The organism is Acaryochloris marina MBIC11017 (assembly GCF_000018105.1).
GTDB lineage: Bacteria > Cyanobacteriota > Cyanobacteriia > Thermosynechococcales > Thermosynechococcaceae > Acaryochloris > Acaryochloris marina.
This window is the reverse complement of record NC_009926.1, coordinates 57,672-115,342: the sequence shown is the minus strand read 5'-3', so window position 1 is coordinate 115,342 and position 57,671 is coordinate 57,672. Positions and strand designations below refer to the sequence as shown.

The 57,671-nt window shown below is 44.0% G+C and carries 52 protein-coding genes; 25 read left to right on the top strand and 27 right to left on the bottom strand.

Translation table 11 applies throughout. The features are described from left to right. The 5 genes from AM1_RS29350 to AM1_RS29335 all read left to right on the top strand — a co-directional run bounded on the left by AM1_RS29350 (position 1) and on the right by AM1_RS29335 (position 8,125). Positions 1 to 1,113, top strand: coding sequence for an alkene reductase (locus AM1_RS29350; RefSeq protein ID WP_012166637.1), 1,113 nt, complete (start codon positions 1 to 3; stop codon positions 1,111 to 1,113). Positions 1,114 to 1,285: 172 nt separating this feature from the next. Next, positions 1,286 to 1,411 carry a hypothetical protein gene (locus AM1_RS44065; RefSeq protein WP_269150239.1) on the top strand — a complete coding sequence of 42 codons (126 nt, stop codon included), beginning with the start codon at positions 1,286 to 1,288 and terminating at the stop codon, positions 1,409 to 1,411. Positions 1,412 to 1,623: 212 nt separating this feature from the next. Beyond that, positions 1,624 to 3,015, top strand: a complete 1,392-nt coding sequence (locus AM1_RS29345; protein WP_148215995.1) for an isochorismate synthase — start codon at positions 1,624 to 1,626, stop codon at positions 3,013 to 3,015. A 530-nt stretch (positions 3,016 to 3,545) separates the two neighbouring features. Further along, the gene (locus AM1_RS29340; protein WP_012166634.1) at positions 3,546 to 6,668 is read left to right on the top strand and encodes an efflux RND transporter permease subunit; all 3,123 of its coding nucleotides are present in this window, start codon (positions 3,546 to 3,548) and stop codon (positions 6,666 to 6,668) included. Beyond that, entirely contained in the window at positions 6,665 to 8,125 is a 1,461-nt protein-coding gene (locus AM1_RS29335) for an efflux RND transporter periplasmic adaptor subunit (protein WP_148215994.1), read from the top strand. The genes AM1_RS29340 and AM1_RS29335 overlap by 4 nt, the downstream gene beginning before the upstream one ends. A 135-nt stretch (positions 8,126 to 8,260) precedes the next feature. On the opposite strand, the gene AM1_RS44060 is transcribed toward AM1_RS29335, so the two are convergent. The 4 genes from AM1_RS44060 to AM1_RS29320 form a co-directional block, all read right to left on the bottom strand. Then, on the bottom strand, positions 8,261 to 8,428 hold the full coding sequence (locus AM1_RS44060) for a Tn3 family transposase (RefSeq protein WP_012166632.1): 168 nt from the start codon (positions 8,426 to 8,428) through the stop codon (positions 8,261 to 8,263). Positions 8,429 to 8,523: 95 nt separating this feature from the next. After that, positions 8,524 to 8,658 (bottom strand): Tn3 family transposase, encoded by a 135-nt coding sequence (locus tag AM1_RS44055; RefSeq protein ID WP_012166631.1) that lies wholly within the window; start codon positions 8,656 to 8,658, stop codon positions 8,524 to 8,526. 539 nt (positions 8,659 to 9,197) lie between these two features. Next, complete coding sequence (locus AM1_RS29325) at positions 9,198 to 10,019, bottom strand: SDR family oxidoreductase (protein ID WP_012166630.1); 822 nt, start codon at positions 10,017 to 10,019, stop codon at positions 9,198 to 9,200. A gap of 230 nt (positions 10,020 to 10,249) precedes the next feature. Further along, on the bottom strand, positions 10,250 to 11,206 hold the full coding sequence (locus tag AM1_RS29320; protein WP_012166629.1) for an oxidoreductase: 957 nt from the start codon (positions 11,204 to 11,206) through the stop codon (positions 10,250 to 10,252). 84 nt (positions 11,207 to 11,290) lie between these two features. Here AM1_RS29320 and AM1_RS29315 point away from each other — a divergent pair, with 84 nt between their 5' ends. From AM1_RS29315 to AM1_RS29290, 3 genes are all read left to right on the top strand, one after another. Beyond that, on the top strand, positions 11,291 to 11,830 hold the full coding sequence (locus AM1_RS29315) for a TetR/AcrR family transcriptional regulator (RefSeq protein WP_012166628.1): 540 nt from the start codon (positions 11,291 to 11,293) through the stop codon (positions 11,828 to 11,830). A gap of 2,814 nt (positions 11,831 to 14,644) precedes the next feature. Further along, positions 14,645 to 15,391: an FHA domain-containing protein gene (locus AM1_RS29295; protein WP_012166624.1), complete on the top strand. Its 747-nt coding sequence runs from the start codon at positions 14,645 to 14,647 to the stop codon at positions 15,389 to 15,391. A gap of 221 nt (positions 15,392 to 15,612) precedes the next feature. Further along, entirely contained in the window at positions 15,613 to 15,894 is a 282-nt protein-coding gene (locus AM1_RS29290; RefSeq protein ID WP_012166623.1) for a hypothetical protein, read from the top strand. Between the two features lie 49 nt (positions 15,895 to 15,943). On the opposite strand, the gene AM1_RS29285 is transcribed toward AM1_RS29290, so the two are convergent. The 10 genes from AM1_RS29285 to AM1_RS29245 all read right to left on the bottom strand — a co-directional run bounded on the left by AM1_RS29285 (position 15,944) and on the right by AM1_RS29245 (position 23,550). Continuing rightward, entirely contained in the window at positions 15,944 to 16,261 is a 318-nt protein-coding gene (locus AM1_RS29285) for a hypothetical protein (protein WP_012166622.1), read from the bottom strand. A 462-nt stretch (positions 16,262 to 16,723) separates the two neighbouring features. After that, positions 16,724 to 17,080, bottom strand: coding sequence for a hypothetical protein (locus AM1_RS29280; protein WP_012166620.1), 357 nt, complete (start codon positions 17,078 to 17,080; stop codon positions 16,724 to 16,726). A 256-nt stretch (positions 17,081 to 17,336) separates the two neighbouring features. Then, a complete protein-coding gene (locus AM1_RS29275; protein ID WP_238549331.1) occupies positions 17,337 to 18,368 on the bottom strand; it encodes a PulJ/GspJ family protein in 1,032 nt (343 codons plus the stop codon). A 23-nt stretch (positions 18,369 to 18,391) separates the two neighbouring features. After that, positions 18,392 to 19,258 (bottom strand): pilus assembly FimT family protein, encoded by an 867-nt coding sequence (locus AM1_RS29270; protein WP_012166617.1) that lies wholly within the window; start codon positions 19,256 to 19,258, stop codon positions 18,392 to 18,394. Between the two features lie 558 nt (positions 19,259 to 19,816). Next, positions 19,817 to 20,383, bottom strand: coding sequence for a PulJ/GspJ family protein (locus AM1_RS29265; RefSeq protein ID WP_012166613.1), 567 nt, complete (start codon positions 20,381 to 20,383; stop codon positions 19,817 to 19,819). Positions 20,384 to 20,385: 2 nt separating this feature from the next. Continuing rightward, a complete protein-coding gene (locus AM1_RS29260; RefSeq protein WP_012166612.1) occupies positions 20,386 to 21,852 on the bottom strand; it encodes a DUF7305 domain-containing protein in 1,467 nt (488 codons plus the stop codon). Positions 21,853 to 22,489: 637 nt separating this feature from the next. After that, positions 22,490 to 22,705 (bottom strand): DUF2949 domain-containing protein, encoded by a 216-nt coding sequence (locus AM1_RS29255; protein WP_012166610.1) that lies wholly within the window; start codon positions 22,703 to 22,705, stop codon positions 22,490 to 22,492. 82 nt (positions 22,706 to 22,787) lie between these two features. Then, complete coding sequence (locus AM1_RS43415; protein ID WP_012166609.1) at positions 22,788 to 22,943, bottom strand: hypothetical protein; 156 nt, start codon at positions 22,941 to 22,943, stop codon at positions 22,788 to 22,790. Continuing rightward, positions 22,944 to 23,195: an ExbD/TolR family protein gene (locus tag AM1_RS43410; RefSeq protein WP_238549330.1), complete on the bottom strand. Its 252-nt coding sequence runs from the start codon at positions 23,193 to 23,195 to the stop codon at positions 22,944 to 22,946. A gap of 142 nt (positions 23,196 to 23,337) precedes the next feature. Next, positions 23,338 to 23,550, bottom strand: coding sequence for a DUF2811 domain-containing protein (locus AM1_RS29245; RefSeq protein ID WP_012166607.1), 213 nt, complete (start codon positions 23,548 to 23,550; stop codon positions 23,338 to 23,340). A gap of 586 nt (positions 23,551 to 24,136) precedes the next feature. Between AM1_RS29245 and AM1_RS29240 the strand changes: the two genes are divergently transcribed. Beyond that, positions 24,137 to 24,424: an RNA recognition motif domain-containing protein gene (locus AM1_RS29240; protein WP_012166606.1), complete on the top strand. Its 288-nt coding sequence runs from the start codon at positions 24,137 to 24,139 to the stop codon at positions 24,422 to 24,424. Positions 24,425 to 24,498: 74 nt separating this feature from the next. Here the strand turns inward: AM1_RS29240 and AM1_RS29235 are convergent, their stop codons facing one another. From AM1_RS29235 to AM1_RS29225, 3 genes are all read right to left on the bottom strand, one after another. Continuing rightward, a complete protein-coding gene (locus AM1_RS29235; RefSeq protein ID WP_012166605.1) occupies positions 24,499 to 26,802 on the bottom strand; it encodes an RNB domain-containing ribonuclease in 2,304 nt (767 codons plus the stop codon). An 81-nt stretch (positions 26,803 to 26,883) separates the two neighbouring features. Continuing rightward, positions 26,884 to 27,660: a GNAT family N-acetyltransferase gene (locus tag AM1_RS29230; protein WP_012166604.1), complete on the bottom strand. Its 777-nt coding sequence runs from the start codon at positions 27,658 to 27,660 to the stop codon at positions 26,884 to 26,886. Further along, on the bottom strand, positions 27,657 to 27,947 hold the full coding sequence (locus tag AM1_RS29225; protein ID WP_390610072.1) for a hypothetical protein: 291 nt from the start codon (positions 27,945 to 27,947) through the stop codon (positions 27,657 to 27,659). The genes AM1_RS29230 and AM1_RS29225 overlap by 4 nt, the downstream gene beginning before the upstream one ends. A gap of 29 nt (positions 27,948 to 27,976) precedes the next feature. On the opposite strand from AM1_RS29225, the gene recA reads away from it, so the two are divergent. The 7 genes from recA to AM1_RS29190 all read left to right on the top strand — a co-directional run bounded on the left by recA (position 27,977) and on the right by AM1_RS29190 (position 37,218). Then, on the top strand, positions 27,977 to 29,050 hold the full coding sequence (gene recA / locus AM1_RS29220; RefSeq protein WP_012166602.1) for a recombinase RecA: 1,074 nt from the start codon (positions 27,977 to 27,979) through the stop codon (positions 29,048 to 29,050). 92 nt (positions 29,051 to 29,142) lie between these two features. Then, the gene (gene recD2, locus AM1_RS29215) at positions 29,143 to 31,404 is read left to right on the top strand and encodes an SF1B family DNA helicase RecD2 (protein ID WP_012166601.1); all 2,262 of its coding nucleotides are present in this window, start codon (positions 29,143 to 29,145) and stop codon (positions 31,402 to 31,404) included. A gap of 220 nt (positions 31,405 to 31,624) precedes the next feature. Further along, on the top strand, positions 31,625 to 33,535 hold the full coding sequence (locus AM1_RS29210; protein ID WP_012166600.1) for a transglycosylase domain-containing protein: 1,911 nt from the start codon (positions 31,625 to 31,627) through the stop codon (positions 33,533 to 33,535). Between the two features lie 140 nt (positions 33,536 to 33,675). Next, complete coding sequence (locus AM1_RS29205; RefSeq protein WP_012166599.1) at positions 33,676 to 34,431, top strand: hypothetical protein; 756 nt, start codon at positions 33,676 to 33,678, stop codon at positions 34,429 to 34,431. A 498-nt stretch (positions 34,432 to 34,929) separates the two neighbouring features. Next, the gene (locus AM1_RS29200) at positions 34,930 to 35,169 is read left to right on the top strand and encodes a hypothetical protein (RefSeq protein ID WP_012166597.1); all 240 of its coding nucleotides are present in this window, start codon (positions 34,930 to 34,932) and stop codon (positions 35,167 to 35,169) included. Positions 35,170 to 35,824: 655 nt separating this feature from the next. Then, a complete protein-coding gene (gene aac(3) / locus AM1_RS29195; RefSeq protein ID WP_012166594.1) occupies positions 35,825 to 36,637 on the top strand; it encodes an aminoglycoside 3-N-acetyltransferase in 813 nt (270 codons plus the stop codon). Positions 36,638 to 36,888: 251 nt separating this feature from the next. Further along, positions 36,889 to 37,218: a CpXC domain-containing protein gene (locus tag AM1_RS29190; RefSeq protein ID WP_238549329.1), complete on the top strand. Its 330-nt coding sequence runs from the start codon at positions 36,889 to 36,891 to the stop codon at positions 37,216 to 37,218. 450 nt (positions 37,219 to 37,668) lie between these two features. On the opposite strand, the gene AM1_RS29180 is transcribed toward AM1_RS29190, so the two are convergent. Next, positions 37,669 to 38,544, bottom strand: a complete 876-nt coding sequence (locus AM1_RS29180) for a hypothetical protein (protein ID WP_238549328.1) — start codon at positions 38,542 to 38,544, stop codon at positions 37,669 to 37,671. Between the two features lie 418 nt (positions 38,545 to 38,962). Between AM1_RS29180 and AM1_RS29175 the strand changes: the two genes are divergently transcribed. Further along, the gene (locus AM1_RS29175) at positions 38,963 to 40,420 is read left to right on the top strand and encodes a polysaccharide biosynthesis/export family protein (RefSeq protein WP_012166590.1); all 1,458 of its coding nucleotides are present in this window, start codon (positions 38,963 to 38,965) and stop codon (positions 40,418 to 40,420) included. A gap of 178 nt (positions 40,421 to 40,598) precedes the next feature. Here the strand turns inward: AM1_RS29175 and AM1_RS29170 are convergent, their stop codons facing one another. Beyond that, a complete protein-coding gene (locus AM1_RS29170; RefSeq protein WP_012166589.1) occupies positions 40,599 to 42,071 on the bottom strand; it encodes a S1C family serine protease in 1,473 nt (490 codons plus the stop codon). Positions 42,072 to 42,409: 338 nt separating this feature from the next. Between AM1_RS29170 and AM1_RS29165 the strand changes: the two genes are divergently transcribed. Next, positions 42,410 to 43,120, top strand: a complete 711-nt coding sequence (locus AM1_RS29165; RefSeq protein WP_012166587.1) for a hypothetical protein — start codon at positions 42,410 to 42,412, stop codon at positions 43,118 to 43,120. 181 nt (positions 43,121 to 43,301) lie between these two features. Here AM1_RS29165 and AM1_RS29160 read toward each other — a convergent pair whose 3' ends face one another. Continuing rightward, complete coding sequence (locus AM1_RS29160) at positions 43,302 to 44,366, bottom strand: IS4-like element ISAcma47 family transposase (protein ID WP_012166586.1); 1,065 nt, start codon at positions 44,364 to 44,366, stop codon at positions 43,302 to 43,304. Positions 44,367 to 44,792: 426 nt separating this feature from the next. On the opposite strand from AM1_RS29160, the gene AM1_RS29155 reads away from it, so the two are divergent. Both AM1_RS29155 and AM1_RS29150 read left to right on the top strand, forming a co-directional pair. Then, on the top strand, positions 44,793 to 45,407 hold the full coding sequence (locus tag AM1_RS29155; protein WP_010479879.1) for a hypothetical protein: 615 nt from the start codon (positions 44,793 to 44,795) through the stop codon (positions 45,405 to 45,407). A 76-nt stretch (positions 45,408 to 45,483) separates the two neighbouring features. Then, on the top strand, positions 45,484 to 46,395 hold the full coding sequence (locus AM1_RS29150) for a phytanoyl-CoA dioxygenase family protein (RefSeq protein ID WP_012166585.1): 912 nt from the start codon (positions 45,484 to 45,486) through the stop codon (positions 46,393 to 46,395). A gap of 63 nt (positions 46,396 to 46,458) precedes the next feature. On the opposite strand, the gene AM1_RS29145 is transcribed toward AM1_RS29150, so the two are convergent. Continuing rightward, positions 46,459 to 47,070, bottom strand: coding sequence for a hypothetical protein (locus AM1_RS29145; protein ID WP_012166583.1), 612 nt, complete (start codon positions 47,068 to 47,070; stop codon positions 46,459 to 46,461). A gap of 446 nt (positions 47,071 to 47,516) precedes the next feature. Here AM1_RS29145 and AM1_RS29140 point away from each other — a divergent pair, with 446 nt between their 5' ends. Both AM1_RS29140 and AM1_RS29135 read left to right on the top strand, forming a co-directional pair. Further along, positions 47,517 to 47,804 carry an RNA recognition motif domain-containing protein gene (locus AM1_RS29140; RefSeq protein ID WP_012166582.1) on the top strand — a complete coding sequence of 96 codons (288 nt, stop codon included), beginning with the start codon at positions 47,517 to 47,519 and terminating at the stop codon, positions 47,802 to 47,804. A 269-nt stretch (positions 47,805 to 48,073) separates the two neighbouring features. Beyond that, positions 48,074 to 48,724, top strand: a complete 651-nt coding sequence (locus AM1_RS29135) for a phosphoribosyltransferase (protein WP_012166580.1) — start codon at positions 48,074 to 48,076, stop codon at positions 48,722 to 48,724. 301 nt (positions 48,725 to 49,025) lie between these two features. On the opposite strand, the gene AM1_RS29130 is transcribed toward AM1_RS29135, so the two are convergent. Further along, the gene (locus AM1_RS29130) at positions 49,026 to 50,504 is read right to left on the bottom strand and encodes a Rieske 2Fe-2S domain-containing protein (RefSeq protein WP_012166578.1); all 1,479 of its coding nucleotides are present in this window, start codon (positions 50,502 to 50,504) and stop codon (positions 49,026 to 49,028) included. Between the two features lie 363 nt (positions 50,505 to 50,867). After that, a complete protein-coding gene (locus tag AM1_RS29125; RefSeq protein ID WP_012166577.1) occupies positions 50,868 to 51,443 on the bottom strand; it encodes a dihydrofolate reductase family protein in 576 nt (191 codons plus the stop codon). A gap of 521 nt (positions 51,444 to 51,964) precedes the next feature. Between AM1_RS29125 and AM1_RS29120 the strand changes: the two genes are divergently transcribed. Continuing rightward, the gene (locus AM1_RS29120) at positions 51,965 to 52,750 is read left to right on the top strand and encodes a hypothetical protein (RefSeq protein ID WP_012166574.1); all 786 of its coding nucleotides are present in this window, start codon (positions 51,965 to 51,967) and stop codon (positions 52,748 to 52,750) included. Positions 52,751 to 52,782: 32 nt separating this feature from the next. On the opposite strand, the gene AM1_RS29115 is transcribed toward AM1_RS29120, so the two are convergent. Both AM1_RS29115 and AM1_RS29110 read right to left on the bottom strand, forming a co-directional pair. After that, positions 52,783 to 53,064, bottom strand: coding sequence for a cell division protein SepF (locus tag AM1_RS29115; RefSeq protein WP_012166573.1), 282 nt, complete (start codon positions 53,062 to 53,064; stop codon positions 52,783 to 52,785). A gap of 146 nt (positions 53,065 to 53,210) precedes the next feature. Beyond that, on the bottom strand, positions 53,211 to 53,873 hold the full coding sequence (locus AM1_RS29110) for a hypothetical protein (protein ID WP_012166572.1): 663 nt from the start codon (positions 53,871 to 53,873) through the stop codon (positions 53,211 to 53,213). A gap of 264 nt (positions 53,874 to 54,137) precedes the next feature. On the opposite strand from AM1_RS29110, the gene AM1_RS42445 reads away from it, so the two are divergent. Continuing rightward, on the top strand, positions 54,138 to 54,911 hold the full coding sequence (locus tag AM1_RS42445) for an HNH endonuclease (protein ID WP_012166571.1): 774 nt from the start codon (positions 54,138 to 54,140) through the stop codon (positions 54,909 to 54,911). On the opposite strand, the gene AM1_RS29100 is transcribed toward AM1_RS42445, so the two are convergent. Further along, a complete protein-coding gene (locus AM1_RS29100; RefSeq protein ID WP_012166570.1) occupies positions 54,903 to 55,376 on the bottom strand; it encodes a double-stranded RNA binding motif domain-containing protein in 474 nt (157 codons plus the stop codon). The two genes, AM1_RS42445 and AM1_RS29100, sit on opposite strands and share 9 nt — an antisense overlap. Next, a complete protein-coding gene (locus AM1_RS29095) occupies positions 55,376 to 55,588 on the bottom strand; it encodes a DUF2811 domain-containing protein (RefSeq protein WP_012166569.1) in 213 nt (70 codons plus the stop codon). Before AM1_RS29095 ends, AM1_RS29100 begins: the two co-directional genes overlap by 1 nt. Before the next feature lie 893 nt (positions 55,589 to 56,481). Here AM1_RS29095 and AM1_RS29090 point away from each other — a divergent pair. Continuing rightward, entirely contained in the window at positions 56,482 to 57,381 is a 900-nt protein-coding gene (locus tag AM1_RS29090; protein WP_012166568.1) for a WecB/TagA/CpsF family glycosyltransferase, read from the top strand. The last annotated feature ends 290 nt before the right edge of the window (positions 57,382 to 57,671 follow it).

Sequence of the window (57,671 nt, the reverse complement as noted above, 5' to 3'; positions counted from 1 at the left end):
ATGACGGCAACAGGAACATCCCCGACATTACTCAGCAGTTTCAATCTTCATGATTTGCCACTCGCCAATCGTATAGTCATGGCTCCCATGACAAGATCGCGAGCTGGGGAAGAAATGTTGGCGAATGCAATGATGGCTGAATATTACGCTCAACGGGCATCAACAGGCTTGATTGTCACAGAAGGAACCTTTATCTCAGACCAAGCCATCGGTTGGCAGCATGTTCCTGGAATTTACACCCAAGAGCAAACCCAAGCTTGGCAAGTAGTAACTAAAGCTGTTCATGAAAAAGGGGGTAAGGTTTTTCTACAACTTTGGCATTGTGGACGAGCTTCTCACAGCAGCTTTCATCAGGATCATCAGCTACCTGTAGCCCCCTCAGCTATCAAACTTGAGGGGGACTCAATTCATACCCCACAAGGCAAGCAGCCCTATGAAAACCCACGTGCTTTAAGTACCGATGAGATTCCACTGGTTGTTGAAGATTATCGACAAGCTGCTATCAATGCCAAAACGGCTGGCTTTGACGGTGTGGAAATTCACAGTGCCAACGGTTATCTGCTTGATTGCTTCTTGCAAAGTAAAACCAATCAACGTCAAGATCGTTACGGTGGAACTTTGGAAAACCGCTATCGATTTCTAAAGGAAGTTGTAGAGGCAATTTCCCAAGTCTGGCCAACTCAGCGCATCGGTGTTCGGCTTTCACCGAATGGTATCTATAACGACATGGGGTCACAAGACTATCGTGAAACATTCTTGTATGTTGCTAAGCAGCTAAATACCTTTGATCTAGCTTATCTCCACGTTTTAGACGGTCTGGCCTTTGGATTCCATGAGTTAGGTGAGCCCATGCAATTATCTGAATTTCGGTCTGTCTATAACGGAACTATCATTGGCAACTGTGGATATAGTCAAGAGGATGCAGACGATAGAATTTCGAACGGTCACGCTGATTTAATCGCTTTTGGCCGACCGTTCATCAGCAATCCAGATCTAGTGGAACGTTTCACAAATGGCTGGCCCTTAAACCCACCTGCAGAGCAGAGTATTTGGTACTCATTCGATAGGGAAGGATACACAGACTTCCCAGTCTATTCAGAATCTCAAGCCTAAACCACCTAATTCATGATTTTCTACTCTTCCTTATTAGATGATAGTCAAGGTTGGCGGATACGTTCGTATTTGAGGTGAATGGGGCATCATGGGGCATCGACTGGATCACAGATTTCCAGCCACGGAGGGTGATACATAAGAAATTAACCAAGCGGTTTTGGAGTTTTCGAATTTGAGTGAGATTACTTTCAATGCGACCACTGGGGAATTGTTCATTGCTGGAACATTCAACAATACCTTGGGAATACTGGATACAGATTTGGGATTTAATGTCTCCACCCACGTAAAGCTGTTCTAAGTCTGGGGTTTAGCTACCAGAATCTGGAATTCTCTCCCAGAGATGGTTCCAAGACTCGAAGATTAACAAGATCACTTCTAATAATCAGACTATACTCACTCCTACCTAATACACCTAATTTTTATCCAAACAGATGTAAGTTAAACTCTAAAAAATTTGAGTTTGCTTTTTCTGAACTTAGGAAAATATAGACACTTTAAAAGAATATTATTTTGATTAACACTATGTGCTTACATAGGAAAATTATAGATTTTATTGTTGATGAACTCAAGACACTAGCAGAAAATTCTCAGAGTAAAATTGTTCGTTTAGAAGTATCTATAGATCATGATATAGAACCATTGCACTGGTTAAGCCAACAAAAATCCATCATAAAAACTTATTGGTCAGACAGGCATGATAGGTTTGAAATGGCTGGTATTGGATCAGCTGATTTAGTATTTAGCAGGGAAAAAGCAAGCTCCCATGTTCTCTTTAAACGCTTAAGAAAATTTCTGTCCTGCAAATATTCCTGCGTTCGTTACTATGGGGGTATATGTTTTTCGCAAAATCAGATTGCTAGTTATCCTTGGCAGGATTTTGGAAATCATTTTTTTCTTGTTCCCAAATTTGAAGTTTTCAAGGATCAAGCTGGCACCTATTTAGCGTTGAATTTACTATTACATCACAGCGATAATGCAAATAAAAAGATCCAGCAAACATTGCAAGAACTAGCAGCTATTAATTTTAACTTACCTCATCAACAATGCGAAAAACCTCAATTATCTAAGCGAGTCGATTTTCCTAATCAGCTACAGTGGTATAACAATGTCAATAAGGGATTAACTTATCTTGATCAAGGTATACTTGAGAAGGTAGTTTTAGCTAGACAAACTGAGTTTACAATTGTAGACTCTTGTCAGCCAGAACATTTGTTGAGTTTAATCCAAAAGGAGCAAAACTGTTCTTTTCAATTTTGCTTTCAGCTAGATAGAGATAAAGCTTTTATTGGTTCTACACCTGAACGTCTTTATTGGCGACAAAGTAGTCAGATTCAAACTGAGGCAATTGCCGGAACTCGCCCCAGAGGGGCATCTTACCAAGAAGATAATAATTTTGCTAAAGAGTTGCTATCTTCCCCTAAAGAAATTAGGGAGCATAAATTAGTATTGAAAGGTTTGCAAGAAACTCTTAGCACGTTATGTCATCAGGTTAATATCGCGGAAGACCCCAATTTATTGCGCCTCAATCAAGTACAACATTTATACTCTCATTGTTCTGGAATTCTGAATCCTGAAATAAGTGATGCGGACATTATTAATCAACTCCATCCTACACCCGCAGTAGGTGGTTATCCTAGACAAAAAGCATTAGAACTAATCGCTAGTCTAGAGACTTTTTCGAGGGGATTTTATGCATCTCCTATAGGATGGGTAGCTCTTGACAGTGCTGAGTTTTTAGTTTCAATTCGGTCAGGTTTAATTCAAAGGAATAAACTGATTTTATTTGCTGGAGCAGGTATCATTTCAGATTCTCAACCAGAGGCAGAATGGGAGGAATTGGAAAATAAAATCAGAAATTTTCTTCAGGTTGTAAGTTGTCAAGCTTCGGTAGATATTATATGAGATTAGAATCATTAATCTGTTTAAAATATAAAGCAACATTTAAATAAACTCATCGAAATGACTCAAGGTATTTTAAAGTCTCAAAGGGGTTGCGATGGAGTCTCTCCAGGCAAAAATTTCCGGTTAAATTAGAGGCTTTAAAACCCGCTTTAAAGAGGGGTTTAACCGCTGGTTATAAATCCACACTTTTTCTGTTGCTGGCAGCGTATCTCCATAACATGAGGTTGTCACCCTGAGGTGGGTCTGTCAGTTAAGACCTATGGGTTTGAGAGCTCCTGGATTTGTTGGATGCGGCTATGACCATGGTAATGATCGAATGCCCCAATCATATCGGAGACTTACGAGGCATAGTTAATGGCTTAATTGGGTATTCTTTCATTAACAAGGTGCATAGGTCTCTTGTAACCAAGTGACTTCATGCTGAATAGGTTTAATATGACGAGAACTAGCTTATCAATCTGCTAGTTCTGTTCCTTTGTGGGTCTATAGAGCATCTATTCAGTAATACTCTAATCACATTGAAAATAGAAATGTGGACCCATTTTTACCGGAATACCCGGCTACTAATTCTGACAATATGCATTATTTTAGTGTGGGGACTATCTTCATTTCATGTTCTACCTCGAATGGAAGATCCTGCCATAAGCCAGTGGACTGGCAAAATAACCACTCGCTTTCCAAGTGCAAGTGCCACAAGAGTAGATTCTTTAGTAACTGAAAAATTAGAACAAAAACTTCAGGAAGTTGAGGAAATAAAATTTATTGAATCCACTTCACAGCTAGGTACATCCTTAATCTTTATAGTACTCAAAGATACTGTTAAAAATCATGATGAGGTATGGTCTAGCATACGTGATCGAATTGCTGATATTACTCCCCAATTACCATCAGGTGTATTAGCTCCCAAATATGAGGACATGAATGACGGTAGGGGTTACACCCTGATAGTTGCCCTCACCTGGGAATTAGATACTCCACCCAATTATGCCATCTTGAATCGCCTTTCCGAGAATCTTAAACAACAACTACGGGGCATTGGAGGTATAGAGGAGATTGAGTTTTGGGGTGCCCCTTCTGAAGAAATTCTAGTTGAGATTAATCCAGTCGTATTAGGAAAATTAGGGATTACTCCCCAGCAGCTTGCTCAACAAATTCGCCTCAGCGACGCCAAAGTATCTTCAGGAAGGTTACTTAGCCCGAATAATGACCTATTACTTGAAGTAAATAGTGAAATAGACTCTCTTGAACGGATTCGTCAAATTCCAATCCGTACTGACAAAAATTCAGAACAATTAATACCTTTGGGGGATATTGCCCTAGTAAAAAAGAGTAGGCGAGACCCACCGAGCGAACTAGCAATTATCAATGGCAAACCAGGAATTACCTTAGCAGTTTTAGTTGAACCTAACAGGCGGGTTGACCAATGGATGGAAGAGGCCAACCAGACTTTAGAAGCATTTCGCGGCACCATATCATCCGATATTGGTTTGGACATTATCCTTAATCAAAATCGTTATGTCGAGACTAGATTGAATAGTCTTTTCATGAATCTGATGATCGGCGTAGTATTTGTCGTTGCCAGTACAACCCTTCTAATGGGAGGAAAATCTGCACTCGTGTTGGGGTTATCACTGCCCTTATCCATACTGATGGTATTTGGAGGGATGAGGTTATTAGAGATTCCCCTACATCAGATGTCACTAACGGGTTTAGTCATTGCTTTGGGGATGCTAATTGACAACGCCATAGTTGTGGTTGATGAAATAAAACACTTATTTGAAGAGGGCTTAAATCCCCAAAAAGCTATTGCCCGGGCGGTCAGTTATCTAGCTATTCCCTTACTGGCCTCTACCCTAACCACTGTTCTTACCTTCTTTCCTATTGCTATTTTACGGGGACATATCGGCGAATATGTAAGAACAATCTCCATCAGTGTCATCGTCGCCATCAGTAGCTCCCTATTATTCTCCCTAACAATTATTCCTGCAATCATGAGTAGGATGTATCAGAAAGGGGAGATTCACCAAAGAAACATGGCTTGGTGGCGAACCGGTTTCTCGAACCCACAAATTACTAAAGTTTATCGCCGTATCTTAGGCTCAATTTTAACAACTCCGCTATTAGGAGTAGGACTAGCCATTATCTTGCCCATTATAGGTTTTATGGCTGTAGGTCATATCCCAGAACAGTTTTTCCCTCCAGCAGAGCGAAATCAATTTCAAATCAAGTTAGAACTTCCTCTGTCTACCTCCATGGAGCAGACAAAATCTATCGTTGAGAAAGCGAGCAATCTGATCGCTCAACACTCTGAAGTCACTGATCTCCATTGGTTTATCGGAACATACGCACCTACCTTCTACTATACGGTTGCCCGACATGGGATTAAGGGAGAAGTTCCCCACTATGCTACTGCAATGGTTCAAACAAATACTGGGAGATCTATTCCTAAGCTTATTCATAATTTGCAAAGGGAACTAGATCAAGGTTTTCCCTCTGCCCGAATCCTTGTCGAACAGTTAAAGCAGGCCCTTCCTATTCCCCCTATTGAATTGCGAGTTTATGGCCCTGATCTGGATATTCTTGAGGAGCTTGGAAACCAAGTTCGCTCTGAATTAGTTCAAGTTCCTCAAGTTATCCATACACGTACCAGCTTGGGAGAATTTCTACCAAAATTAACTCTCTCCTTGGATGAAGAACAAGCTCAACTCACGGGGCTAGATAACACTCAAATCGCCCAGCAACTCAATACAAACTTAGAAGGCACTGTCGGGGGGTCTATCCTCGAAGATACAGTTGAATTGCCCTTGCGAGTTCGTCTAAGTAGCGATAATCGTGCTAACCTCGACCAGATTACGACGATTGGTTTAGTACCCAAACCTCCGTTAAGCCCAGAAAAATCCACTTCTATCCCTCTATCAGCTCTGGGGCAAATCGACCTGATCCCCGAAACGGCCATCATTACTCGACGCAATGGTCAAAGAGTCAATACAGTTCAAGGATTCATAACAGCGGGGGTATTACCGTCAACTGTCCTAGCTGATTTCCAACAACGCCTAAATAACAGCAATTTTCAACTTCCGCCAGGTTATTCAATGGAATGGGGGGGAGAAGCAGCTGAACGTAATGAAGCAGTCGGCAATTTACTTTCCACTGCAGGAATCTTTATTGTTTTAATGGTTTCTGTCCTTGTTCTCTCTTTTAATTCCTTCCGGAGTGCCGGCATCATCTTATTAGTTGCTGTTGGTTCAGTAGGCCTTGCACTTGCCTCCTTATGGCTTTTTGGTTATCCACTCGGTTTCATGGCCATTTTAGGCACGGTGGGTTTAGTTGGAGTAGCCATTAATGACTCAATTGTAGTGCTCGCCGCTATCCGCACAAATCCCCGAGCCCGAAAAGGATTTCGCCCAGCAATGGTTGATGTGATTGTGCGCTCAACTCGCCATGTCCTCACCACTACTATTACGACCGTTTCTGGGTTTATTCCCCTCTTGCTTGATGGTGGAGAACTTTGGCCTCCTTTAGCCATTTGTATTGCTGGAGGCGTGGGTGGGGCTACTTTCCTGGCATTGTTCTTTGTTCCCTGTGCTTACCTCATCGTGTTTGGTCAAACCTATCCCAAATCCTTTAAACTTTCAGGGAACCCAACATCATGAAAGAGTCATCCGACCAACAACATACCAAAAAGGACTCAGAGGGAAGTTGGGTTGAGCGATTGTTGAAACAGCTCCTGCAGAATACTGATAGACACAACATTCCCAAATTTGCATTTTCCAGTCGAGCCAGTATTCTGCTGATATTTGGCTTGATGATTATTGGATTAACACCTAACGGTCGGCAATGGGCATCGAATCTAAGAATGCTGTCAGCTTTTCGAGCCGGGCAAACAGCAAATGCTAATGATTCGGAAGCAACAACAATTCTTCCTGTTGAAACTTTTCAGGTTACCAAAGTCCATACTTACCAAGTTAAGCGGACTTATACTGGCACGATTGTTCCTCGCCGGACCAGTCCACTTAGCTTTGAGCGAGCTGGTAAGTTACTGAGGCTAACTATTGATCAAGGCGATCAAGTCGAAAGGGGGACGCCCCTAGCTTATCTTGATACCCAAAAACTCCGAGTCAAACATCAGGAACTGATCGCTGGAAGAAATCAGACCAATGCATTACTCAAAGAATTGAGAACTGGCTCACGCTCCGAAACCATTGCAGCAGCGAGATCATCGGTTAAAAATTTAGACTCTCAACTGAAACTCGCTCAATCGAGACATCAACGTCGTCAGGCGCTTTATACCGCTGGTGCCATTCCCCGTGAGCATCTGGATGAAGCTACTACGGAAGTCAACACTGTGCAAGCTCGTTTGAATGAAGCCCAAAGTCAGCTCGATAAGGTTCTTACGGGGTCACGACCTGAAAAAATTGAGGCTCAAACAGCTGCATTAGAACAATTAGAGGCGAGGTTAGACGGACTAGAAATTGATCTGAGACAAAGCATCTTGAGAGCACCGTTTACCGGCAGAATTGCCAACCGCCTGGTAGACGAAGGAACAGTCGTTTCAGCGGGTCAACCTATTCTCACCCTCTTAGAAGACCAAGCCCTGGAGGCCCATGTAGGTGTTCCCGTTGAAGCCGCTACCCAGATTCCTATAGGTAGTAACCAACACCTCGTGATTGGGAAAGAACAGTATGAAGCCGAAGTTATAGCAACTTTACCCCAAATAGACCCTGTGACTCGCACCCTCACCGTAGTGCTCCACATAGAGCCATCAGCTTCCAGGGAAGTTCGAAGTGGTCAAATCACTCGATTAAAATTAACTGAAACCATTGACGATTTTGGTTACTGGCTACCTACAACAGCTCTTGTCAGAGGCGTTCGAGGTCTATGGTCTTGTTATGCTTTACGAGAAACAGAAATGTCCATTCACCCCCCAAACACCTTCCGGGTTGAGAAAAGAGATGTAGAAGTTCTCCATACCCAGGGAGATAAGGTGTTTGTGCGCGGTACGCTCCAAAACAATGATCAAGTCATTGTTAACGGAAATCACCGCCTTATTGCTGGTCAATTAGTCCATCCTGTTGAGACAAATAAGTCAGTCCTGAGCAACCAAAATTGAAACACCTTCGCTAGCCTGATAGTGTGATTGTTTGCTCCAACATAATACTCTTATTTGGACCAGCAGGGGCATTTGAACAAAAAGTTACAGTTTCACCTCAATCCCTTTCTCCACAGCCTTTTCAGCTATAAATCATCAATAAAGTAAGTCCCATTGGGTACCCAGCATAGAGATATGAGATAGGGTCTCATTGGTAATCACCACTCCTTTCGCTCTGAGGCTTTCAACAATGTCATTGATCTTGAGCGTATTCCAGTAAAGGATCGCATTGGAGAACAGACTCAGGCAGCTCGCCTTATTCATGATTTCCTCGTAATCGCCCGTCGTGAACTCCCCTTGATCTGCAAAGAACACCCGTCGCGGTAGCTAGTTATGGTACTCTCCTTTGTTGAGCGAAGCTAAACCATCTGCATCAAATTGGCATCCGTCAGATAGCGCAAGTTGTGCTGGGTCTTGAGGATCCGCCCCAGATTCGTAAACGCCTTCGAGAGCCGGTCAGCCGGAAAACTATTGGTCAGCCTCTGGACAATCACATGGGCTGGGGCTGTCCATGACTGCTATGGGCGATCCAAAGGCGTGCGCGAAAGAGGTGGCGCAAAAGCTGGGAATATCAACGGCTACTCTCTACACCTACGTCAATGGGGACGGTTCTGTGGAAGAATCTGGACAGCGCTTACTTGGTAACGTAACGGGCAAATAAGTCCAAGCTGATCGCTAGGAAGGCACTTCTTAATTCAAAACTGTACGTTTTCCCGGCTTTCTTATTGAAAATGTTGTGAAAGCCTTGTAGGAAAAGGGTTATAGCCGAAACCGTAACTTTCTGTTCAATGCCCCCGCTGGTCCAGATGGAAATACCCCAGCTATATGGCGTCATGCAAGCGTAGGTATCACCAGGGGTAAATAGGATTGAAAACACTAATACATAAGGCTTTCAGCCTTCGTCTTGAATGACAGAATATGATGACAACTTAGCCGAAAATAGCATTAAAATCAGCGATTTTTCAACGTTTTAGGCGTTGCGTGTAAGCTAATTGCCCCATATGACAGCTGCTCTGTCACGCCCCCTTCTTTGCTAGATGCCAAACTGTGTTTTGATGCCTTGGATAAAGGTTGCATCATCCGCTGCTTTGCGATTGGCCACAAATACCTTGGCATCCTCACCTGCGGTGTAGCGTAACGTATCGGTACCATCTGTAGCCGCCTGATAAATTACCTCAGCAACGACAATTGGCTCCGATGCATTGCTCTCTACGCTAGATCCCATGCCACTCATGAACTTATCGATCGACGGCTGATACTCCGTCATGCTTTCATCATTATTAAAATCAAATGAGCGCCCCGCAAAATCTGTTTTAATGACACCTGGCTCGACAATCTTGACCTTGCAGCCAATGGCCTCCATCTCGTAAATGAGGGCTTCAGAAATCCCTTCAACCGCGAACTTGGTGCCGTGGTAAAGCGAGCCAAACGGAAAAGTCATTTTGCCACCAATGGATGAAATATTGATCAAAATGCCATCTTTGTTTTGTCTAAAGTGGGGAAGAATTGCCCTGGTGACATCTAGCAAGCCCATCACATTGACATCAAACTGTCGTCTGATTTTTTCCGTGGGCGTTGCTTCTAAGGGGCCGTAGGCACCATACCCCGCATTGTTAACAACAACGTCAATTTTGCCGAACTGCTCGATGCCTTGGACAATGGCAGCGTGAATAGAGTCAACATCCAACACATCTAATCGGGTGACCAGTACATTGTCGAGGGCAGTGAGTTCGGTTTCTTTGTCTGGAGTTCGCATCGTGGCAATCACAGTCCACCCCTTCTGCTGAAAGAATTGAGCAGTGGCCTTACCAATGCCCGACGAAGCCCCGGTAATCAGAACAGTTTGTTGAGTCATGATGATTCTCCTTGCTGGCTAAAGTTCTTGATTTCGTAAGATTTACAGTTAGGTTTACAGTTTTTTACGAGCTCTTTTCCATTGTCTGTTGAAAGATTTTCAACACCCTCCTTCTGGGGGCAACCAGGCCAGGGGAAAAGCCACCTCCTCTGCCAAAGCAAACAGCGACACGACATCAGGGTTTGGGCTAGAGGAATCGTAAAGTCTCATCGTTTTTCTTCTTGTGATGCTCAGGCAGCATTCACCACGACGGGCAATGAATACTGGAACCCAACGAGTTGTTCGCTTTTTGCCCAAAGCTGCCGCTGGTTTTCACGGTCTAGCGCGTGATCCTGTACCTTGGCATCGCTGACGGGACCTCGGTATTCGTTCATCTTTTGTGGGCCATAGTAGGCACCGCGCTGAGCTTCCACACCAGCAGCAGCAAGAACCGTAGGTGTTGCACCTGCGTCAATGCGTTGTGCCACTAGCTTGTTCATGATTGCCATGATGAACTTGGAAAAGCCGGTCGGCCCAGTACTTTGTAGATTAGTACTGGTATATCCAGGATGACAGGCGATGCAGATCGCCTTGCTGCCTGCATCCTTAAGGCGGCGATCCAGTTCAAAGGCGAACATAAGATTCGACAGTTTGCTCTGTGCATAAGCCTTTATCGGCGTGTATTTCGTATCTGACATGAAGTCATCGAGATCGAGCGAGTCGAATTTATGTGCTAGGCTCGACAGCACTACAATACGTCCTTCAGCGGCCTCCACTAGATCAAGTAGTAGGCCCGTCCACAGAAAGTGACCAAGGTGGTTGGCCCCCATTTGCAAGTCGAAGCCGTCTACGGTCTTTTCCTGAGGGGTCATCATGATGCCCGCATTGTTGATTAGCGCGTCGATTTTCTGATAGCGACCGCGCAGCTCTTGAGCAGCTTTACGCACCGAGGACAGATCGCTCAAGTCCATCAAGACCAAATCGACTTTGCCTTGAGCGTGAGCGACAAGCTTTCGTTGCGCGGCTTCGGCCTTAGTGCGTGAGCGACACACCATGACGATATCGCCACCTTTTTCGCTCAGCATCTTAGCTGCTTCAAAGCCAATGCCAGAATTTGCGCCTGTGATAACGTAGGTTTTGCCAGTCAGATCAAGCAATTGAGATGGCTTCCAGTCAGAGAAGCCTGAGTTGCTAATTTTTTGTTCCATGGGATGTCTATAGTTTGAATTGATAAGCCGTGTTATGACGTGTACAATGTTTACAATATAGTCCCAAAATGTAAAAAATGTCAAATGAAGACAGATGACAACGTCTTAGAAGTTCTCAGGCTCTTTGCAACCTATGGATTTCGCAAAACCTCGATAAGCGACATTGCTAAAGCCGCCGATCTATCGCGGCAGTCGATTTACAATCAGTACGGCTCCAAAGAGGCCGTGCTGGAATGGGCTGTAACCACTTTCCTGGGCAATATAACCGACACTGTTATTCATCAGCTCAAGACTACGGATGGTGAACCTGCCGTAGTACTTTCCAAGTCGTTCCAATTGTGGACAGGTGATCATGTTCCGCTGCTTCGCGGCACTCCACACGGCGCGGAAATCCTTGATGCAGCTATCATTTCTGTGGCCAAGGCTTCACGGAATTATGAAGGTGAATTTGTAGATGCCATCACCACGTTCTTATGGTTACGCGAGGTTTTCCCAACAAAGCGTGAAGCGGAAGAAACAACCTTTGTTCTTAACCTTGCGTCAAAGGGGCTGTTGCTGAAAAGTGAAACCAGTGAGGCATATGCCTTGGGCATGAAACGCGTAATCAAAGCACTGTTGGGCTGAAACGGTTGTGTTGCAAAAAACTGGGTAGCCCTGCCTTGGTATGCTGAGATGCCCTGACCGCAACCTAGCAATGCCCTCCTCACAAACGTTCAAATGGCGTCAATTCCAGTCAGATATCATCCTACTGAGCGCCCGCTGATATCCGGGGTCCTGAAGTTAGCTAGGCAAAAATCAATATTTAGGCCCTGAAACCTTTACATACCAATTGGTTCAGTCTTAAAAGCCAAAGTTTCTCCGATTCTATGCATAGGCGAATGGGGACGGTTCTGTGAAAGAATCTGGACAGCGCTTACTTGATAACGTAACGGGCAAATAAAGTCCAAGCTGATCACTAGGAAGGCACTTCCTAATTCAAAACTGTACGTTTTCCCGGCTTTCCTATTGAAAATGTTCTAAAAGCTTTGTAGGAAAGGGTTATAGCCGAAACCATAACTTTCTGTTCAAATGCCCCCGCTGGTCCAAGAAGTAAACACTTTGCTCTCCCCGCGTTGTGTTTGTTCACGCGGGTTCGTTGTGTGTAGAGGTCTCCAAATTCCAAGACGAATCCACCTGCTTCTAGCCCTATGAATGCTCTCTCTCATGACGTTCTGGCAAGAAAAAAACCCCAGCGGGAAAGGGGTCGCGAAAAGTATGTCTTGGGTAATGTTTCAATATTTTCATCAATTAGGATATTTTTAGTTAAGCGAAGTTTAATATCCAATAAAAATCCCAAGTCAATTTCTCGTGTATGTGTTTCAGCAACATGGTCGCGAATTTGAAGTGGGATAAATCGAGTTCAAAGCAGCCTTCAATAGTCACCGCTATTCTTTAACGAAACTGCATTGTTTAGCTAACCACAGCAAAAACCCCAGAGCAGAGCCAAACTGGGGTGATGGAGATACGTAGCACGTTGATCTTTAGCTTAGTGATATTGACTTTTTGATGATGTATTCATCATTACTTGAGACGTTAATGATGCATCTGGCACAAAAAGGTTTTCACCCTCTCTTTACTTTAATTTGGGAAGTTGAAACTAAATGTCAAAGTCTCTCGCCCTGGATAGCCCCCTTCTCAAGGGCTTTTTAACAGAGGCACTTTCTATCCATTCAGAAAATCCTTACCCCCAGTAGTCACCAACTGTTGGGGGATTTTATTAGTCCACGCTCAATAAAATAAGAATATTCTCACAATAGGATAATCGTGTTTTAGACTGGGCACACTGACCAAGATTGACCACCATAGTGAAGCACACCCGTGGAGTGAACGGTTTATCCACGGGTGTTTTTGTTAATAATCTCTATCATCGACTTGGCTTCCTTAAGAAAATCCTAGGAAAGAAAAAGGCTCCGGGGGAACCAGAGCCACCATACGAGAGCGGGTATTTTATACACCCAAATAATATTATATTTCAAGAAAAATTTAATTTATTTATTGAGAAGTTAAGGTCATTCTGAGCCAGAACTCTGACCCATTCAAAAGTCTTTCCTGGAAAGCATTTTAAGGCCTTAGTAGATCGAGGATTGCTGGGAGCATGTCACCTTTGCAGATGCACAAATTTGGGAACCACAAACTTGATATCTGAAAGCATGGCTAGAAAGGGTTTTAGGAATAAGTATAAATACTTGATTGCAAAGGTGACATGCTCCCGGATTGCTTCTTTGATCGCACCTAGGGTGATTGAGAATAATGTTGTCTTTAATGGCTATAAGCTATGCAGGATAAAGAAGGGGCATGTAAGGCTTATTTGCATTAGCCTGATGAAGCTTACTGATGGGTAATATTGATGAGTGGTTTCTTGTAAACTTTGTGATTTCAAGGGGACTTCCAAATGGACGACTTACTATTTTTCCGTCTACAAAAGTCTTTCCCCCACATCAAAAAGTCAGACGTTGTCAAGCTAATGTCTAGGGTTAGGATTACAGATTCTGTTGTCTTGAATTGGGCAAGACAAGACCTACTTGGTGTGGGTAATATTGACAACAAAAAGATTAGGATCAAGCGAAAAACCGCTGATGACAAGCCTAAACAACGGTTTTGATTGCCGTGACTTATTCCAGACTTTGATGAATAAACAAAGCTCAGAGATAGGGTTTTAAGCTTCATACATGCCCATAAGGTCTTAATCCCACTAAAATCATGAATCCGTTAATGGACTACCTCTGATGTGCAGTTGTGTGATTTTCACCGATCACTCTATTGAGCAAGTAGTGTTTCCTAACCAAAAATAGAGAAGATGATTTGATAGCTCATGATATAAGAACTATCTTTTTTTAAGTAAAAATTTATTCTCAGATTCAGCATTTAACACTAATCATTATCTCAATCACAGATTTATATTTATGATTGAAGTGATGCTTACGATGTTGAATTTAGTGTATTTTTTAGTACTTTCCCTGCGATTATAATTTAATGCATGATTTATCAAATTTCTATTCTGTTTTAATCTAAAAAATAGAATTATAGTGTTAGTTTTGGATTCACACATTATTGGATATACATGAAAATTTAATTATGAGTAATATTTACTCAATCATGCCCATAATCTTTGTTAGGTTAAGCGGACGTAAAGCACTTCAAACAGGTATTATAAGCGTTTTGTGATTCAGATCACAGTAGCTTGAAATAATTGTCACTGTAATGAACTAAATGGATATTATGCTTTGCCCTTTCATGATTATTCAATAAATTATTCAACTCTTCCGATGCTTCTGTGCAAGAACACTTTTGGATGAGTATTATTAAAGATATAACTTATATTGGGATTCAAGTTTTGATACTTATCATTACCTAAATAAAGTCTAGTTATTTTAATAGTTAAAGTTTTCTTCCACTGCTATGGAAAAAATCAAATCAGAGGCTTGTGAACATCATCTACTAGTGATTGATGATGGAAAGGAACGGCGCATTGTCAAGTTAACCGAAGTTGCTTATTCAATCGGTCGAGACGCAACCAATGCCATTGTCTTGAATAACCCGTCTATTTCCAGACAACATGCCATGCTAGTGAGAGTCCCTCTCCCACATCAAGCTCATCGGTATCGCATCATTGATGGCAATTCTCAGGGTAAACCCAGTGCTAATGGGATTTACATCAATGGTCAGCCATCTTCAACCCGTGAACTTGAGACAAAAGATCTCATTAACTTTGGCAAGGACATTAAAGCGACTTATCTCACGCTTGAGATGGGCCAAGTGGAATTGCTGAATTATATTGAATCGCTCTCTTACAAGAGCCTTAAATCTGACACCCTAGACCATAAGGCAACGGTGTTTAATTCAGCCACTGGTACATTGGCTGAATTAAACACCGTTCTAGCATGTCATCATTCACCCACCCCAGAACAGGACCATGACTCGCTTCAGCAGACTCCTCTTCAGGCAAAAGAGACGGTTCGGTTATCCAGAGAGGAGATCCTCAAAGAGCTAAACAAGCCTGTCAGCCGCCAGATGTGGATGGTTATAGCTGGAGCGATCCTATCCTTCTGTACACTAATCGGTTGGTTGATGCTCGATGCTAGAAAGAGCAGTCCAGCATTGGAATTTACCCAAGCACCCAGCAGTTTGGGGGACGCTAGACTTTAAAGTTCAATTTAACGATTCGGTCTGCCCTTTGTTGAACTAGTAGTTATTCAACAATAGACCTCTTGAAATATTCGTTTCATGATGTGCTACTGACGAAAAAAAAATTCAGCGATCTGACTCAGATTTTAGTCCTCTAGCATATCGTTAGTTAAATTATGCAAGAGGTCTAATAACAGTCGCAGAATTAAGACAAATAACAGTGAGAAGTATTAGGACTAACGATGATAGCTGAGGATCTGATTGACTATTATTTAAACAATTTCAATTCATCCCTTGATGCGACTGGAAACGCTGCTGTGGAAATACCTATTCTTCAATCATGGGATTGTGTTGATATTAATAATCAGACAAAAATTCATGGGCATTTATTTCAGCATCATACACTTCCACCTGGTAAGTATTTAGAATCTTCTGCTATTCAGCGATATTTTGTTTATCAAGGTCATGTTTGTGTGACCACTAAAGACTCAACCTATAGGTTAGGCATTCCTATCCTCTTCTAAGGATGATGTCCAAATCATTTGTAGTCTGCATTATGATGAATGAAATTTCTTACTGGGTCATTCGTTCTAATTTTTGGAAATCAGTTGTTTTCAGAGGTTGACCCAACTCATATAGGGAATTTTGAGTTTTGATGTATACGTGACCATCACCCGCTAAGTAACGATGGACTGTTGAGGTCATCATCTTAACCCCGTCGGGATAATCAGGATGGCCCAGGAGTCTTCCTTTGATAACAGCACTCTTTCCCTTTCGTATTGCAGTCCAGGACTCAATAACGGTTATTTTTTTTGGTGTTTCAAAATGATCGTCTGGAATATCAGAAGTATTCTTTTGGAAAAAAACGGATATATCAGTAACTTGCAACATTAGAGCTCAGATTAATCAGGGGAACTTGCATCAGTAATATGAAGAGAGTTTTGTAGGTATTCTTCACTATTAATTTTAATTTGTGCTCAGATTTAATTAAACCGTATTATCCCTGACCTTTTTTTGACAGCAAGAGTGATTTGACTTCATCTAATGCCTAGATTTGCTTATTCCTTCCCATGAGCTCAAATCTTTGGGGCCAGGCTATCCGTCGGTCAACGATATCCTCCGTTTCGACATCGCAGTTGATGCCGTTGGTGCCCAATTCCTGAATCTTCCTAATGGATTGATTCAATTCCATGAGCTAACCCAGTAAGAATTCGGGACAATCCATCCACTCTCTAATCCCCAAAAACCACATTGGTAATCTGGTTATTTGAAGTAATTGAAAGCGTTGATTTAAATGTAGTTACGGCTATCGTTTAAACTTAATATTTTATTTTTCATATTCCCACTTATTAACTACTCTCCCCAGTAAGTGAGTTTCTCCAGGGGTTGATGGTCCGTGTGGTTTGGCCAATTTAGAGCATCCCCTGCAGATTTAGGATGCGGAGTACCCAGTTCATACATAGAATTCTTCGTGGTCACATAGACTCGACCTGCTTTGGTCAAGCATCCTTGAATGGGTGAAGATTTTAGCGATTTCCCTGCTGGGTACTTGGGGTGGTTAAAGATTTGTCCACGAATTATCACATTATTGCTGATATCGTAGCAGCGCCAGAATTCAATGATCGGCACATTAAGCGATACCGTGTTAGAGGCTGTTAGTGTGGGCTGAGAATGTTCAAAATAATAATCGGTGATATCGTCAGCGAACATGATCAGGTCTTAGAATTGGTGACTCAATTGAAATGGAGAGTCACAATCGAATATTGTTGCTCCCAGATATGTATAGGGTAAGCAGAATAGGAAGAAAAACACTCAGTAAGAACGCTGAAATCAGCTTGCTTTTCTATTGAATTCATTCAGAAAAATTCTAAATTGTGAAATTCAAAACAATATTTTGAGATTATATGAATTCGTGCAGATGGATTCAGAAAAGCGACAAATGATGATCTATCGCTGACTGTTCAGCCTAATTGATGGGATTTGCAATCTGAGTAAAGCAGGCTTTGTTGCTCTCCGGGCTGGTAATCTGACCCAATTTTGCAGTGACTGAATAACAATGCTGATCTCCGGGAGAGTTTTGCATCTCAAATGATTGACTACTATCTGAACCCGTTTTGATTTTAGTTGTTATGCCGGTGGTTGTATTGTCTTGATTGACTTCAAAGGTGACCCCCTTTGTGGAACCAGGCCATTGCCAGTTCAAATCAACTTTATTGGTTCCTGGTTGCTGAACGGCAGTAAGTACGGGGATAGGCTGGCTATTCCCTGAGCGGGAAGTGGCAGTACTGCTCAAACGGTGAATCTCTACCTCAGAGATTTGGCTGCGCATGAATAAATCCACCTGGTTACCATTGACACATGCTTGAAACCCTCCTGTTCCCATGAGTACCCCAGGGGTCGGGCAGGCAGGTGTTGTATCAACGTTCGTTGCGATCGCATCCACTAAGGTATCACTCGCAACGGGATCACTACAGGGGTCGATACTGCCATCACTTCTAGGAATTCGACCATATCTGTATATCGAATTGGGGGCTAACCAATCTTGGGTACTCGGACGGATATCGTAAACCACCCGATCATATGTCGCAGGTTGGGGAGGTGGAGAGCCAGCATTAGGGCCACCCGCAGGGCAAACCTCTGGAATTTGGGCGGTGATGGGAATTTCTAAATAAAGGACGGGGTTTCCCCAGTCTGAGGTATTCAAACCTGCACTCGATAAAAGGGTAGAAAAGGATGAAGTGTTCGTTGCCTGCATCGTTTGGGATTGATTAATCCGATTCGCCATCCTAATTTCATTGCTAATGAAATCAAAGGCTCGACTCAAGTCATGCCGTCTGGCTGCAATCGCTTCCGTCCGCTTGTTGGCTTGGGTCGCTGAAACGAGTCCAAAACCAGCCATACTAATGACGAGACTTGTGATGATAGTGGCCACTAAAAGTTCCACCAGGGTATAGCCCTTGATAGCCTTGGAATTCGTATCTAGCCATTGCTGATTCAAACCATGTCCCCCCATTTGAAGTCTTATTGCTCTTCCCAGTTCTCCGCAGTGCATCGACCGGAGTCAGTGATGGCGGTCGGTTTGATGTCTCCCTGATAAGTACCAATCCGGGTCAGTCCAAGGGTGTTTGAAATAGCAATACAGCGTTTCGTCACTTGGGAATCTTGTGGGTTGTAGAAGACAATTTTGCCGGTGGGGTCCGTTGGCGTTTGTTGAGCACTGACAATAGCAAATTCAGGATTACCTAACACCCCATATTTGATGGGGATACTCGTCAATGTCCCTGGGGTTGAAGGCGGCTCATTGCTTCCATTCTCTGGATTGCTATTGTTTTTGTTTTTACAGGTTCCTAACCCTAATCCTTTTTCAGTATTGCCTTTACATTTAGCGATAACCTGAACCATCACCCCTGCTTTGGAAATATTGGCTTCATCTTCTGAAACGGGAGCTAAGGCAATCTGTGAAACAGTCTCACCATCGCTCAGCCCCAGTGAGGGTTGCACATCTGAACCGATCAGAACAGGTTGCCCTTCATCCGGGGTCTCACTGGAACTTGGATCTGTCAGGTTTGTGGCGATGGCCACATCAGCATCCAACGTCCGATCCCCCGATTTGAGGCAAGGACCAGTAATCTTCTCTTCTACAAAGTTGAGAGTAAGGGTACAAATTTTGTTACCCTTGATGGCTTCTCGTTGGGTTTCATTCAGAGCAGACTGAACCTCCGTCATCGTCTGTTTCACCTTGGCCCGATTCATGGAAGCCATTAGGCTGGGCGCAGAGGCAGCGGCAGCAATACCGATAATGCAGCAAATCACCATCTTTTCTGGGAGGGTAAATCCCGCATTTGAAGGAGAAGATCTTAGAGGAATGAGAGCATTGAAATGGAACATGGAACATCACAGCAGCAATATAAACAGGGCTCGAAAGAGGCCCTGAGAGCGATGAAGCGTTACTAAATTGATGGCAACTCAGCATTACTCAAGGAATTTGGCAAAGAAATTCTCAACCGAAAATTTCAGAACTAAGGCGCATGAAGTTGCTTCGGTAGGGGCGAAGCAATTACCCACGCAATTCTTAGCAGTGCCTATTGGAGGTTCTTCTCTAGCGAGAGAATGAGCTAGAACCAGGAATTACAAATCTTTAATGGGTATAAAAAATTTCACTGGGTGGTTAATTCAAATCAACAATATTGACCAAACCAATTAGTTTATTTGAACGCTCTCCCCTAATTCTGGCTTTGCCTATAAGTCTTTGGCGACAGGAATAGTACTGAATTTCCACCAAAAGAGGAAAATAGATATCCGATAAATATGCATACTTACACTGAAGTCGTTGTTGACCAAGAGACCCTAAATTCATGGAATAATCGCAGGCTGTTGTCGATATATCTGGAATTAGACATCAAGCTTTGGTGAAGGGACAGCAATTCAGAAAACATCACCTGGGAGTTAGGGACATTTGAATACGGCATGGGGAATGACCTCAGTATCTACCGTGGCAATCGGTTTACTATCCCCTTGTTCCGTCACTTGATAGGTGACATTTAACAACCGATAGGGGTCAGAAGAACTTGCATAGTTAGCAGTACGAGTGAGGGTATAGTATTTCCCACCCAGTGTTCTAGGGCCAATGGTTGTGGAAGCTCCCCCTAATCCCGTAGCTGAGTCATTGAGAAATCCGGATGCAAACCCATCACTACTGAGGGTGGCTAGACACCGAGAGGAGTAGGGTTGCGTCGTAATCTCATATTGTGCCGCTTGATTGACAACGGTTTCTAAATCTTCCTGAATCCAACTCACGGCCTCGTCGTATTGTGTAGCAACCACCCGAAAGGCTGCTGAAGTTACCATGGCCTGCATGGTCATGGAGACAAACACAGCAGCAACAATCATCGCCACCAACACCTCGATTAAGGTAAACCCTCCACTCTTCGCAGAGAGTGATTTTAAAGAATCAACCCCTGAAGATGCTTTCGGTCGCTTCAAGTACAACCACAACCACCGATTGAGATGCATGACTAAAACCTCACCCGTTGCCAACTTTTGACATAGCCAAATTTATTCGTCGGAGTGATACCAATACCACTCACGACATCAGCCAGACTGGACACATCGTTGGGCACCCGAATGCCGGATGTACTGCCATTCGTCGTGATGATGTCATCATCCTCAGCAGGCACGATTCGGGTATGGGGATTTATGTTGATGGAACTGATGACATCTTCGACCCATGCCACCCCATCAAAGTTAGTATTGCCACTGCTGGGACAGCCATCGCCTGAACCTTGTAGCTGGAGGTCGTTAATCTTGTTATAGACAAAAGCGGTGTCAATGCAGGATTGATCGTACAGTTCGATGGGAGGTGTTCCATCGTCTGCATCATGAACAATAATCCTCAAATCACCCACTCGTGGAGATTCGCCATCCGTGCGGATATTTCTCAGTTGAGCATTGCCTCGTAATTCAAAGGAGTCAGTGACATACAGGTAGACAGGACCATCTGTCGTGTCCACGGTAACGACATCGGTACCATCCAGTTCCAGTTCTTCGATATGGTAGGGGCTGTTGGCTGCAGTAAGAGTGGTGCTACTCTTAACTTCACCTAAACTCGTCACCGTTGTGGGTAAATCCACCGACAGTGTTTGGGTAATCTGGCATCCCACAATGTTGCCAGCAATCAAATCATTACCTGGACCATCTTGCGCTGTTGAGTAAACCGCATTGAGATAGCTCGCACGGTCGCTATCACTCGGTGCTGACTTATCCGTTAAGCTGGTGTCCGCGGACCAGGCGGGATCGTAGTAAAGATTGGCATGTTGACCAATAAGAGTACGTCCTCGAATAACGGCTCCCTGCATGGCCAGAACCCCTGGGAAATTCTCAATCTCTGACTGGATGACCAAGGTAGAGAGAATATGGGATATTCTCTCTCCATGTTGACCCTCAACGAGGAGTGTCCCGGTTTGATCCGTGGGATTATATCGATAGGCTTTGAGCTGAAATTGGCCCCCTGAGCTCATCGCTCCTGAAAAAGTGACATTTGGGGTTATTGTCTTTGCAGTTGCATCACAGGGCGTTGAGCTGCTGCCCGTATACCCTGTCCATTCATCCACTGTGGCAGGCTCTTCGTCCCCAGAATTGAGAATGCCATCAGGCCCTAGATAGGTGGTTCCAGTCTTGGGATTGATGGTGTCATAGTTTCGAGTCAATAAGATCCGGTTATCCGTTTGAGTGAGTTGGGCCAGGGTGCGAGCCATTCCTCCTTCTGATACGGCTAAACTTGCACCAGATTCTTTACGATTCCAAGCAGTGATCCGATCACTCTGCGCCATAATCATGGAGGACATCCCCAGCAAGATCATAACGAAGCCTAACCCCATGGCGAGAGGGAGTGCGAACCCCTTCTCCTGATGCGATGAGCAATTTCTTATTTTGACAAGAGTGTGTAACTGCTGGGCCAGCAGCTGAGCGAATGGATTACTCATGATGTATTCTCCTGATTAGTTGACCCAGCTCGACCAAGCTGTATGTGTTTGGGTAAAGACCGTTCTTTTCAAAAATGGTCAGGTGTTTCACTAACCCTCTCAAGTGGGAATTATTGATAATGAGACACTTGGACATTCCGCCAACTGAAGATATTGGGAAAAACAGGGGTACCCTACTGCACACCCTTGATCGTGGCTTTTATCCCATCTCCCTGACGACAGGGAAATTACTCAATATAATTTCCAAACAAAATATAAATTTGCCGAAACGTCCGTGGTTTTGAGGAGAAATAATTTGCCGAATCAGACAAACTTTTCTGATGTTCAGCTTTGAGCTGGTGGGGCTTACCTTGCGATGCCTCAGATTATGAGGCGAATTTTGTTGGAAGTCTAAAAATACTAAAGTTTTTGCCGTGATATACTAAAAATTTATGGGAATATCAGTTCTGAATACCTGATCTAAGGAATATTCTCGCAGCTTCAGGTATTGACTGATCAATGATTGGCAAGAGAGTTGAAAATTGCTGTGAAATATTTACGCTTTCTCTCAACATCAGTGAGAGTAGCAAGGAAAATTTCACCAGAAGTAGCATCGCCAACAGTCTAACGGTGCCCCTCCAAGGCATCAGTCAGAGTATCATTCCTTGCTTGTAGTCTCCCCTCTTTCAGTCATCAACCACTCAATAGCTTTGCCAAGCTGTTCGATGTTGATCAAGCCATACTGCCATAGGAGGATATGAAGCGACCCCTGTAAAGGCTGTTGAAGACGCAAAGCAAGATCAATCGCTTTTTCAGAAACCCCTAAATCGGTTTGAAGGTAATGAATCAATTGTTGCTGGGATGGGGAGCTCATCGATATATGGGAACATCTGGAAATAGGGTTATTTGATGTTTCCATAATCTATAAAAAGCGTAGCTAGGTGCCCTGAGTAATATCACCGAACTAGGACCTGAGACACTTGCATGGCTAATTTCGCGCCTTCAATTACGCGAATGCGATCCATCACCGTCACGACGCGGCCATGCCTTACTTGGTCATCTGCATGAATCACCACCACAACCTTGTCAGCTGAATCAGTTAGCTCCTTCACTTATGCTTCAAGAGAATTGAGCTGAATGGGTTCTCGATTGAGGGCTGAATCCCCCTGCACATCAATCGTGACCGTTACCTTGGGCAATAGCTGAGGTTTTACTGTCTTTGCCCGGGGTAAATTGACGGGGAAGGCATCACTGCGGTTGAGGAATAAAGTGGCAATGATAAAAAAGGACAAAATTGTAACTATCCGGTATAAAACCTGTTCTTCCAAGACATAGTTTCCATTTTTTAGTGAAGAATTAGTCACCACTAATTGTGATTCGATTCAAGCTGCTATGGCCTTTAGCAATCAAGTGAAGGTTTTTCGCAAATGAAACTGGCTATTGCGATCGTTATTTATTGGCTTTGAAGTCGAACGGACAGATTGAAAGAGGGCTGGAGATTGGTCATTAGCAGGCAGTGGGTAGTTCTCTTCTAAAGAGACTATCTAAATACACACGAGTTGTACGGCGATCTGTTGTGCCATTCTGCATCAAGAATAACGACAGCGCCGCTGAAAGAACCCGACTCTGATCCCAATCAGGATGGGTGTCTAAATAACCTCGCAAGGCATCATGTAGCTCTTCAGGGATATCGGCCAATATGCTAATCGTAGTGGACATGAAGTGGTTACTCTTCTCAAATAGTAGGGTTATCAACGATGGTTTTTATTTCAAAAACTAAGCACAACAAATGTTGCCCTCATGAGCTAACCAAGCTGGTGGTAAAACTCCTCCGCCCTTCAGCTTGTTAAGTTGAGTGCAAGCCTTATCGCTGGGAGTTATATCTTGCTACCAACCTACGAGAATGTCAATCTATTTTTGAAATACATTTAATGGCCTCAAAGCCATATCTATCATAGAATAAGCTGACTTCAGTTTCTAGAATATTCCACAGAAATAGCTGAACATCAAGCCCTACAGTATTGACCTGTGGAAATCATCCCATCAGATGTGGATAACATGGGAAATATTGTGGGAAATGTGGGGAAAATCTGGGGATAAAATTTTAATCTTTACTAACCTAAATATCTGTAAAGTTTATTAGTTCACCTAAACGGAAAATTGGGGATCAGTTAGTATTGCAATTGAGATGCAAGTATCGGTTTTACGTTTGTTTTCAGAATTGTTTGGTATCCGCCAGTTTAATTCCCAAGACCGCGCACCGAAATCTATATCTCCTCACCTTATTGATTTTGGATATTTGTTTATGTCGATTTACGTTGGTAACCTTTCTTACGACGTTACCCAAGATGAAATTCAGGCCGTGTTTGCTGAATATGGGGCCGTCTCTAACGTTCATGTTCCCAAAGACCGCGAGACTGGCAGAATGCGAGGATTTGCCTTTGTTGAATTGGGCAACGATGCCGAAGAATCCAAGGCTATTGAAGAACTCGAAGGGGCTGAATGGATGGGGCGAACACTCAAAGTGAACAAGGCTAGACCCCGTGAGAACAATAGAGGTAATAACAACTTTAGTGGTCGAAACCGTTTTTAACGCAATCTGAAATTCGATGATGGGCTCTCCCAGTCTCAGGAAGAATGGACTGGGAGAGAGTTTTCTCTATGCGGTTAAGTTGCTCTCTCCAGCCACTCTTGCAATTGCTGTTGACCTCGTTCTCTCAATTGCTCCAGTATCTCTCTAGCGGCGATACTCTTCGCCAATTTCTTCTTCTTTGCTACCCCACTCCCTTCAAGCTGCTGACCTAAAACCGATAACTCACACTCGCAGATAAACCATTCATCGGAGCTGTCCATTGTGTACACAGGGGTCTCCCATCTTAAGGTTTGACAAACATCAACCAGCATCCCGACAAAGTTCTGCCCCTCCTTAAGGGGCTTCACCAATGCCGTATGCATTGATTTGGATAAGGGTGCTGTTACTCGTTTTATGTCTTCATTACCAGACTTGAACTGCGGCTCAGGTAGTACTGGCTGTGCTCGTTGCTCTGGTGAGACTAAGCTAGTCTGGAGATAAGCTTCTATCCATATCAAACAAGCGTGATGACGAGCGGGTTGTTTGCGGGAATGGGTAGCGGGATGAATCGTCGTTAAAGTGTCTCCAGAAATTTTCACCTCTAGCCAAACATGGAATGGTGGTTTATTCTCCGCTTCTAGATATTTAAATGCTTCCCAGTTCCCTTCTCGATTGGAGGCAATGGTGATCACACTCGCCGCATCATGGATATGGCTAGACAGATACTGAATCACTTGCTGATGTAGCTCAAGTTCTTTGGACTGAAAGAGCAATAGGTAGAGATCCTGTACGGCTAGTTGCTCAGCGTATAACCGGGTCAATAGTTCACTGCGAAGGTGATCAACCCCCTGAGACTCAACCGCATATTTCAGGAGTCGTGTGAATTCTTTCCCAGAGAGATTTGCTAAGTCTTCGGGGGTCTGAAGTTGCTCCTGGTAGACCTTTTGATGGGCTGCTTTAAAAAACTCCGAGGCCTGCTCTTTATGCTCATCCTTGACCTGGGCAATATGCTGTCCCAATTTCACCAGTTCAGACTGGGTATAGGGTAGGCCTTGATGTTTGAGGCGGGCTTTGACAATCCGATGGTTGATCAGGTCAGCGACTCTGCGAATCGGACTGGTGAAGTGGCAATAGGCGGGAAGGTTCAGGGCAAAGTGCCCTATTAAGACGGGGCTATACACGGCCCGGTTCATCCAACTGTGCAACCGCTGACGAATGGCTGCATTTGACCCTAACGTCAACAACGTTTGATACATCGTTTCCCGATCTGGGGCAATGGCTCTGGCGGTATGATTCCGATACAGCGCTGGGATATCCTGATCGGCTAGCCATTGAGCGACGGCGAGGTTCGCCAGGATCATAAATTCTTGAATGAGGATATGGCTTGGATGAAGTTTACCTTGGATAAGGCTGCCTTCTTCTGTGAGCCACTGGCCTTGAGCCGTCTGGGTCGCCCCAATCGAACCTGATGTCAGCCGATTTCGGTACAGATGTGAGGCCCATTGGTGAGCCATTTCCAGAGTGTTATGAAAAGGAGTAGATGATTTAGGCTGGGAGGCTTCGGCGTAGGTAAAGCGTTTTTGACTCACCAACCAGGATTCAAAGATTTTGACGTCAACCATCTGGGCGTTCGGGTTGAGGGTAACCTGTACGGTAACGGTAGGTCGGGCTTCACCTTCCAGCAGGCTCAGCTTATTTTCAGACAGGGGTCTTGGCAGCATGGGTGCATTCCCATTGCTGAAATAGCGTGTGACTGTGCGAGAGAGTGCAACCTTATCCAATATTGAGCCCATCTCCACGAGTTCAGAGACATCAGCAATATGAACGGAGAGGACTGCCCCTGACTCAGTCGCTTCAATCCAGATGGCATCGTCCAAGTCCCGCGAAGTAGGACCATCGATGGTGATGCCTTGGACTTGAGGACGTTGCCAGAGTTCATCAGGGAGGACCAGCCGCTTGGCTACTTTAATGACATCAGGGGAGAAACGGGACTTACTCTTAGGGGATGTTTCTGACTTTGATTCAAGGCTTTTCTGAGTTGCAATATTTTCGTTCTGCGTCAGTACATCATCCGCTAACAATGTTTTCTCATGGGCGGGTAGTGTGGGTCGTTCTTTCTGAGGTTCCGCTTTAGGTTTTGTTTCTACTGTATTCAGTGAAGGAGGCTTCAGCGTTATTGGTTGTTGTTGTACTGCCTTCCGCTTGGTCTGCTTATTTGAATTCTTTAGTGTTGCCTTCCGTTGGTCAATCTTGGATACCTTAGTCTGAGCCTGTCCTAAACTAAGCTGGGCTTCAAGTTTAACAATCGTACTCTTGAGGATTTTGGCAGCAGTAGGGTTGGTGCAGTCTTGGAGCTGCGCTCGGAGCTGAATCAGCTTCTCAGAAGTAGCAGTAGGCATAGGTAGCTAACTGGGACAAACTTTTGGTCATTCTAATGCAGAGCGGTGGGCTTTGTCCGTTGATGATGAGAAGTCAATCTGTTAGGACAGTTCACGGGGGTAAGTTGATTCAAAGGCAACTTCTTGACGATCCACTTCAGCCTGCCAGTATTCGACTTCAGATGCCAAACGGGCCAGGTCTATCTTCGAGAGTTGACCGAGTTTTTCCTGCCGCCATAATTCATGCTGGGCATGCCGGTAAAACAGACGAGCGACAAATAAGTCGAGCTGATCCTGGAATCCAAATTGATGGTGCCAGTTTCTACTCGCTTCATTCGCTAGGAAATATCGACTCTCTAGCTGGGTAAAAGAGGTGTTAACGAGTTGGTTGAGTATTGTCGCCATTAGGTTGGTTGCGACACCACGGCGTTGCCATGATGGGGAGATGCCTAACAAACGAAGATAGGGGTGCCGTTCAGGCTGCTCAATTACTAGAGCTGTTCCTATGAGTTCCCCCTCTGTTGAAGTGGCAACGCATGACACTTTTGAGGGTTCACCTTTGACCGCGCCAAAATAGTTATCAATACAGCTTTGGGCTGATTCTTGAATATTCTGCTCTTCATAATTGCAATATTCAACAGAGTCGTGAAAAACCTCAAAGAACAGATGCTTGAGTTCAGTTGCATCCGTTGGCACAACAGGTCGGATCTTGATGGACTGAAGGGTATCGTTTCGGGGGGCAACCTCGATGACGGTCAGAACAGATTGCTGTCTGGGCGTGAGGTAAGCCATCCCATTGAAATATTCATGCTTCCAGCCCAACCGCCAAGGCATGAGTTCATACTCTTCCCAAGACATAACGATGGGTTCACTTTTCACTCCACCTCCAAGGAATGCTCAACCAAGAATCGACCCGCAGACAAAGCCACAAAACTACTCTCATAGAACTCACCGTCAGTATGGACCTGCCTTTCTGGGGTAATCACCCAACACTGGTATCCCCACTCCAAGGAACATGAGACGCCAACGAGCCAGCCATCTGGGAATCCTACCAAATCAGTCAGTGTCTCTATCGCCATGACAACCACGCGGTGAGGCGGCAAATCGTGAATAAAAGTATCATGTTGACACCATTTTAGTACAAGATTACTATATTGGTCTAGCATCCCCATCTTGATCCTTTGGAGATCCCCTTATGAGTGCCAAAACGGAAATGACCGAGAAGCAAAAAGCCCTCGATTTGGTGATGAAAAACGTGGAAAAGACCTTTGGCAAAGGGGCGATTATGCGGCTGGGAGATGCCGCTCGGATGCAGATTGAAACCATCTCTACAGGTGCTTTACCCCTGGATCTAGCCTTGGGCGGAGGGCTCCCCAAAGGTCGGGTCATTGAAGTGTATGGCCCTGAAAGTTCCGGGAAAACGACGGTGGCCCTCCATGCGATCGCTGAAATCCAAAAATCTGGGGGAGTGGCAGCGTTTGTGGACGCGGAACATGCCTTAGATCCGGTTTATGCCGCGGCTTTGGGAGTGGATGTCTCTGAGTTGCTCGTGTGCCAACCGGATTCTGGGGAAATGGCCCTGGAAGTGGTGGATCAGCTGGTCCGCTCCAGTGCCGTTGATTTAGTGGTCGTCGATTCCGTCGCTGCTCTCACTCCAAGGGCTGAGATTGAAGGGGATATGGGCGACTCCCATATGGGTTTGCAAGCCAGATTAATGAGCCAAGCCCTGCGCAAGATCACCAGCAACATTTGCAAGTCAGGTAGCACCGTCATTTTCCTCAACCAACTCCGTCAAAAGATTGGGGTTACTTATGGCAGTCCCGAAGTCACCACTGGAGGGAACGCCCTCAAGTTCTATGCGTCCGTTCGCTTGGATATTCGTCGTGTTCAGACCTTGAAGAAAGGCACGGAGATGTATGGTATCCGGGCAAAAGTGAAGGTCGCCAAGAACAAGGTCGCACCTCCATTTAAGCTAGCGGAGTTTGACATTCTATTTGGGCAGGGAATATCCACCATCGGTTGCTTAGTAGACATGGCTGCGGAAGCAGAGGTGATCGTCCGCAAAGGGGCTTGGTATAGCTATGAGGGTGACAATATTGGTCAGGGTCGAGAGAATACCATTCAGTACTTTGCCGATCATCCAGAGTTTGCACAAGCAGTTGAGCAACAGGTCCGCCAGAGGTTGGCGTTGGGAGCTGATTGTGCAGCCCATGCTGACACAAATGGTGAAGAAGATGAATCACCTCTAGCTGAAGTTGAAGCGGCTTGATTTCGGCGGTCTTAAACAAAACGTTTCCCCTTCATTTCAATGGAGTTCATTTCTTCAGAGAAGATCAGCATCTAACATTGAGGTAACCACCCATGTCCAATGGTTCTGCCACGATGAGTTCACCCCCCATTGAGCAACTACAAGGGGTCGTAGAACGCTTGACCTTTCATTCTGAAGAATCTGGGTATACGGTTGCCAGATTGAAAGCTCCCAGAACCCGTGAATTGATTACCATCGTGGGTAGCTTCGCCAATATCCAAGCGGGCCAAACCCTTCAACTCCAGGGAATATGGCGAGACCATCCCAAATATGGTCCTCAATTTCAGGTCAAGCAATACAAAGAAACCAAACCCGCCACTCTTACTGGAATTGAGAAGTACCTCGGCAGTGGCTTGATCAAAGGGGTCGGCCCCGTCACTGCTAAACGCATCGTCGCTCACTTTGGTCTGGATACCCTGGACATCATTGAGCATCACATTGACCGTCTGAGTGAAGTACCGGGCATTGCGAAGAAGCGAGTCAAGATGATTCAGACGGCTTGGGATAGCCAGAAAGCTATCAAAGAGGTGATGGTATTTCTCCAAGGGCATGGCGTCTCAACAACTTATGCCGTCAAAATCTTCAAGCAATATGGAGATGAGGCGATTGAAACCGTCACCCATAACCCCTATCGACTAGCGACGGATGTTTACGGCATTGGCTTTATCACAGCAGATCAGATAGCCCGCAGCTTAGGTATCTCACCCCACTCTGAATACCGGTATCGCAGTGGTCTTTTACATGTTCTCAGCGAATCATCAGAAGAAGGGCATTGCTATCTTCCTCAACCACAACTGATTGACCGCGCTGTAAAGCAGCTGACCCTCCCTGAGTATCACCCTAAGCCAGACCAGGTGGAATATCTGATCCATGCCATGATCTCAGATGCTGAGCTGATCGTTGAACAGATAGAGCGAGAAACTTCGACGGAGCTGCTTTGTTATGCACCGCCGTTCTTCCGGGCTGAATTTCACCTATCCCGGCGACTCCTCCACCTCTTGGCTCACCCAATCAAGGTGGATAAGAACCGCGTTCGCAGCTGGCTAGAGCGCTTTATGGCCCAAACGGATGTTAATCTCTCTCAACAACAGCAGCAGGCGGTGGAGTTGGCTGCTAGTGAGCGTGTCGTGATTCTCACTGGCGGACCGGGAACGGGCAAGACCTTCACGACTCGGACCATCGTGGCGCTGTGGAAGGCGATGGGAAAAGAAATCGTTTTAGCATCTCCCACAGGCCGAGCCGCTCAGCGACTGAGTGAAGTCACGGGTCATGAAGCTAAAACCATCCATCGCCTTTTGGAGTTTGACCCCAAAACGATGAAGTTTCAAAGGGATTCAGAGCGAACCCTAGTAGCTGATGCTGTGGTCATTGATGAAGCGTCTATGCTGGATTTGTTTTTAGCAAACTCTTTGATCAAGGCCATTGGCCCAGAGACTCAACTCTTGCTCGTGGGGGATACGGACCAACTTCCCAGTGTGGGCCCCGGAAATGTTTTGCTGGATCTGATCACCGCTAAACAGATTCCCGTCATGGAACTGACGGAGATCTTCCGCCAAGCCCAAGCCAGTCACATTATCCGCAATGCCCATCGTATTAACCAAGGCCAGTTCCCCCAGTTAGAATCCGTCAGTCCATCTCCAATGTCCGATTGCCTTTGGTTAGGAGCACCGGAACCGGAGCAAGGAGTTCAAGCCATTCAAGAGTTAATCAACGACCTTATCCCTCAACTTGGGTATGTGCCGGCACGGGATGTGCAAGTCCTCTGTCCCATGACCCGTGGGGAAGTGGGGACTCGCAAGCTCAACCAAGTCTTACAAGCGTTGATCAATCCTCCTCATCCCGACAAGGCTGAACTCACGCGAGGGGGACTCACACTCCGGGTGGGGGATCGAGTGCTGCAACAGGTTAATGACTACAACCGCGAGGTCTTCAATGGCGATATGGGAGTCATTGAGGCCATCAATCTAGAAGAAATTGCCGTGACGGTTCAGTATGCGGAGCGGTCAGTCTCCTACGATTTGGCTGATTTAAATGAAATTGGGTTAGCCTGGGCCGTCACCATTCATAAGAGCCAGGGGTCAGAATATCCCGTCGTCATCTTGCCCATGTACATGCAGCATTACATAATGCTCAGCCGAAACCTGCTTTATACGGGACTTACGAGGGCAAAAAAGCTAGCGATGCTCGTTGGTCCTAAGAACGCAATTAGCATGGCCGTCAGGCAGATCAAAGATAGGCAACGATACACCTTGCTTGAGCGACGTTTGGGAGGTGTTCCCAAGGCCAACGAATCACTAGCTTCCGCAATTCTTTAACGGGTCGTTAACATAGTCATCGATACTCTGGGTTGTTTAACTAACTCATGAAATCCCCATATTGTTGAGTTACTTTGCAGAGATGATGGTTCTTTAAGAACGAGCGTAAAACTTTTGTTGAATATGGGCAGACTTTAGGTATAGCAAGCTTCTCAGTCATTTTTTATCAGTAACCTCACACTCTAAATTTAGTGTGTTAAGGTTGCCCATTAATACACCCATGTCATCTAGTGCCACTTCTCCTCAGGACTTCTCCTCTAGATCAACCTCCACCCTCTTTTTAAGGGGGATAGGCGATGCTACCTTGACCACCATATTGACCCTGACCCTCCTAGGAAGTGCTGGCTTAGCAGGAGGACTGATGGGGGTAGCGATTAGTTATCGTGATCTGCCTGATGTGACTTCATTAGCTAGCTTTTCACCCAACGAAACAACCTATATCTATGACATCAACGGCAAGTTACTCACGGGCTTGCATGAGGAAGAGAATCGCCAGGTCGTCCCTCTAGCTAAAATCTCGCCCCACCTAAAACTATCTGTACTCGCCATTGAAGATAGCAACTTTTATCAGCATGACGGCATTAATCCGGTCGGTATTCTACGGGCAGCCATCACCAATTACCAGGCAGGCCAAACGGTGCAAGGGGCTTCAACCCTGAGTATGCAGCTGGCTAAAAACCTCTATCTGACCCCAGAAAGAGCTTTTAGCCGCAAACTCGCAGAAGCAGTGCTAGCCCTGAGAATTGAACAATTACTCAGTAAAGATGAAATCCTACAGTTGTACCTCAACCAGGTGTATTGGGGCCATAACACCTATGGGGTAGAAACGGCTGCCCGGAGCTATTTCAATAAGTCTGCTGAAGATCTGACCTTAGCTGAATCCGCCATGATGGCTGGGATTATCAAAGCACCAGAAGGGTATAGTCCATTTGTGGATTTAGACCTGGCCAAAGAACAACAGAACATCGTTCTCGGACGTTTGGAGGAGCTGAAATGGATTACACCCGCTGAAGCTGAAGCGGCTCGGGCTGAGAAAATCACTCTAGGAGAAATTACCTCCTATCAACGGAGCCAAGCTCCTGATGTTACCAATACCGTCATTCAAGAATTAACGGAAAGATTTGGTCGAGAGGCATTGGTTAGAGGGGGATTCCGAGTTCAAACGACCCTCGACTGGAAAATGCAGAAAATCGCTGAGGAGACCGTTCGCAGGAATCATCAACACTATGCCTATGCCGCAGACCAAATGGCATTAGTCGCGGTTGATCCAAGAACGCACTTCATCAAGGCTATTGTCGGTGGAGTGGACAATAAAAAGAGTGAATTTAATCGAGCGACTCAAGCGTATCGACAACCTGGCTCGGCCTTTAAACCCTTGGTGTATTACACAGCCTTTGCAACAGGGAAGTACACCCCAGACTCTATGGTTAAAGACTCTCCCGTGAGCTTCAATGATGGTGGGCTCCAGCGATATAAGCCTCAAAACTACGACCGCAGCTTTCAGGGCTCGATGTCCATTCGTCAAGCGCTCGCGCAATCGCGCAATGTGCCTGCCATTGTCATGGGGCAAAAAGTAGGCATCAAGAATGTGATAGATGTCAGTCGCAAATTAGGGATTACCAGCCCGATCCCCAATGTGATTTCACTTCCCTTAGGGGCAGTAGACTTAACACCCGTAGAGATGGCTTCAGCCTATGCCACCTTTGCCAATAATGGCTGGCAGTCCAAAACAACAGCCATTTTGCAAGTCACAGATCCTACGGGTAAAGTGTTGATTAACAATACCCCGCAACCCAAGTTGGTGCTCAATCCTTGGGCTGCTGCTGCCGTGAACAGTACGTTGCAAACCGTCGTGCAATCAGGGACGGGGGTAGCAGCCCAGATTGGTCGCCCCGCAGCTGGAAAGACGGGTACCACTTCCTCCGAGCGGGATGTTTGGTTTGTGGGCTATGTGCCTCAACTTTCAGTGGCCGTGTGGGCTGGCAATGACAATTACGCCCGGATTGGGTCTGGGGCAACGGGTGGAGGATGGATGGCTCCTGTGTGGCGAGAGTTTATGAGTGAGGCGTTAAAAGATACACCTGTTCAGTATTTTGAGCCACCTTCCAAGTTCCCCAAACCCAAGGGTTAAGTACTACGGGAAAAATTTCTAAACGCCCCAGAAATCCCAAATTAGCCCATTAATGATTAGATACAAAGGAAGTTAATTCTGGGAATGCTATAAGTTAGCTTTCTTACCTTTGCTAAAACTACACTAATCTACGACAAACTATGGCTGCTGACAACAAATATTCCACAGTACTCCTTGAGCTAAAGACTCACTACCAGGAGACACTCGCTGAACTTGAAGCTCAAACGATTCAACTCAAGACTAAAATCACCTCTCTAGATACGTTGATTGAAGATCCATTGTTAGGCTCTGATATCCTTTCAATCCTTCAAGGTGAAGCAGCCTCAATAGAATCAGAAGCACCAGGCTCAACAGTTGCCAACACAGTAGAACCTAAAGCCAAGGCTAAGAAAACTACTCAAAAAGCTGCTTCAAACAAAAAGCCTAAAACTCAAAAAAAATCAGCTTCAACTGCTAAGACAAGCGGAACAGTAGAAACTAAAGCTGAAGCTACTCCAAAGACAGCTACCTCAAAAGCTTCACCCTCCACCTCAATGAAGAAGCCTTCCACTGCCAAGAAAGCAGCATCTCAAAGACAGGCCAAAAAGAAAAAGCAAGCCAAAGCAACTAAAGCTTCATCCAGCAGTCGGCCAATGCAATGGCCCTACACTGAAATGTTTAAGACTGATGCCATCGCACAAATCATGCAAGAAAAGGCAGGCACTTCGGTTCACGTTGATGACTTAGTTTTGCAGCTTTATGGAGAACTGAGTGGAGACGACCTCAAGACTGAGCGAGATCGAGTGTACAAAACCATGCAGAGTGGCGTCTATAAAAACCGTTGGCGCAAAGATCCGAAAGAATCCATGAGTTATTTCACTGAGGAAAAGTCACAGGCTAAACCTGAGGCATCCTAAACGGCTAAAACCCAGAAATCTCCTAAGAAGTCCTGATGGGAGATTGCTGATATAGCAGGGTTCAGCCAAGACTCCTCACACAAATCAAGCGGATGCCATCATTCTTGTAATCAAGACTATCCGAAGGGAATTACTCCTGAGTGCCACTCCTAAAAGCTGCAAGATCAACGAGATAAACTCTGAACGGGCAATAGATTTAGGCACATTGACCCTAGTATTTACGGTATTATTTCTTCTGGCGGTATATTATCGATTATCGCGTGACTAATTCTTCGATGCCTTACAGCGTTGCGTATGGGAATGATTGCAGACAAGCCATCCATTCGTAATTAATTCTAATCGTCGCAGCAACAAGCAGCGCACTCAGGTCGGCAGACTAACTCCACAGACGATTAAAGTTAATTTGTGCGATCCCATGTCCTTAGCAATCAGTTGTCGGGGAACTATTTAGCTATCAAAAGACTCAACCTCACCAACGCAGACAATCGGAGGTTCCAAATGGCTGACACCATGCACGGACATAATGAATTAGGGAAACATATTCGGAGTCTAAAGAATCTAGCAACACAGACCCATGCTGCTGCTAAACAAGCTGAACAGGACTCTCGGGCTATTGGACAGGCTAGTCTCGCTCGTAAACTATTGGATATCCAGCGGCAAATATGTGTTGTTCAACTAACACTCAAAGATTCAGAAATTCAGAAATGGACCGGAACGCAAATGCAAATACCCTTCTAAATCAACATGGATAGTTGACTACCTTCAACCAGACCATCCCCGATCCCATCTTGCAATTGCGTCATCAAGTCTTAAGGACAGAGTTATCTATCTCGGAGGTGGTTTTTCCAAAGACCAAGACACCCAGAATGGCTGTGAGCATCACTGTGATGATTGGCTCAAAGCAAATCTGTGAGAGCCTTGGGCTGTCCAACCTTGAGCTTAACTAGCCTGATCGAGTACATACCGATGCCCTAGCGGAATCTTCTCAATCGCTACCGTCAGCCGAAGTTACGAAAGCGATGCCAGGGGTTCACGGGGGAGCCTGTGGAATCAGTCGTAGGGGAAGTCAGTAAAGAATCCGTTCTAGAGAGCTAGAGGGTGGCCTTGGGTGGTTGTGGGATTGCCTTGGGCACGGGCTTAGGATTGAGGCTGATGTTTGGGGGAGTCATGGGTGGAGTCCTCTACACACAGCCAGTTTATCGACTAGGCTCACCGATTGGAGAGGGATTGTTGTAAAAGCTTACGGGTGAGATCGCATCTTGATCAGCTTGGGTGTAGTTAGCGCCATTCCCGCTAAGATCTAGCTCTGTCTCAGGTCAAGGCTGAAGGACAAGAGCGAGTTGCAGTAGATATTCCTTTTGATTTATCTTAAGCTTCAAACAACAACTTCATCATGAGCCACATGAAGAAGAAACAGCTCATTACTAAGAGCCAGTTGATTCAAGATCTCAGGAAATTAGGAGTCTGCAAGAAGCAGACGATCATGCTTCATTCCTCTGTTCGGAATATTGGATGGGTTGTGGGTGGACCAGATGTTGTGCTGGCAGCTATTCTGTCACTCCTAACAGACGCTGGCACTTTAATGATGATGGCAAGCTGGGAAGATAATCCCTACGATTTGTCCCGATGGCCCAAACACAGGCAAGAAGCCTATCTGTGCGAATGCCCAGCCTATGATCCGTCTCAGTCTCGGGCCGATTGGAGAGAAATGGGAATTCTCACCGAATATCTCCGAACTTGGCCAGGTGCGCATAGGAGCCGTCATCCGTTCTCATACGTCGCGGTGGGTGAACTTGCCCAATGGATCACAGCCGAACAGCCTTGGCAATATCGGGATGGTCCGGGTTCACCGCTAGCAAAACTCTGTGAGGTGAGTGGCTCTGTGCTTCTGCTGGGTTCACCTATTGGTGACGTCACCCTGCTCCACCATGCTGAGCATTTGGCTGATGTGCCTAATAAGTGGATTGATCGCTACCGAATGCCCATACTCCAGAATGGTCAACGGGTGTGGATGGACTTTGAAGAATTTGATACGACTAATGGGATTGTGGACTGGCCAGACAACTACTTCGAGACTATCGTCAAAGATTATTTGGCAACCCACCCTGCTCAGACAGGAAAGGTCGGCGGGGCAAGATCGTACCTATTGGATGCTCAGTCTCTAACCCAATTTGGGGTTCAGTGGATGGAGGAGAACTTCAATTAAGCCCCTCAACATTTTGTTCACAGTACTGATTGAAATGTTGAAGAATGATTTTAGGATAATGCTTAAATCCTATATCGTTGACCTATCGTCAGCTTGCTCATTCTAGGATTCAGATGATGTCTGAAATAGATCAAGAGGATACCCAGAACAATTCTCCAAAGAAGAGATCCTTGGAGCACTCATATTCTAAATTCACAGATGTAGAGTGTCCTCACTGTCACCAAAGTGTAAGAGTTAATGTTTGGTGGATTGTGGACCAATCTACTCAGCCGGACTTGATCCAGAAGATAGTGGAGGGGAGCTTTAAGACACATCCTTGCCCCAAATGCACTCAACTGATACCTGAGGTCGATCAACCTCTATTGATTTATCGACCTAGACAACAACAACCCCTCTTGTTCGCTCCAGCATTGAAAACCACCCTAGCAGAAGATCAGACTCATACCCTGCAACACCTCGTTCAACATTTGCTAGAGACTCTAGATAGCAGTGATGATGACTGGATTATGGAAGGTTTAAAACGAATTCGTTGGAATCAACTACTGATGATATATAGCGAGGCTGAGCTATCATTCGAGTAATGACTGTCTTCCTTAGCGGTCGAAGATGCCAAAACTTACTATCAGCATGTCATATTCTTGATGTTGCAAACGACAAAGCAACTGCCAGTTCAGTTTTGAAAAGTTATTAATCTCTCTTAAGAAATTAGTTTTTCCTCTATGCTTTACTTACTGCTAATTCTTGGTTGAGGTAATGAACATGAGCACAGAACTACAACCAATGTGGGGTTTCACTCATTTCGCTGAGACTTTAAATGGTCGCCTCGCCATGCTTGGGTTTCTATTAGGTTGGGTGACTGAAATCATATCGGGTGAAGGAATGCTTAGCCAGATCTTATCCATATTTAGCTATTAAATATCCTTCATTTTACTTGTCTACTATTTATTGGAAACAGTTTCTAGAAAATAGCGTAAACACCTTTACATCTAAGGACTTGCCCTGATTAGGTTATACTCATTGCCCATCACTTTCTAGATCTCTTGAAGCAGCCCAACCATTGAGAGCACCAAAGCGATAACACTACCTAAACCAGCAATCAACAAATTGGTCATACATGACTGGCTAGCAGACCCTAAGGCAGTATTTAAGTCTGGGCTACTAAGTCGCTCATAATTACCTACCGCTACAGACATCTCTGGTAAAGAAGAGATTAAGCTACCAATAAAGTAATGGATTGTGGGGAACAAGCTAAATTCTACAAAATGGTTCTGAAATAGTTCGGTCCAAACTGCAAATAAGTCATTCAAGATATAACAAGATAAACACAACATAATTACGCCAAGAAAAAAGCGAGACCAGCTTGCCTCAAAGTTGGTATCATCGATATCTTCAAATAGCTCTGGCCGACGTTTTTTTAGTTTTGACTCAAATATCAAAAAAACAATAACACCGCATAAACTAACTATTATGGAAATTACCAAACTCATTATGTCTAATACGGCATTCCCTTCTGAATGCTGAATAAATTGAAAGTCTCCCATTAAAATTAAGTAGGCAAAACTAGCAAAAAAGAACATTAATAGTGCCATAAATACATGCCAGAGAATCAATTGCTTTTCTAGCTTTGCTAATATCATCAAGTTGTTGATATGATTTGGATTTTTAATCAAAATCCATTTGCAAATTAAAACTATAGGTGAAACAATAAAGATTAAGTAAACGTTGGATAAATTTGATCCAAGAGGTGTTGCAATTCCTCCTAGTCGACCTAGCCCAAATAATGACACAAGCATGATCCCTAACTCTGGGAGATTAGTTGTTGAATTAATAACGAGGGTTCGTTGAGAGTTGCCCCATATTAAACCTACCAAGCCAGCAGCCGAGCTTGTTGCCAAATCAGTTGACATCGGAATAGCTCGAAAACTAACTAAACCAACGAGTATGAGAGTGACTCCAATAAATGGTAGTTCACCGAAATAGTTATAGAATTCTAGAAGAATATTCTGTAAACCTGGCATTAGAGTAATTTTATATTTTCACTAGATTCATACATTAACTAATTGACAAACAGTACTCAAATTATCCTTAATAATAGAAGCATCGACTAATTAAGAGAAAGAAAACTGAAATTTTTGATATAGCAATAATGCTTTAGTCGATGTTGATGGTCAATTTCAATCGCTCTTGATAATCTTAAAACACCTCACTCATTTTAAGAATGGTATGGTTGAGTTTAAATCCTAATCAAAACGTCATATTCATGTATAAGCAATAGTTTTATACTTAATATTATTTCCAAGTGGATCTACTGCTGGGGTGTCTACGATGATTCGCTCTCTCCAGACCATTGCATTCATTACGATCCTTTCTACGATGTCTCCAAGCCTTGCAATGGCTGAGATTTCACCGAAAGAAAAGTTAAACTCTTCGATCAGATCTAACTCTATCGCTCAAAATCCTAATACCCAAGCTGGTGATACTTTAATCAATCAACAGGCCTATATCTTGGGACCTGGAGATGAAATACAGCTCACTATGTTTGGACAACCCAATCTATTCACCACTAATTACCGGGTATTAGTCGATGGTACGGTGAGCCTTCCTCTAATTGGTCGTGTGTTAGTCAAAGGTCGCTCAATCGGTATAGCTGAACGAGAGATAGCTAAACGATATATCCGATTCTATAGGCGTCCTTTTATTACCATAGTTTTGGTGGATGCCCGAGTGGTCACGTTAGCTATTTCTGGAGAAGTTCGGCACCCTGGTACATATCCCGTTGAATCTCCTACCCAAATTCCTACCGTCACCCAACTGATCCAGCTTGCTGGTGGTGCATCCCAGTCCGCTGATATCAGCCAAATTAAGGTTCGTCGTCCACAGGAGAATGGGAAAGAACAATTCATCAGTGTTAATTTATTACAACTGCTTCAAGAAGGAGATTTAAGTCAAAATCTGCAACTGCGTGATAAAGATACGGTAATAATTCCGACCACTACAACCGTTGATTTCTCCAACGCATTACTCATACGTAATGCCAGTTTTTCTTCAGATCGGTCTGAACCCATCAACATCGCTATTATTGGAGAGGTTTACCGACCTGGTCCTCATACCATCCGTCCAGGTAGTGCAGATGTCCAAGAAGCAGGCACATTGGGTAATGCTAAAGCCGCTTCCACTGAACTTCCCACTGTCACTCAAGCCATACAAACAGCTGGAGGGATTAAACCTGAAGCGGATATTCGCCAAGTGAAAGTTATCCGGCGCCCTCACAATGGCAATCCTCAAGAGATAATCGTTAATTTGTGGGAACTACTCAAGGCAGGAGACTTATCACAGGATATCGCCTTGCAGGCTGGGGATACCATCGTTGTTCCCAAAGCGGTTGGTTTATCTGCTGCCGAATTGACTGAGTTATCCACAATAAGCTTTGCCCCCGCCACTATTGACGTCAATGTCGTTGGTGAGGTCAAACGGCCCGGAATAATCAAGATTCAACCCAATACCCCTCTTAATACTGCCATGTTAGCTGCAGGGGGGTTTGATGATCGCAGAGCGAATAAAAGCAAAGTAAAACTCATTCGCTTAAATCCAGATGGAACCGTGACTCAAAGAGAAATTAAGATTGACTTAGAACAGCCACTGAACGAGGAGAACAATCCTGCCCTTCGGAACAATGATGTGGTGGTAGTTGGTCGGTCTGGCCTGACAAAGGTTGGTGATAATCTTCGAAATATTCTTGCGCCAATAACAAGTAGTTTTGGTATATTCAGAATCTTATTCTGATTTTATAGGAATTTATCTATTTTTTTGAATCTAAACTACTAATGAATCTTAATGGAACTCCTAGTTCACCAATTCAATCAAGTACTATCCAAGTACTTGATTGAGGACACGTTCTAACCCTCGATAATATTGTAAAAAATTAGTTCTAAATAAGGGAATACTCCTTATACAATCCCTACTAACTATTCGGCTCTCCAACAGCTGAAAGGATTTTTAAATCTTCAGAATAAGCTGCTCCAATTCGATAATTTTTCAGGATTTCATCAAGGCTTTCTTCAGCCTCCTTTTTGTCTATAACAATTTGAAAATTACGTGCACCTTTAAAGGCAACAAAAGGAGAATTTGAAGTTGTAACGAGTTGACAAAATTCGCTAAAATCTTTAAATTTTTTTCCATTAACTTCCTTAACAATCCAACCCGCAATACCATGGTAGCCTCGATTCACCTCAGAGCCAAGAACTCGGGTTGCAACAACGATCTCTATTTTCTCTCTAGAGGGCCAATTTGACAGCTCTATCAAAAGCTCTTTGGGTGCTGTTTTTGACCAGTTAATTCCCCATGATTTAATGAGATTTTTAGTTAATGGAGAAAACACAATTCCACCAAATATAAAATATCTTGGTAGCTCATTGTATTGCTCAAGTGGTACTAGTCGGAAATCTTTTTTTTGTTTATTTAGAGTGAGCATTACTGTCTTCAGCTTGGAATTTCGAAAAAATTCAATACTGACTGTCTCACCCACTTGATGAATATCTATATAGTAATTAAAATTTGTTCGATCTCCTTGTCGAAATACGACTGTGCCATCATCAGCAATAGCATGTCCATCAATCGCGTGTATGACATCTCCGGCACGAATGAATCCTTCAGCAGGGGATTCTGAAAGAATATGTCTAACTAGTATCCCAGTTAAGTTCTCGGATATTCCATAGCTACGTTTCATGCCAGGGTTTTCCATCTTTTGATAAACGAGTCCTAAGCCTGGGAAACCGTTGAAGGTCTTGTCCTCAAGGTCTTGAAGAAAATGTCTTATGACGGGTACAGGTACCATATATCCAATATTGTCAGCACTCTTCCTTGCTTGCATCGCTACACCAACAATTTGGCCATTGCCATCCAGAACAGGTCCTCCACTATTGCCTGAGTTAATTGCAGCATCAATTTGCGCGGCTAGAAAGTACTCGCTGCTATGAGTATAAAACTGATGTTCTATACGTGAAACAATGCCTCTTGTAGTGCTCAAAGCGTTTCCACCTGTGGGAAAACCATAGACAGCAACCTCTTGCCGAATCTCAGGCAGATCAGCAAATTCTAAGGGTGTTACACCTGAAAAAAAAGCATTATTCTTAACCGATAAGATTGCTAGATCAACTTCATGAGCAACACTGACAACTTGAGCCCTATAACGCTTGGCTTGACCGTGACGTCGAACTTCAACAAAGGTTTGATCGGCAACAACATGGGCATTTGTCAGAATTTTGTTGTCTGCGATGATAAAACCAGAACCAGTACTGCGTTTAATGACTGTTTCCCAAGGCTTCTGGTAGTCTGGCTTATTGCGAACTGAATAAACCTTAACGATAGCTCCTCTAATCCGCTGCTCATTATATGGCTCAGTGTTTCCAGCCTTAAAAATAAAGCAGGATACCATCAAATTGATGATGAGTAGACTGAGAACGACCTTCTTAAAATGCCTAGATATCGGATTGTGCATTCAGAAACAAGAGCATACGCTGCTATTAATTTGAACTTACCATAGGCAAGGAAGCCGGTGATAGACTCGGCGTTTCACCTCCCAAGCAATCAGTAACACACCCTTTGAATTAAAGAAATTTCTTAAAGCTAATATCAAACTTAGCTTAAAAGATTTAACCTACTTATAAAGTGTTTTTATTGACTTGAGCAATTTCAATTTTTCAGAGGTTGATATTTCGTAACGCAGTTCCGATCTCTCACTCATTTAGACAACAGAGACGACTATTTTTTCCAATGAATAAAACTACCAAAATTACCAATCTAATAATTTTTAGTTTGATTATAGGAATAATACCTGGAATTATTGACTTATACATACTGAAGTGTTTTACTCCGCAATCTGCTGTAGCAATCCCCAATACAGCAGGTAGTCTTCGTCCGCCAAAGTTAGTCGCATCAGATTTACCTCCAGGATTTCGAGAAGTCCCCACCCCAATCAGTTCACTTATCCGTGGTGCCATATCTTCAACCATTAGTGACCACTTTGGTAGTAACGAAATCCAGATCAGAGATTTAGTCACTTACATGAATCTGAATCAATGGACCCTCATCATTGGGTTTGTTACCCCGCTAAATAATGAGAATGCTGTTCAGATGTTTGATCTAGGGTTAGAGCAGCCGAGTGCTTTAGAAAAGTTTGTGACAGGTATTAAAAAGAGTAATTATTATTTGGGTTCAGTAAATATTGTTGAGCAAAGAGTTGCCCCTTCCTTATCGCAAAAGATTGGTCAAGTTTCCACTGGTATGGCAGTGATTGCAAAAGCGAGAAATGTCTCCTTGTTTTCTGAAATGGTTGCTTTTCGAAGAAATAATTTAGGTGCAATGCTAATTGTTGGACGCCTAAATGACAACATCCCTTCGATGACCACATCTAAACTTGCACAGAAATTCGACAGTCAACTATTAAATTTCCAGTCATATTCACACCCATCGAACCAACAGTAATGGGTAACCTTAGCCGCTAGGGCTGAAACTACCCATCATCAGTAGATCGAAAACGTCTTTAGAAACCTAGTCAATAGTAAATTTGGCGCAATGGTCTAATTCTGTTGTGCTACATGAAAGATATACGTATTCTCTAGCTCTAAAACTGCCTCAAAGCGTCACCCTAAAACAACCAGGAAGCCTAAGTACAGGACAAAAGTTGTAAAGCTTTCAGAAACTCACGTTCATTATCGGGAGAAGGATTGAGAATCATCTGCCGTAAATGGTCAAATCCTAAACGGAATAGACTCTTTGCTCGACGTCCATGGGTTTTGAGTGCAATGGGTTTGAGTTGATGTAAAAACAGCCCCGTCTTCATCGCCCAACACAATGCCAAAGTCAATAGAGCAAATAGCTTTCGTAAGCGTTCAACCTCAGTAAAGTGGGTCGATTCAAGACAAAAGCCTCGCGTTTTGAAAATACCAAATAGAGTTTCAATTCCCCATCGCAAGGCATAATCCTCAATAAGCTGGTCATCTTGTGTCGGACCAATCACAACCAGCAGCGCACCATCTTCCAATCGCAGTCCTTCCACTGCAACCGGCTGCCCCCATACACGACATTCACCTTTGAGTCGCTGGCGCTGACCCACTTGAAGATGAGCAAAAACCACCTTGGTTTGAAGGGCCTTGCCCTGGCGCTCAATTTTATCCGTCGCTCGAATTCTGAGCCGAAATGGCAAGAGTGGCGCTAAGCGTAAATAGCGAACCCAAAGCTGGCCAATGAATTCTCGGTCCCCACACAAACATCGGATTTGAGGATCAGGGCAGATATGCAGGAGTGCGTCAATAAACTGCATCCGTTCATCACTACTGGAGTTGCCTTTCTTCTGAAGCATCCACCACAACAGAGGAAAAGCAACTCCCTCATGGACAACACCAATGCTGAGGATGTTGAAGCAGTGAGTACCCAACTCCCAGGTGGTGCGGTCAATACTCAAAACCCATGGCTGTGGAATTTGCATCCAGTCGATGACAAGCTTGGCGATGGTTTCATACTCAATGTCAAACCCTCGAAAAAAACGTTGCAAACGTTTGTACTTGGAGTCGGATTGAGCGCTCCCGTCAAATCCCAGTGCTAATTCGCTCAGGTTAACGGTTTTTACCTTGAACAAGGCCAACAAGAATAAGGTCAGAAATGATAAACGGGCACCATGCCAGTTCAGGTGGGGTTGGAGTGCACGTTTGAGTTCGCTATATTGTGTCATGGGGTTTCTAGGGATTGTGGTAATCCTATTGAAACCCCACCTCTATAAATCTTTCAAGCTTTTTGTCCTGTACTGAGCCAGGAAGCACATACAAATCATCTAAAGTAGCGTACCAGTATCAAACTAACTGTAGATAAACTAGCTTAAGCAAAATTCTCACATTATTCACCTTTACCTCGTAGGCTCTGAGAAATAACCCATATCACCAAAACACTACCCAGTAGTTTCGGCTAGAGATATCCGTATACTCGAACCTTCGCCATCTGAAAAATAGAGGAACTTAACGGCCTATGGCAATAACCTTAGTTTCTTAAAAGCAATGTAGGGTAGAGGTTCTCTTAGGGTGTGGAGTAACTGTTTTCTCCTAAATAGGGGTTCCATTTGTCTGCATATTTTTATTTTTGGGTTTTCAATCTATGTGAGACCATGAATAATTTCTTGTCTGGTATCGCTTTAGTATTTTCTACACTCGCTTTACTCATGAGTGGGGCCGTTCTCTATCTAGATTTGACGACACGTGGGGTTCTTTACCCACAAGCAAACCTATCGGAAGATCCTACTCATGACAAAGATAAAAATCCTAGTCCTTTAGGAGGGATTTCCTCTGAACCTACAGCAGTGCCTGATTCAAATACTGTAATTGAAGCGCCTCAAAGCGTCTCAGAGAGCAAAGCAGACGAATTTATCCAACCAGCATTCAATAGTAAAGCTACCGTCGAATTAATATCTGTTAAGCGTATTAAGCACCCTGAGAAAGGCACCCGCAATATTGTAAATGTCCGTCTCCGGTTCCGTCGCCTTGCAGAGAATGCGACCAAGAATGAAACATTTGATCTTAGTGATACTCAAGCTCGACATTCAGAAACCAACGAAGTGTATAAACAAATCATCAACTCAACTGGCCTCATTACACTCCAGACCCTTCCCCTTAACGCATCAGCAGAGGGCTATTTTTGGCTTGAAATACCCGAAAGAACCACCACCATTGATATTGTCATACCAAAGACAGAAATGTTTCGCAATGTTCCAATCACAGGGTAGTCCAATAGAGTGTTGCTCAACTCTCTATGAACTCAGGTTATTTAATGAACAGCGAGACATTCCTGATGAATAGCCTATGATGAGTGGTTACTACCAACGTCTTTGGTCGAAACTTAAACGAAAGTGTCTTCAATACTCTTATCAAGCAATAGCAGATCCAAAGTGGTTTGTAATGTTTTGTGCTACTCGGATACAAATACTGAGATCTCTTGCAATCTTAGTTACTAAACATTCTTCTGCTCAGATATATCAAGATTTAGAACAAGGGGGTAATACATTATTTCCATCTCTTGATGTCAACAAAGTTGTTGAACATTTGAAAAAAGATGGTCTATTCTTTGGAATTAACTTACCATCAGATATTTTACATGAGGTATTAGCTTTTTCAACTCAAGTAGAATATCATGCTAATAGTAATCCTAAGTTGAAGTTCACCCTGTCAGACAAAGAAAAGTCAGAGTTAAAGTATCAACAAATTTTCGTTACTGCTAATCATATTCATAGTTCCCTAATATGCCCAGCTATTAAAAAACTTGAAAATGATTCTAAGCTTAGAGAAATCGCTACCAAATATTTAGAAACAATTCCAGTGCTATTAGATAGTCAAATTCGATGGACTTTTCCAGTAACCGTACCATTGAATGAGGCTGTAAGAGGATTCTTCAATTTTCATTATGATCTAGAAGACTATCGCTTTATAAAATTCATGTTCTACCTTACTGATGTGCCTGTATCAGAGGGGAATCATGTTTTTGTCAAAGGTAGTCATAGAAACAAAAGACTGAAGGATCAATTTTCCTTAACTAGAGACTCTACGGATATGGGTATCATCAATTATTATGGTCATAACAATATAGAAAATATCTACGGTAAAGCTGGTTGTGGTTTTGTTGAGGATTTTTATTGTTTTCACAAATTAACTCTTCCTATGTCGAGGAGTCGTCTGATTTTAGAAGTTAAATTTGCTATGAATAGCTATTTATTTTAGCTTTGGGAACTACTGTCTCATCACAATCTTTATTATTAGACCTGCATTTTGTGAGTAGCTCAATCACCCCCAGATCCCAGCCACCCTCTCCCGCTCCAACCACACCCCAATCATCTCCTCAATCCGCTCCATAGTCTCCCCTGGCCGCAGCTCAATCACTTCCCCAATCTCAAAGTTCTCCTCAATTTCAACCACACACTCCCAGCAGAAACTCGGTGTAGCAAACGATTCCCTCACGAAAGGCTTCCCTGTTCCAGCCACAGTAATCCAGTAACGTCCGAAGCCATTCTTGGCAACAGCCAGATACTCCAGCTCCCCTCGCGTCCTGGTCTGCTCCACCAAATTCTTCTGGCTCAGCTCCAGATTCCTGAATCGCCGCTCCAGCTCTGCTGAAATCCTAGGGGTTCTCGGTTGACTAGTCTGGGCAGCTTCTGAGGATCGTGTCTTAGGAATGTACTCAGGTTTGGCTGATCGGGGAGGTTGCCTAACACTCCGACGTATTTCTCTCAGCTCTCCTTTCCCTGGTTCCCGCTTAGCTGGTCGGGTTCCCTCTGGTGCCTTTTTTGGGAAGGCTGTTTTGCTTAGGAGCTTGGGTGCGGAAGGGGCGGGCTTGGGTTGGCCTGGGGTGGTCTGAGGGATGGGCTTGGGGTTGAGGCTGATGATGGGGGTGGTCATGGGGGGGAGTCCTCTAACGCACCGTTAGTTTAGCGGTAAGGATTCTTGAGGAGGGAGATTGTTGTAAAACTTACGTACATCCATGCTTTCCTCGCCATCTTTAACCTTAAGTTTTCGTTGTTTTATACATAGACTAAAATCAATCTATATCTATATTTTAATTTGCTAAGATCTATGTATGCTTGTCAAGTTTGCATCTCGCTAAATACACATCTGCATAGGTGATTTTGTCTGGCGCACTCCCACAAGTGCGCCTTTGCTAGGTCTGTCAAGACGAAACTTATAGCAGTCAGTAATATTAGGGATAAGCTTGCATCAGCAGTGAGGTACAAGCATTCGTTTTAGTGTTTGCTTTCAAGATTGACTGGTTTTATCCGGTTTAATTTTCAAGCCCATACACCGATAGCTAAATCTCTACACACATTGATAATTTAGGATGATAAGTCATGTCGATTTTCGTTGGTAACCTCTCTTATGCCATTACAGAGCAGGATCTAAAAACTGCTTTTTCACAGTTTGGTGCCGTTAAACAGGTCAAGCTCCCCATTGACCGCGAGACTGGCAAGAAGCAATGCTTTGCTTTTATAGAAATGGATAATGAGGCTGAAGAAGCCAAAGCAATCAAAAAACTGGACGGGGGGGAGTGGATGGGAAAGACTCTCACAGTATATAAGGCAAAACCTCGGGTAAATAGAATGGGTAGTGATAACTTCGTTGCTGGGAATCTCTTCTAGAGACAATTTGTATTACAGGATCTATCTCATAGCTCATTGGTTTGGGCTATGAGATTATATGCTCAGATTTCTCCACTTCCTCCACACCCACGATCACGAATGTAATTCCCTCCCTCTAACATTCATGCCGATAGAGCTTTTTACCCTCTAGCTAATGCAGGTACCAAAAGGGAATCCCCCTGAATTTTCTCCACGACTGAGATTCTAATCCTCAAAAACTCAGTGATACACTCAAACAGCAAGGGCAGAATAAGGTATTCCAGATCATAATGCTCCGCTTTCGTAATCGATCTGAGGCTGGAAAAGAACTCGCGACACATTTACAACACTGTGCTCAATGTTCATCATCAGTGGTTCTGGCACTACCTCGGGGTGGTGTTCCGGTGGCCTATGAAATTACCCAAGCATTGCATCTTCCTTTAGAGGTCTGTCCTGTTCGTAAGCTATGCGTTCCTGAGCACCCTGAACTGGCAATGGGTGCTATCGCTCCGAACGGAGTTCGCATTTTGAATCTGACCATGATTGATGAATTTATGATTTCCCATCAACAGGTTGAACTGATTACCACTCAAGAAAGACAAACCTTACTCCGATATGAACAGCTTTATGAACACAAGCGATTTTTTCCAAGAATTAACCATCAATCCGTCATTTTGGTGGATGATGGTTTAGCCACAGGAGCAACAATGAGAGCAGCTATTGCTTTTGTTCAAAGGAAGCAACCAGACTTTTTAATCGTTGCCGTCCCTGTCGCATCAACATCGACTAGCAAAGAACTTGAAGCTGATGTGGATCAAATCGTTTGTCCTCTAAAATCTCAATATCTTATGTCAGTAGGATATTGGTATGATGATTTTTCTCAGATTACTGATGCAGAAGTGCTCCAAATCTTAGTACAAGCCAGAACTGACCGCAATTAGTCTCCACTTCTTAAGTCTTTCAGAATGTGTTTTCAAGATTAATAATCACTCTATCTCGATCTGACCGAAATCTATCCAACTAATCCTACGCAGCTCCCACCTTCGCCTGTTTCTTTGACCGCCTCTTACCTGCTCCCCACAGTCTCATTTCTAGCACCATGCAGTGACCCCCTTTAGGTATCACCTCAAATCCATACCTGGGCATAGAGATTTGCTGACGCTGATATGTTTCAACAACAAGGAGACATAAAGATCAGGTCACCCGATATCTTCTGAAAAAACTACATCAACAATGGTTTTCTCATTCGGCATAGAGTGTTATTTTTGGACTTCCTTGCTGTGGGATGCTGCTCATAAAGCGATGTTGCAATTGGGATAGTCCTTGGTAGCCCAAAAGACTAAAGATTGAGATCACGAGGCATCCCAAACTCACTCGCAAGGGGAGGATGGGGAGCAAGAGCATCACTGCCCCTAGAACAGCAGATACAATGGCCAGACGCTGACACAGTTTTTGAGCATTCGCCAGCCTGTCAACCGAATGACGGCAGCTGGGGCAGAGTTTAGTGTGCCGATGCCAGCGATCGTAGAGCTGTTCATCGCTGGTGGTTTCCACTCCCTCAGAATAGAGAGTATTGGTGGCAGGTCCACCCTCAGCAAATTGCTTGAACCAAGTTCTTAGAGTTAGAATGCCCTGATCGGCAGGGGTAGGGAAGAAGGATGTTCGGCGGTGTTCGGGGTCTGCCGCCTCGTTCTGCTCTTGGGCATGCATGGCAGTGATGTCCTGATCACTGAGTTTGTAAGCTCCCAAATGTTGGAGACCCACCTGCACATCCTGAGGTAGCAATCCCCATAACTGGCGGTTGGCCCACTGAAAAAAGTTGAATCGGGGTGCAGGAGGAGGAGTATCGATCGCAAACTTCCCAATATATCGGCAATGGCCCGGTGTGGTGGGGACAAAATACAATTGGAAGATCTGGATGCCACCTGTGGGCAAATGATACTGAGTCATATTGGCACAGGGTGGACAAAACCTGCGTGTAGCTCTCATACCTTGATTAAAGGCATTGTAGCCTCCATGCCTGAGCATAAAACCATCCTCGGCACTCATCTCACCTTCTAGTTCAAGGTCGCGCATAGGCATCGCGGTTGCTGGGGAAAACCCGAAGATCCCCTCATGCAGAAATTGGGCATGAGACGGGTCAAGGCTGCTTTCCAACGAGACGGTATAGCCGACGGGGACATCGCTGAGATGCCATTCGGCCTCAGTCCATTGCTCACTAGGGTCTGGTAGAGTTGCAGGCTGCTTTTGCTGACATTCTTCCTGAGCGGCTGAACTGCAATCAAGCCACACCCAAAGCAGTTCTTGGGCGACTTGAGTGGGATAAGTGGATACGTGGGATCTCACATTGCGGTAAACGGCTGCTGAGGAACCTGAGTCTGCCAGCATTGGAATCTTGACACACTGCCCACTACAGTCAAATTGCCAACCATGCTGGCGGCAGACCAAAGTGCCGTCATCCTGAATCTTGCCGAGGGATAACTGTGTCAACTTATGGGGACAAGTATCATCCATCACTGTCCACTGTCTTTCATGGTGCCAGACAACTAACTTTTTGCCGAGTATGGTGATGGGAGTGGGACAAGTGCTGTCCAAATAACTCAGCGGGCTGATTGGATACCACTGCTTCAGCCAATTAAACGGCTGCTCTACAGCGGCTGATCGTGGTTTTGGACTGTTCAGTTCCAGAGCTTCTGTTTCTGGATTGATGTGAGTTGTCATAACAGATATCCATTTTCAAGAATGATTCTTTCTTGAGCGTTGGAACACTAAATCGACGAGTAAAGCTTGACTGATGATTCCTATGAGGTGAGACCATAGTATTGGTAGATCACGCCACAAATCAACATTAAGGGATACCATCAAGTCTGGGTAGACTTCGGCTACTCTCCAATAAGTTAGCCGAGCCGAGCATTCACATTGATAACAAATAGTTTCGGATTTTTGTCTAGCTAACCAAAAATATTGGCTGTTAAACCTATTATGACTAACTACAACAAAAGGTCAGTGTTAGAGTTTTCCTGAGGTCTAGGCACTGGATGATTCCATCAGTCTAGGGCTAATGCAAATAAATCAAATGATTAATCACTTTACTCGGTAATAAAGAAGCAGTACACCATTTTCATAGATTTTATGATCCGTCAGTTCTAAAGCCGTCTGCTGAATCACACCTGAGAAAAGTGGTATACCTGAAACCATCAAAAAAGGGTTGATCTTGAGAATGAGTTGATCGACCAAGTGGTGCGCAAAAAGTGTTGTAGCTAAATCACCACCACCACACAGCCAGATCCCCTTACCTGATTGACTCTTGAGACTTGTCACCAAGTCAATTGTATTGTTAGACACAAGTTCAACATTCTCATCCGGGCTTGTATTTATACTGCGTGAAAAGAGGTATTGCTTTAGGTGTGAGTATGGGCTTGTTACACCTTCCTTCAACCCTATCTCATAGGTCTTTCGCCCCATTAGAACGACATCAAACCATTTGTTCTCACCATGAACACCCAATGCATCACGTAGGTGAGATGGAACGGTTTCAGGAAATGTGGCGAAGACATCTGCAAAATATTCAGGATCTTGGGAAAAGCCGTCGTGTGAACCATCAATATGTGCAATATACCCATCCACACTGCAAGCTACAAAATACGTCAGTTCTCTCATTCTGCCTTCCTCTTATTGTGATGGAGAAATGGATATCATTGGTGAATTCCACCAATCGCTAGGTGGGGATGATTCTAGTTTAAGCAGAATGGCATTAGAGAAAAAGCTGAGGTTTAGCTAAGAAGGGTCACAAATCCACTACTCCGCCTGATGATCCATGCCACTATGAACCGCTATGCTTTTCAGACCATCCTTCAATCTAAATATTTACGACAGACCCAAGATGGACAGGCAATGATAATAACTCTCAGAGTGGTTCTGGAGTGACGGGTGGAGGCTGGATGGCTCCCATTTGGAAAGAATGCATGAGTTAGGTACTCAAGAATCCCCCAGTCTATTATTTCGAGCCTGCTTCAATATTTCTCAACCCCAAAGATTGAGTGCTAAGAGAAAAATGTCTAAACCTTCCAGAAATTCCGAATTTAGCCCATTAATGATTAGATACAAAGGAAGATAATTCTGGGAATGCTATAGGTTAGCTTTCTTACCTTTGCTAAAACTACACCGATCTATAACAAACTATGGCCGCTGACAACAAATACTCCACAGTGCTCCTTGAGCTAAAGACTCACTACCAGGAGACACTCGCTGAACTAGAAGCTCAAACAACTCAACTCAAGACTAAAATCACGTCTCTGGATACGTTGATTGAAGACCCATTGTTAGGCTCTGATATCCTTTCAATCCTTCAAGGTGAAGCAGACTCAATAGATTCAGAAGCGCCAGACTCAACAGTTACCAACACAGTAGAACCTAAAGCCAAGTCTAAGAAAACTACTCAAAAAGCTGCATCAAAGAAAAAGTCTGCAACTCCAAAGAAACCAGCGTCAACTGCAAAGACAAAGGGAACCGTAGAACCCAAAGCTGAAGCTACCCCAAAAAAAGCCGCTCCAAAAGCTTCGCCCTCATCCGGGAAGAGAAAATCCTCAACTCCCAAGAAAGCTGTATCTCAAGCAACAGCAAAGAAGAAAAATCAGAAGAAAACAAGCAGCCCTTCATCCAGCGTTCTGACAATGAACAAGCCCTATGACCAGATGAAGAAAATTGATGCGATCACACAGATCATGCAGGAAAATCCTGGGAAAGTCATGCATTACGATGATTTGATTGTGAGACTGTTTGGTGAACTGAGTAAAGATGATCAGAAAGCTGAGCGGGGTAGGATTAAAGCCGCCATGTACCAGGGGGCTAAAAATAATCTTTGGAAAAAAGCAAACGTACCAATGTGCTATATCTACGATCCAAGCCTACAAGCTGAATCTAAAGCAACAAACTCAAAGGCTCAAAAGTCTCGTAAGAAGACCTGATGTGCGATCAGTAGAGTATAGGCGTGCATGATTCAACCAGAAGCCATTATTCTTGAGATCAGGAATGATGGTGGAGCAAATAGAAAAATGCCTCTACCAATCTCCATTTGCTCTCCTGACAGCGCAAAAGTACTACCAGCCAAGTAGTCTGTTAGCCTCTGAGCTAGCTTGGTTTCTAAAGCCGCCAAATTCACTAGGAGCATATCATCCGTTTTCATCGCGTTGATTGCTTTCTCAGCATCTTCAAATGACTTGGGGTGAAACACACGGATTTTATGGGGCGATATTGCTTGAAAGGGAAGAAGATTGTTCATAAACCAGTACTCCTCTGCGACCAAGTCCAGGCACATCCTCAGCGTTTCGTGAATACTCCAGGCAGTCTGTTCATACATGCTCAAGCCTAGGATCGTACCTCATCGGTTACTCCCAATGACACTAGAAGGAGCCAATAGTTCCGCAGCTACCGCATCAACCCAAGATCAATTCGTTGCATCAGTTCCTGAGCAAGAGGGACAAAAATTTCCTGTCGCTGTTTGGCTTTTGGATCAAATCCAGTATCAGCTAGCTCGTAGTCAATTTGAGCTTGATTGCCACGATGAGGTTTGACGACAATTCGACCCAGTTTCCCTAACTTCTGATGGGTGAAGTTGTAGGTAAAAACCTGCCCCTGTTGTTCAGATTTAATCTTCACACCAGCGGGTAGTTTGATGGAGGTTTGCTCCACCTCTTGAATTTCAACCAGGTCCATCTTGCCTGCTGATGCTCGATACAACTGAACGGTCGGGGAAACGACCATGACTACCACAGCTTCTCGATCAGGGTCATATTGCTCAATCAGTTGAGCGACCTTGCGCTTAATGGAGACGGCGGTCATCCACAATGCGATGGCAGTTTTCTCCTCCTGAACGTAGACAAACTTTTTGGAACTGGGACTCTGCAATCCCAATATCATGCCTCTGCCTTCTGTTTCGTGGACAGCGATTGCAACCTGAAGCGCCGCCCTACCAAATTTCTCCATGAACGGGAGATTGGGATCAGTAATCTGATCCATCTGCTCGTCAATCAAATGGTTGATCGGCTCTGAGGTCGGTCCTTGATGATCATTGGCTGTTGGCGAAGGCACGATTAATCCTGTCCAAGAGAACGATTTCTAGAATACTCGCTGAAAGCCCCAATAAAGAGTACTTCCTTTCCTATAACCTCGATTTTAATTTTATTTAAATTCCTAAAACAGCTTAAATCTTGAAATATATTTATGATCTAGAGCAAATTCTTCTTATTCAATCGGAATATTGCTTTTATACTTTTCTGAATTAAAAATTTCATTAGATTACTCAAAACTAATGCAATCGCTGACGCTAAACATGAAGAGTTGAAATAATCGAAAATGCAATCAGAAAAACCTAATTTATCTAAATTTTCTACTCTGGATACCGACCGGGTTTTGGAGTTGGAAGCTAAGCGTAAAGCAAAGGGGTATCAACCAGGGTGGTTATATTATCAATGCAAACCACTGGGCTTAGTTGATGTGATGGAATCCCTTAGAAGCCAAGGGCTGATTGAAGCGAAGAACACTAAAGAAGGGAAAGCTAAGCCACGCCAATTATTGACTATTGAATTAGTCCCTCGATCCTGCTGGTTCTCTAATGTTCGTTCTGAAGTGAGTAAAGAGGATTGGAATGAGCTAAGGAAAATGACATATGAGAAGGCTAATAATCGCTGTGAGGTTTGTGGTGGGCGTGGACCCAAGCACCCTGTTGAATGTCACGAAATTTGGCACTACGATGATGACCAGCATATCCAAAAGTTGGAAGGGTTAATCGCTCTTTGCCCATCCTGTCATGAGGTCAAACACAGGGGTTTAGCTAATGTAAAGGGTAGAGGAGAGATTGCTGATCAGCATCTCGCTAAAGTCAACCACTGGACGATGCCTAAAACCCAAAAATATGTCGATGACCAGTTTCAGGTTTGGATCAAAAGAAGCAAGTATGAATGGGAGCTAGATATTTCTTGGCTTAATCAATTTGGGATTCAAGTAAAGCCTAAAAGAGTTCGTTCTAAGGTGGTCAATGAGGGAATGGATAAAAATAGTGTTCGGGTACTAGATAATTCCCATAAAGATTGGTCTCTCGACGACTTTATGAATCCTAATTTATTCTGATTGCTGGGATTCTCTATCCATCCCAAAACAACCCCTTCCCAACAATTTCCTCGCAGCCCCCATCTTCGCTTTCTTCTTCGACACCCCCTCACCAACTCCCCGCAAGCCCATCGCCTGCACTGAACAGCGAAATCCTTCTGGTATTGTCTCAAACTCATAGCTGGGCATAGAGATTTGCTGCCGTTGACACAACTCCTGCAATGTCCCAATCGGATTCTCCACCACATCACCAGACAAGTTCACGGGTTCCTCGGGGTCTTCCTCGGGGGCCTCGGGTTCTTCCTGGTCTAGATGAAGGACTCTCACTTGCTGTTCTGCTCTGCGAATGGCTCGGGTTCGGGCACTATCGAGGAGCTTGATCAGTGCGTCTTCTGGATCTTCTTTGGGGTAGAGATAGGCGAGGAAGCCAAGGTGTTCAGAGGTGAGGTGGATGGTTAGACTGGAGATTGGCTGGGGGGTCGGCATTAACAAGCGGTTGGCAAATCTTTCTTAAATAGACTATCCAGATAAACACGAGCTGTCCTACGGTCTGATTGACCGTACTGCATCAGAAATAATGATAGTGCCGCTGAGAAAACCCGATCTTGATCCCAATCAGGATGGTCTTCCAAGTAATTTATCAACGTCTCATGAAGCTCCTCAGGGATACCAGCCAGAATGCTAATCGTCGTAGACATAAATTCGGTCATCCTTGAACAACAGTGAGGTCGGTATCGATGGTCTATATACAAAAAATAAGCACGAAAATTGACGCCCTCTTTGATCAAACCAGTTAGTGTCGAACAACTTTCTTCGACCCTATAGTTTGCTCGATATTGAGCGCATGCACTTAAGGCTGGGTATCCTATCTTGCGGTCAACACGCGAGAATGTCAAATCTATTTTGAGCTTTTCGATAGTCACAGAGAGCATGGAGGAAGCTCCATAGATGCAGACTTGCGGTTATTCTAATGCAGAGACTTCAAAGTTGAGAAAGAACGAGGTCTTTACTAATAAACATCACTTACTCTTTAACCAAGGTTTAAGATTGGGATTATTATGAGCTACTGTACCTTTTAAGCAATTCTATAAGATAAAGTCTATGAGATAATTTCTTAGTTAAACCGACTTTAATCAATCCCTAGTTATCTGTCTTTATACTTGCTAAATACTGACTATCTAAAAAGTCTACAAATCTTTTTAACAATTCTCCATTTATCTATTTTTATAACAGAATGAAAAGGCTAAAATCATGAAGTAAAAAACGTAAATTAACTTAGCTACTGACTACTCTATTGGGATAAATCTCAATCTAGCAAGAATTCTAACTGGTGTCTATATTTAGATCACTAGCTGAATAAGCTTATTCATAAGAATATGATTTAAAATTATTTACGTATATTGAGAGAATAAATCTTATATCTTTCTATTCTACTTAATTACATATTTTTCCATATAGCGTATCACTGTCTTCTACATAATTTTCACTTTTTCCTTGCCGTTTTAGACTGACATGCTAAGCATTTAAAAATATTCTTCTTCTTGAGGTCGCTAATATCACTGGAAATAGAGCCAAGCTTTAATCCTCAATTATGCTTATTGCTCTATTAGTAGAAAGTGTTACAGCTTTTATCCCTTCCTCCCAAGTAGCTTTTTTGCCTACTTTTTATTTGAAGGAGTCTATGGAAATGCTAGCCAAAGATCCTAATTCAGAGCTATTCTCAACTGATATGGAACCGCTTCGAATAGATGTCATTGGCTCTCTCATCACTGCAGCCCCTATTGATGTGCTGGTTAATGTAATCCTAGTTTGGGCAAAGCAACACAAAAGTAAAATGGTCTGCATTGCAAATACTCATATGCTAGTTGATGCTCATCAAAAACCTAGCTTTGGTGAAGTGCTGAACGATTCTGACATAGTCACACCAAATGCTATGCCATTGGTGTGGCTGCTGAAGAGAATGGGAGTGAAAACACAAGAAATAGTAACGAGCTTAAATTTAATGCAATGCCTTTGTCAGAAAGCTTCTCAGCAGAAGGTCAGCATTTTCTTTCTAGGTTCACAGTGCCTGATACTGCAAAAGATGAGACATCGACTTGCACAAGATTTTCCAGAGCTGCTGATTGCAGGAATGGAACCTTTACCTATTCGACCCTTAACACTAGATCAAAGGCAAAAGCTGATACAGCGGATTAAACACAGTGGTGCAGGGCTGGTGATGATTGCCTATAGCTCTCCTAAACAAGAATATTGGATGGCTGAACATAAGAATCAGATTGAGGCAGTCATGATCGGTGTTGGTGGAGCCTTTCCAGCTTATGCAGGTTTGAATTCCAGCGTACCCACTTGGATGAAGGAAATAGGTTTTGAGTGGATCTATAGGTTCTTTCAAGAACCGACAAAGTTTTGGAAAAAACATGTTAAGACCACTTCAATATTTATCCATCTTGCCTTGAATCAGATTTGGAACCGTTACTTTGAACTAAGGTAGCAAAAAATCGATTAATCAGACTTTTATAAGAGGTGGACAAATCTGAACTGAATTCAAAGATACCCTGACCAGCATGCGTTCATTAAAAGGGACATTGTATAAATAATTTTGGAGTGGTCTGGAAGATAGCCGTGAATTTCGATGGTTCTTTTCCACTTTGCAGATCCTGGCTCCCGCTCATTTTGCCATGTGCTTTCAGGTACTTTTCGGGAAATGCTGTCTGATCTGAGAGCTTGGGAATTGGAGTGTCAGGATTGGGCAGTCGGGGGGCTGGGGTTGAGGCTAAAGAT

What these genes read in the sequence shown, in the direction of transcription:
- AM1_RS29350 (WP_012166637.1), top strand. Translation starts at nt 1, where the DNA reads ATGACGGCAACAGGAACATCCCCGACATTACTCAGCAGTTTCAATCTT.
- AM1_RS29340 (WP_012166634.1), top strand. Translation starts at nt 3,546, where the DNA reads ATGTGGACCCATTTTTACCGGAATACCCGGCTACTAATTCTGACAATA.
- AM1_RS29335 (WP_148215994.1), top strand. Translation starts at nt 6,665, where the DNA reads ATGAAAGAGTCATCCGACCAACAACATACCAAAAAGGACTCAGAGGGA.
- AM1_RS44060 (WP_012166632.1), bottom strand. Translation starts at nt 8,428, where the DNA reads ATGAATAAGGCGAGCTGCCTGAGTCTGTTCTCCAATGCGATCCTTTAC.
- AM1_RS29325 (WP_012166630.1), bottom strand. Translation starts at nt 10,019, where the DNA reads ATGACTCAACAAACTGTTCTGATTACCGGGGCTTCGTCGGGCATTGGT.
- AM1_RS29320 (WP_012166629.1), bottom strand. Translation starts at nt 11,206, where the DNA reads ATGGAACAAAAAATTAGCAACTCAGGCTTCTCTGACTGGAAGCCATCT.
- AM1_RS29315 (WP_012166628.1), top strand. Translation starts at nt 11,291, where the DNA reads ATGAAGACAGATGACAACGTCTTAGAAGTTCTCAGGCTCTTTGCAACC.
- AM1_RS29295 (WP_012166624.1), top strand. Translation starts at nt 14,645, where the DNA reads ATGGAAAAAATCAAATCAGAGGCTTGTGAACATCATCTACTAGTGATT.
- AM1_RS29290 (WP_012166623.1), top strand. Translation starts at nt 15,613, where the DNA reads ATGATAGCTGAGGATCTGATTGACTATTATTTAAACAATTTCAATTCA.
- AM1_RS29285 (WP_012166622.1), bottom strand. Translation starts at nt 16,261, where the DNA reads ATGTTGCAAGTTACTGATATATCCGTTTTTTTCCAAAAGAATACTTCT.
- AM1_RS29280 (WP_012166620.1), bottom strand. Translation starts at nt 17,080, where the DNA reads ATGTTCGCTGACGATATCACCGATTATTATTTTGAACATTCTCAGCCC.
- AM1_RS29270 (WP_012166617.1), bottom strand. Translation starts at nt 19,258, where the DNA reads ATGTTCCATTTCAATGCTCTCATTCCTCTAAGATCTTCTCCTTCAAAT.
- AM1_RS29265 (WP_012166613.1), bottom strand. Translation starts at nt 20,383, where the DNA reads ATGCATCTCAATCGGTGGTTGTGGTTGTACTTGAAGCGACCGAAAGCA.
- AM1_RS29260 (WP_012166612.1), bottom strand. Translation starts at nt 21,852, where the DNA reads ATGAGTAATCCATTCGCTCAGCTGCTGGCCCAGCAGTTACACACTCTT.
- AM1_RS29255 (WP_012166610.1), bottom strand. Translation starts at nt 22,705, where the DNA reads ATGAGCTCCCCATCCCAGCAACAATTGATTCATTACCTTCAAACCGAT.
- AM1_RS29245 (WP_012166607.1), bottom strand. Translation starts at nt 23,550, where the DNA reads ATGTCCACTACGATTAGCATATTGGCCGATATCCCTGAAGAGCTACAT.
- AM1_RS29240 (WP_012166606.1), top strand. Translation starts at nt 24,137, where the DNA reads ATGTCGATTTACGTTGGTAACCTTTCTTACGACGTTACCCAAGATGAA.
- AM1_RS29235 (WP_012166605.1), bottom strand. Translation starts at nt 26,802, where the DNA reads ATGCCTACTGCTACTTCTGAGAAGCTGATTCAGCTCCGAGCGCAGCTC.
- AM1_RS29225 (WP_390610072.1), bottom strand. Translation starts at nt 27,947, where the DNA reads ATGCTAGACCAATATAGTAATCTTGTACTAAAATGGTGTCAACATGAT.
- recA (WP_012166602.1), top strand. Translation starts at nt 27,977, where the DNA reads ATGAGTGCCAAAACGGAAATGACCGAGAAGCAAAAAGCCCTCGATTTG.
- recD2 (WP_012166601.1), top strand. Translation starts at nt 29,143, where the DNA reads ATGTCCAATGGTTCTGCCACGATGAGTTCACCCCCCATTGAGCAACTA.
- AM1_RS29210 (WP_012166600.1), top strand. Translation starts at nt 31,625, where the DNA reads ATGTCATCTAGTGCCACTTCTCCTCAGGACTTCTCCTCTAGATCAACC.
- AM1_RS29205 (WP_012166599.1), top strand. Translation starts at nt 33,676, where the DNA reads ATGGCTGCTGACAACAAATATTCCACAGTACTCCTTGAGCTAAAGACT.
- AM1_RS29200 (WP_012166597.1), top strand. Translation starts at nt 34,930, where the DNA reads ATGGCTGACACCATGCACGGACATAATGAATTAGGGAAACATATTCGG.
- AM1_RS29180 (WP_238549328.1), bottom strand. Translation starts at nt 38,544, where the DNA reads ATGTCAACTGATTTGGCAACAAGCTCGGCTGCTGGCTTGGTAGGTTTA.
- AM1_RS29175 (WP_012166590.1), top strand. Translation starts at nt 38,963, where the DNA reads ATGATTCGCTCTCTCCAGACCATTGCATTCATTACGATCCTTTCTACG.
- AM1_RS29170 (WP_012166589.1), bottom strand. Translation starts at nt 42,071, where the DNA reads ATGGTATCCTGCTTTATTTTTAAGGCTGGAAACACTGAGCCATATAAT.
- AM1_RS29165 (WP_012166587.1), top strand. Translation starts at nt 42,410, where the DNA reads ATGAATAAAACTACCAAAATTACCAATCTAATAATTTTTAGTTTGATT.
- AM1_RS29160 (WP_012166586.1), bottom strand. Translation starts at nt 44,366, where the DNA reads ATGACACAATATAGCGAACTCAAACGTGCACTCCAACCCCACCTGAAC.
- AM1_RS29155 (WP_010479879.1), top strand. Translation starts at nt 44,793, where the DNA reads ATGAATAATTTCTTGTCTGGTATCGCTTTAGTATTTTCTACACTCGCT.
- AM1_RS29150 (WP_012166585.1), top strand. Translation starts at nt 45,484, where the DNA reads ATGATGAGTGGTTACTACCAACGTCTTTGGTCGAAACTTAAACGAAAG.
- AM1_RS29145 (WP_012166583.1), bottom strand. Translation starts at nt 47,070, where the DNA reads ATGACCACCCCCATCATCAGCCTCAACCCCAAGCCCATCCCTCAGACC.
- AM1_RS29140 (WP_012166582.1), top strand. Translation starts at nt 47,517, where the DNA reads ATGTCGATTTTCGTTGGTAACCTCTCTTATGCCATTACAGAGCAGGAT.
- AM1_RS29135 (WP_012166580.1), top strand. Translation starts at nt 48,074, where the DNA reads ATGCTCCGCTTTCGTAATCGATCTGAGGCTGGAAAAGAACTCGCGACA.
- AM1_RS29130 (WP_012166578.1), bottom strand. Translation starts at nt 50,504, where the DNA reads ATGACAACTCACATCAATCCAGAAACAGAAGCTCTGGAACTGAACAGT.
- AM1_RS29125 (WP_012166577.1), bottom strand. Translation starts at nt 51,443, where the DNA reads ATGAGAGAACTGACGTATTTTGTAGCTTGCAGTGTGGATGGGTATATT.
- AM1_RS29120 (WP_012166574.1), top strand. Translation starts at nt 51,965, where the DNA reads ATGGCCGCTGACAACAAATACTCCACAGTGCTCCTTGAGCTAAAGACT.
- AM1_RS29115 (WP_012166573.1), bottom strand. Translation starts at nt 53,064, where the DNA reads ATGAACAATCTTCTTCCCTTTCAAGCAATATCGCCCCATAAAATCCGT.
- AM1_RS42445 (WP_012166571.1), top strand. Translation starts at nt 54,138, where the DNA reads ATGCAATCAGAAAAACCTAATTTATCTAAATTTTCTACTCTGGATACC.
- AM1_RS29100 (WP_012166570.1), bottom strand. Translation starts at nt 55,376, where the DNA reads ATGCCGACCCCCCAGCCAATCTCCAGTCTAACCATCCACCTCACCTCT.
- AM1_RS29095 (WP_012166569.1), bottom strand. Translation starts at nt 55,588, where the DNA reads ATGTCTACGACGATTAGCATTCTGGCTGGTATCCCTGAGGAGCTTCAT.
- AM1_RS29090 (WP_012166568.1), top strand. Translation starts at nt 56,482, where the DNA reads ATGCTTATTGCTCTATTAGTAGAAAGTGTTACAGCTTTTATCCCTTCC.